Raw genomic sequence first — 55,929 nt, 5'->3', positions numbered from 1 at the left:
CGCGCTCGAACTGGGCAATGACGCGGCTGGCGGTTTCGAGCGCCACGCCGAGCATGGCGCCGAGGTCGCTGCGCTTGGGCAGGGTGATGGTGTCGTTGAGTTCGGGGTCGGCGAGCCTGAGCAGCAGGCGGGCCATGCGCGCGGGTATGGCGCCCGAGCCGAGCAGCAGCGCCCATTCATCGGTATCGCGCAGCGCGCGGTGCCAGCGTTCCAGAAACTCCATGCGCAGATTGGGGACCTGCTCTTCCATCTTGCGGATCACCTCCACCGGAATGCGGCACACCCGTACCGCGCCGATGGCCGAGGCGAAGTGCATATAGGGTTCGTGGATGAAGCTCTCCAGCCCGATGAGGTCGCCGCGGCGCGCCACGCGGGTGATGCGGCGGGTTCCGTCCGGCAGCACGCGCTCGAGCTTCACATAGCCGGTCTTGATGGTGTAGAGCCAGTCGCCCCGTTGGCCTTCGCTGAACAACTGCTGGCCCGCGCTGTACTGCATATCGTCGATGATCTGGTGGACCGAATCGAAGTCTTCCATGCGCAGCGCGCCGAACAGGGCGATGCGGCGCACGCCGCAATTGCGGCAGTCCGAAGCGCCGCGCCAGGCGTTGACTACCTCGGCATGCGCCATGCGGCTGGCTGCGGGTTCCTTGCTGCGCGGCAGCGTGCTGCGCAACTTGGCCAGTGGAATGGCGGTGGTGGAGGGCGGTTTGGCGAACAAGGTTTCCATGGGGGCTTTCTTTGACTTGGCGCAATATTAGCGAATGCTGATATTGCCTTGTCAATATAGGGATTTCACCCTGGGTACTAGGGGAAACCCTTGATTCGTCAAAAATTCATTGAGCGAAGTCGATTTTGCAGTGCACAAAAGTGCGGCAATATGTCACGCCAAAGAGTCAAATCGATGATCATTCACAACACCCGGAAAACACGGCGTGACGAATACGCTTCATCCGAATGGCTGCCAATGCGCCTAAACTCCGGTGCTCGTTGACGAGAGGCTGGCGCAGCATGTTGGATGTTCAGACCCTGGCCGCGCGCGATGTGCGGCGCGCGTTGGAAGAAGACGTGGGCAGCGGCGACCTGACCGCCGCGCTGATCGCCCCCGAGGCCGTGGCCCAGGCCACGGTGCGCAGCCGCGAAGCGGCCCGGCTGTGCGGCGCGCCTTGGGCCAATGCCTGCCTGCGCGCCCTCGATCCTTCAGCCCAGGTGGAATGGCTGGCTGCGGAGGGCGGGGCCTTGCAGTCCGATCAGGTCTTTCTGCGACTGCGCGGCAACGCCCGCGCGCTGCTGACCGCCGAGCGCACGCTGCTCAACTTTCTGCAACTGCTCAGCGCCGTGGCCACGCGCACCGCCGAGTATGTCGAGGCGGTGCGCGGCACGCGGGCGCAGATCGTCGATACCCGCAAGACCCTGCCCGGCCTGCGTCTGGCGCAGAAATACGCCGTGCGCGTGGGCGGCGGCATGAACCACCGCATGGGGCTGTTCGACGCCGTGCTGATCAAGGAAAACCACATCGCCGCCGCAGGCGGGGTGACGGCCGCGCTGCAGCAGGCGCAGCAGCTCGCGGCGCAGGCCCGGTTCATCCAGATCGAGGTGGAAACGCTGGCGCAGCTCGAAGAGGCGCTGGCGGCGGACGCGCGCATGATCCTGCTCGACAACATGAGTCTCGAGCAGTTGCGCGAGGCCGTGCAGATCAATGCCGGGCGCGCCGTGCTCGAAGTCTCCGGCGGCGTCGATCTGCAGACCGTGCGCGCCATTGCAGAAACCGGAATCGACCGCATCTCGGTGGGCAAGCTGACCAAGGATGTGCAGGCTGTCGATCTGTCGATGCGCTTCACCCCGGTCTGACCCCACCTCACACGATCCAAGGAAGCCCGCATGTCCGCCACCTTTGCCGTCACGTTCGAAAGCCCCGTCACCGGCACGTCGCAAGCCTGGGCGCGCGTCCCCGCCGAGCCCGATCCGGCCGAACGCGACGCCCTCATGACCCGCTGCGCCGAGCTGCTGCGCGCGCATGATGCCGCGCTGGTGGCGCACTACTACACCCATCCCGACCTGCAGGATCTGGCGCAGGCCACCGGCGGGATGGTGGCCGATTCGCTGGAAATGGCACGCTTCGGCGCCCGTCATCCGGCCAGCACCCTGGTCGTTGCCGGGGTGCGCTTCATGGGCGAAACCGCCAAGATGCTGTCGATGGACAAGCGCGTGCTGATGCCCGACCTCGACGCCACCTGCTCGCTCGACCTGGGCTGCCCCGCGCCGCAGTTCAGCGCCTTGTGCGATGCGCACCCCGACCGTACCGTGGTGGTCTACGCCAACACCAGCGCGGCGGTGAAGGCGCGCTCCGACTGGGTGGTGACTTCGAGCTGCGCGCTCGACATCGTCGCCCACCTGCACGCACGCGGCGAAAAAATCCTCTGGGCGCCCGACCGCCATCTGGGCGGCTACATCCAGCAGCAGACCGGCGCCGACATGCTGCTGTGGCAGGGTTCGTGCATTGTGCACGACGAATTCAAGGCGCTCGAACTCGAAATGCTCAAGGCCGAGCATCCGAAGGCGCGCGTGCTGGTGCACCCGGAAAGCCCGGCGGCGGTAGTGGCGCTGGCCGACGTGGTCGGTTCGACCTCGCAAATCCTCAAGGCGGCGCGCGAGCTCGACGCGCCCGAATTCATCGTCGCCACCGATACCGGCATGTTCCACGCGCTGCAGCAGCAGAACCCGGGCAAGATCTTCATCCCCGCGCCCACCGCGGGCAATGCCGCCACTTGCAAGAGCTGCGCACATTGCCCGTGGATGGCGATGAACACCCTCGACGGCCTGGCCCGGGTGCTGGAGACGGGGAATAACGCCATCGAACTCGATCCGGCGCTGGCGGCGCGCGCGCGCCTGCCGGTGCAGCGCATGCTCGATTTCACCGCAGCGCAAAAGACCGCGGCGGCGGCCGGCAGCCTGGTTCCCGGAATCGGCGCGGCTTGAGAGCACCCATCTGATCTGCCACGCAGCGGCGGTTACGGGGCGCACACCCTCTCAGCGCAGCCGACCCAGGTAAGGCGCCTGGGGGACAGGTCTGGCCGCAGCGCCTTTGTCTCTGTCGTCCTGCGCTGCGCCCTTGTCGCGGCCTTGAGGGAACATCGCCGCCTCGAAGCGGTCGGCCCAGAGGTGAAGATCGGGGTCGTTTTCGCTGCGGGCGATGCGCAACACCTCCAAGGCATACTCGGCATTCTGCGCCATCCACTCGGTATCGGTCACCCGGCCGATCTTGCGGCGCAGCAAGACGTGCAGATGCGCGGCCAAAGCCAGGGTTTCGGTGTTTCCCATGCCATGTGCTCCGGTGCCGGTTGCCCTCATTCGATGCGTTCGCCATGCTGGCTCAGATCGAGCCCGGCTTCTTCCGCGTCGGCACTGACGCGCAGGCCGATGAGGGCGTCGATGATCTTGAGCAGGACGAAGCTGGCAATGAAGCTGTAGGCCAGCGTGGCACTCGCCCCCAGCGCCTGGACGAGGATCGACGCCGTCTGCCCGCTGTAGGCAGGCACCGCGAAAACCCCCGTGAGCACCGCCCCGGCGAACCCCCCGACGCCGTGGATGCCGAACACATCGAGCGCGTCGTCGGCGCCCAGCAGCCGTTTGAGCCCGGTGGCGCCCCAGTAGCACACCACGCCCGCGATCAGCCCCACGGCCACCGCGCCCATCGGATCGACGAAACCCGATGCCGGGGTGATGGCCACCAGCCCGGCCAAGGCGCCCGAACAGATGCCCAGCAGAGTCGGGCGGCCGCGCAGGGTCCATTCGGTCAGCATCCAACTGAAGGCGGCTGCGGCGGTGCCCAGTTGCGTGGCGAGCATGGCCATGCCGGCGCGACCGTCGGCGGCGCAGGCCGAGCCCGCGTTGAAGCCGAACCAGCCGACCCACAGCAGCGCCGCGCCGATCAGGGTGTAGGTCAGATTGGCGGGGAGAAAGGGCTCTTCTCCCCAGCGCTGGCGCTTGCCCAGCACGATGGCGCAGGCCAGACCCGCCGCTCCGGCATTGACATGCACCACCGTGCCGCCGGCGAAGTCGAGTATGCCCATCGACGCCAGCCAGCCCGAGGGCTCCCACACCGAATGCGCCACCGGTGCGTAGACCAGCAGCGACCACAGCCCCATGAACACCAGCATGGCGGAGAACTTCATGCGCTCGGCAAAGGCGCCGACGATGAGCGCCGGGGTGATGATGGCAAACGTCATCTGGAACATCACATAGACCGACTCGGGAATGGTGGGCGCCAGCTCGCTGACCGAGACCGTGCCGCCGGTCTTGCTGAAAAACACCCCGTCGAGGAACAGCCGCGACAGGCCGCCGATGTATGGGCTTCCCGGCATGAAGGCCAGGCTGTACCCGGCGATGAACCACAGCAGCGTGACCAGCACCGTGGTGGCGAACACCTGCATGGTGATACCGAGGATGTTCTTCTTGCGCACCATGCCGGCGTAAAACAGCGCCAGCCCCGGAATGGTCATCATCAGCACCAGCGCGGTGGATGCGAGCATCCAGGCGGTATCGCCGGAATTCAGCGTGGAGACGGCAGCGATGTGCGGGACGGAAAGCGGGGTCGGCGCGGTCTGCGCCAGTGCGCTGACGGGAAGCAGGCCGACGAGTCCGGCAAGCACAGCCTTTTGGCTTCGACCTCGGTGCATGGAAGGTGAGGAAATGTTGTGCATGAAAGCCCCGATCAAGTTGTGTATCGGAGTTTCTGCAATATCCAGACCAAGGCCCGTAGTGGCCGCAAGTGTGAAACAGTGCACAGCCAAGGGGTGAGCTTGTCGGGCAGTTGGCAGGCCTGGAAGGGTGGGCGGCCCTGCCGCACCATGCAGACGCCACCGTGCGCTGTGCTGCACCGGCGCGGTGCGACGGCTGAGGGCGTTTTATCGAAACGCTATCGCGTTTTCATGATCCGCGCCTTTTCCCGTTGCCAGTCACGCTTGGCCTCGGTGTCGCGCTTGTCGTGTTCCTTCTTGCCTTTGCCCAGCGCCAGGTCGACCTTGACCCGGCCGCCCTTGTAGTGCAGGTTGACGGGCACCAGGGTGTAGCCGCGCTGTTCCACCTTGCCGATGAGCTTGCGGATTTCGTCCTTGTGCATCAGCAGTTTGCGCGTGCGCGCGGCGTCGGGGCGGACATGGGTGGAGGCGCTGTTGAGTGCGGTGACGTTCATGCCGATCAGAAACAGCTCGCCGTCGCGGATGACGACATAGCCGTCGGTGAGCTGCACCTGCCCGGCGCGGATGGACTTGACTTCCCAGCCTTCGAGCACGATGCCCGCTTCGAAGCGATCTTCGAGGAAGTAGTTGAAGTGGGCCTTGCGGTTTTCGGCGATGCTCATGCGCGGGATATGGGGCAGATTGCGCTCAATACAATCTGACGATTCTAAGAAACCCCGATCCGCGCGCGTTCGCCCATGCCCCAGGTACACAAATCCGTCCTCATCTGGTACAGCCCGCAAGAGATGTACGACCTGGTCACCGACGTGGCCGCCTATCCGCAGTTCCTGCCCTGGTGCGGGGGCGCCTCGGTGGAGTCGCAGGAGGGCGACACCGTGCGCGCCAGCGTGACCATCGACTTCAAGGGTATCCGCCAGAGCTTCACCACGCAAAACACCAACGTCCCGGGCCAGGAGGTGCGCATGCGTCTGGTGAGCGGGCCGTTCTCGGCGCTGCATGGGCGCTGGGTGTTCAATCCCCTGGCCGATGGCAAGGCGTGCAAGGTCGAATTTCTGCTCGATTACAAGTTTTCCAATTTTCTGGTGGAAAAGGTCATCGGCCCGGTGTTCAACCATATTGCCAGCAGCTTTGTCGATGCCTTCGTGCAGCGCGCCAAGCAGGTCTATGGGCCGCGCTGAAGCGGCAAAGGCGGTGCGCGTGGCGGTGTTCTACGCGGCTGAAACCGGCGCGGCGGATTTGAGGGAGGTCGCCCTGCCAGCGGGGGCGACGGTGGCGCAGGCCTTGCAGCTCAGCGGCATGCTGGCGGCGCACCCCGAGCTGGCCACGCTGGACATCGGCTACGGCATCGATGGCCGGCGGGTTGCACTGCAGCGGGTATTGCAGGATGGCGACCGCATCGATCTTTGCCGTGCGCTGCAGGTCGATCCGATGACGGCGCGGCGCCTGCGCGCTGCCGCTGCAAAAAAAGCCGCGATCTCAAAGCCACGCCGCTGACGACTGGGGCGGTATTTCGGCGGCTGGGCCTTCGAACTGCGTGAGGCCGTCACCGAGCATCACGACGCGGTCGGCCAGTTCTCTTGCCCACGGTTTGTTTTCGACCATGAGCACGCCCAGCCCCAGCGCCTGCAGTTCTCGGATGAGCAGGGCCGTCGCCGCCACGCGCTGCGGCGCCAGGCCTTCGGTCGGTTCGTCGAGCAGCAGCACATCGGGGTTGCCCATCAGCGCGCGGGCGATTGCGAGCATCTGCTGCTCGCCGCCGGAAAGCGCCTGGGCGGGCGCATGCAGGCGCGGCGCCAGCGCCGGGAACAGCGCCAGCACCGCTGCCTCGTTCCAGCGGGCTGCACCGTCACGTCCGGGCTTGGCGCCCAGCAACAGGTTTTGCCGCACGCTCAGGCGAGGGAAAATCTCGCGCTGCTCCGGCACATGGCCCAGCCCCAGCCGGGCGCGGCGATGCGCGGGCAGGCCGAGTATCTCGCATCCATCGAGACGGATCGAACCCGTTGCGGGAATCAGCCCCATGATCGCCTTGAGCAGGGTGCTGCGTCCGCTGCCGTTGCGCCCGAGCACGAGCAGCAATTCCCCGGCGTGCAGTTGCAGGCGCACGCCGCGCAGCACTTGCAGCCGACCGTAGCCCGCTTGCAGAGCGCGGACTTCGAGCAGAGGGGTCGTTTCTGCATGGGCGTTCACTGGTGTACCCTCCTCGCTACGCTCGACTCCCCGAGGGAGTTGAGCCCGCCTTCGGAGCGGCCGTGCGGCGCGCTCACTGGTGTACCCTCCTCGCTACGCTCGACTCCCCAGGGGAGTTGAGCGCCCCCTTCGGGCGGCCGGGCGGTGGCGCTCACTGGCGCCACCCCCAGATAAACCGCCTGCACCTGCGCATCGCGGCCAATGACATCGGGCGCGCCGTCGGCCAGCACGCGGCCCTGATGCAGCACCACCACCCGCGTGGCCAGACGGAACATGGCGTCCAGGTCATGTTCGATGAGCAGCAGGGTGCGGTCGCGGCAGAGCTGCGCGATCAGGTCGAGCAGGTGCGCGGCCTGCGCCCGGCTCATGCCCGCGGTGGGCTCGTCGAGCAGCAGCAAGGGCGCATGGCCGATGAGACCGAGGCCGAGTTCGAGTGCGCGCAGTCGGGCGTAGTCGATGCTTTGCGCCGGGGTTTCGGCCAGCGCCCGCAGATCCAGGGAGTGCAGCCAGTGCGCGACTTCCCGTTCCAGTTGCACGTCGCCGCTGCGTTGGCGCCACCAGCAGCGGTGCGGCTGCCGCGCCATCAGCGCACAACGCAGGTTGTCGGCCACGCTCAGGCGACCGAACACCTGCGGCGCCTGGAAGCTGCGGCCGACGCCGGCACGGGCGATGCGCGCGGGGCTCAGGTGGTCGATCCGCCGGCCAGCGAGCCAGATGCTGCCCGCGCGCAGGGGACGCAGGCCGCTGATGACCTGGAACAGCGTGGATTTGCCCGCGCCGTTGGGGCCGATGAGCGCCACGCGCTCGCCCGCTTCGACTCGCAGGTTCAGATCGCTGAGGATGGGCTGGCCGCCGAGCACGCAGTGGGCGCCGCGCACGTCGAGCAGGGGTGGGCGATGCGCGGCGTTCATGCGCGTGCGTCGTCGTCGCGCCACTGCGGCGCCAGCGTCCGCCACACCACGGCGCCCAGCCCCGCGCCCGTGGCGGTCAGCAGCGCCGCACCCATCCACACATCGGCGCTGCTGGCGTGCAGCGGCAGGCCATACAGCCACAGCGTGTCGCCCGCCAGCAGTTGCTGACGCACGGCGTAGAGCAGTTCGATCAGACTGCTCGCACCGATGACCGAGACAGCGCCGCACAGCAGCAGCGCGGCCAGGCCCCACAGCAGATCGGGGTCGCGGCGCTCGCGCAGGCGGTGGGTGATGTCGCACAAGACCGTGCTCAAACCCTGCGGCGCCCAGATCACGATGGCCAGAAAACCCAGCCCGACATACAGCATCCACGCCCGTGATACCGTGGCCAGAACCGACTCGCTGCCCACCATCAGGCCCGCGCCGAGCAGCGCGCCCCAGGCCGTGCCGCTGCCCGCAGCCAGGCTGAACAGCAGGGCCATGCTCGATGACGGCAACCCCAGCGCACCGGCGCTGACCTGCTCGAAATGCAGGGTCTGCAACGCCCCGGAAACCCCGGCGAGAAAGGCGCTCACCAGCAGCAGATACAGCCGCACATGGCGCGGGTCGACGCCGCTGACGGCAACGCGCAAGGGGTTGTCGCGCACCGCGCGGGCCAGAGAATCGAGCCGGGCGCCGTCGAGCCAGCGCAGCAGCGCCGCGCCCAGCAGCACATAGGCGGCGCTCACGCCATACACCTGGCGCTGCGACAGCAGATTCAGCCCCAGCCAGGCCGGCCCCGCAGTCCGGTCGGCGCTCACCCCGCCCTCGCCGCCGAAAAACCCCTGCAGCATGGGCGCGGCCAGCGCCACCAGCAGCCCCAGCCCCAGGGTGATCATGGCAAAGCTCAAGCCGCCGCGACGCACGCTGAGGGGCCCGAACACCAGCGCCACGGCCACGGCGAAGGCGCCGCCATACAGTGGAACCAAGGCAAAGGGCAGCGGCCAGCCCGCTGCGGCAATCGCATTCATCGCATGGGCGGCGGCATAAGCGGCCAGCCCGGCATACATCGCCTGCCCGAAGCTCAGCAGCCCGGCGCGCTCGGCCAGTAGCCCGACGGACAGCAGCAGCAGCCAGGCGCAGGCCAGTTGCGACAACAGGCTGAAGCTTGCACTGCTCAACGGCAGTATGAGCGGCAGCACGATCAGCGCGGGAAACAGCGCAGCGCGCCCGCGCCTCAAAGCAGGGGAGGCAGTCACAGCGCCTCGTCCCGGGGCAGCGCGCGCGTCAGCCCCTGCGGGCGCAGCGCCAGCACCCCGACCAGCAGCACGTAAGGCAGCAGCGGCGCGGCTCGCGCCAGGTCGAGGTGCAACAGGCTGGAAAGCAGCCCGTCGCTCGCGGGCCAGGCGGCCGGGGCGCTCCAGCCCAGACGCTGCAGGCCGTCGGCCAGCGAGCCGTTGACGGCCACCGCCAGCGTCTGCACTTCGCCCACCAGCAGCGCGCCCAGCAGCGCGCCGCGCAGCGAACCCAGGCCACCGATGATGATGACGGCAAACAGCAGTGCGCCCATCTGCGCGGCCATGTCGGGCTCGGTGATGAGCAGTGGCCCGCCCACCGCCCCGGCCAGACCGGCCAGCGCGGCGCCTGCGGCGAACACCCCGGTCTGCACCGCGCGCACATCGTGCCCCAGCGCCGCGGTCATGGGCGCGTGCGTCAGCGCGGCCTGCACGATCAGCCCGGCGCGGGTGCGCCACAGCAGCAGCCAGGCCAGCGCCAGCGCGGCCAGCGCGGCGGCCATGACAAAGCCGCGGTACACCGAAAAATCCACCCCGCCCAGGCGAAACAGCGCGCCCTGCAACGCGGCGGGTATGGCATAGGGCACGGAGCCGCTGCCCCACAGCAGCCGGGCCGCTTCGACCAGCACCACGCCGAAGGCGAAAGTGGCGAGCAGTTCGGGCAGATGCCCCCGTTCGCGCAGCCGCCGCAGCACGCCGATCTCAAACCCCGTCGCCAGCATGGCCACGCCCAGCGGTGCGACGAGCAGGCCGCCCCAGAACCCCAGCCAGGCGCCGCCTTGCCAGGCCAGATAGGCGCCGAGCATGTAGAAACTGCCGTGGGCGAAATTGAGCACGCCCAACAGCGAAAAAATCAGCGTCAGCCCCGAGGCGAGCAGGAACAGCAGCAGGCTGTAGCTCAGGCCATTGAGCGCGGACAGGGCGAGCGCGTCCATGCGGCAACCGTGGCGAGGGCTCCCGTCAGATCAGGGAGAAGACGCGCCAGGCGCACTGCCGCGCACCGCGCTGGCCGTCAGCTTGGGCGGCTTGACCGGATAGACCTCGGTCATCAGCGGACGCTGCATGGTGCACTGCGCGGGCAGCGTGGTCTTGGCCGGCGGGTAGGTGTGTTCCAGCGCGAAGGTGTAGCCGGTGTGCTCCACGTCGTAGGGGTTGGCGGGCGACACCGGCTGCCAGGCGCTCACATAAATGGGCTGGAGCAACTGGTGATCGGCTGCGCGCATGGTGACTTCGCCGTTGAAGGTGTGGAACTTCAGCCCTTCCATCGCCGCGGCGACTTTCAGCGGCTCGGTGCTGTGCGCCTGGGTCATCGCGGCGGTGAGCAGGGCCAGGCCGGTGTAGGTCGCGGGTACCGAGAAGTCTTGCTTGTACTTGTCGCGGAAGCCCTTTTGCAGGCTTTGCAGCACGCCCGGCAGATTGGGGTTGCTGTAATAGACGAGCTTGACCCGCCCGGCGTCGTGCGGACCGATTTCGCTGGGCGCGCCCAGGCTGCTGGCATAGAAGGTGTAGAGGTCGGCCTTGAGGCCGCCTTGCTGCGCCGCCTTGATGAGCAGGGTGAGGTCGGGGCCCCAGTTGGCGGTGATGACGCAGTCGGCCTTGGCCGCCTGCACTTTGGCGATATAGGGCGAGAAATCCTTGACCTGGCCCAGCGGCACGTAGTCTTCGCCCACGATTTGAAGATCCGGCCGCTTGAGCGCGAGCATTTCGCGCGCATACTTCGCCACCTGATGGCCGAAGGAATAGTCTTGCTCGATGAGGTAGACGCGCTTGATGTCAGGCCGGTTGCGGATGTCGTCGGTCATCGCCTGCAAGGTCATGGGCACGCTGGGTTGCAGCGCGAAGTGCCAGAAGCTGCAGTCGCGTCCGGTCAGCGCCGAATCGACCGCGGCGTAGTTGAGATAGACCACCTCCTTGCCGGGATGGCGGGCGTTGTGGCGGCTCACGGCCTTGGACAGCGCCAGCGCGGCACCGGAGCCGTCGCCCTGCAGCACGTAGCGGATGCCCTGATCGACTGCCGCCTGCAGCGCACTCACCGTGTCCTGCACCGCGCCCTTGTTGTCGAACGGCACGATCTCGAAGCGCACGCCCGCGGTGTTGCCGCGGTTGACCCGGTCGGCGACGAACTGCCAGCTCTGCAACTGGTTCTGTCCGACTGCGGCGAACGGGCCGGTGAGAGGGTCGATGAAGGCGAGCTTGACGGTGGGGATCTGCCGCGCCCAGGCCGGGGCGGCGCTCAGGAGAAAACCACCGGCAAGGGTGGAGAGGAAGTGTCTGCGAGGGATGTGCATGGCTGGCAATACCTTGGCGCTGCGCGCTTTCCCCGCAAGGACGGGGGAAGGCGTAAATCGCCCATGCTATTGCAAGCCAGACCGCTTGCCGGTGGTTGACGCTGTACCCGGCTTACAGCGCGTAGTTCAACCCGAAGAACACCGAACGCCCGGCGCCGGGGATGCGCGCGCCCACCGGCAGGTCGCCGCCCGGGACGCGGTTGATGCCGCTGAGGGCGTCGGCGTAGTTCTTGTCGAACAGATTGTTCAGCCCGGCGGTGAATTGCAGCGCAGGGCTGGCCTGCCAGGTGCCGTGCAGGTTGAGCACGCCGTAGCCGCCGGTGGGTTTTTCGCCGTTGTAGGCCGACACCTCGGTCTGCCTGGCGGCCAGCACCCATTGCAGATTGGCGCTCCACGCCCCGGTGGCGTAGCGCAGGTTGGTGGTGGCGCGCAGCGGGGCGATGCGATAGAGGTTGTCGGCCACATCGGTGCGCTTGCCGCGCACATAGCTCACCACGCCGTCGAGGCTGGCGCCACGCGGCAGGCCCGCTGCCAGCGCCCAGTTCAGGTCCAGGCCGTACAGTTCGGCCTGCACATTGTTGTATTGCAGGATGGGCAGACCGGCGGCGTCCTTGCGGGCGATGGGCGTGCCCTGGATGTAGTCGTGCACGCGGCTGTAGTAAATGGAGGGCGCGATGCGCCAGCCCGTGCCGTGCCAGTCGGCGCCGAGGTCGAGAGTGACCGCGGCCTCGGGCTTGAGCGCCAGATTGCCCAGATAAGTGCGGCCATCGGCCATGCCGGCGCTGGCACCAGCCGGGCTCCACAGATAGCGCTGCAGCAGGCTGGGCGACTGCATCTTGCGGGCGATGCCTGCGCTGTAAGTGGCGTTTTCAGAGGCTTTGAAGCGGGTTTGCAGCACCACGTCCCAGTTGTTGTCGGTGAAAGAACGGTTGGCGGCGTTGAACCGGGCCTGATCGGCCAGGGTCATGGCGTTGGGCATCATGCCCAGCGCGGTGACGGGGGCGGCATCGGTCTTGATCTGGTCGGCGCGCAGGCCCAGGCGCGTGTCCCATTGCGGCGTCCAGGCGCGCTCCCATTCGCCATAGGCGCCGAGATGGCGGCGGGTGGACGGGGTGATGTTGTCGCGCCGGCTCATCGGGTTGCCGCTGGCGGCAAGCGTATACGCCTGGAAGTCGTTGCCATGCCAGCTCAGCCCGGCGCGCCAGGTGTTGGCGCCGTCGGGCAGGGTGTAGTCGAGCGCCGCGCCCTTGTCGGTGCTGCTGGCCGGCGCCTGCATGGCCATGCCGCCGGGCATGACTCTGCGCAGGCTGTAGTTGTCCATCAGGTGGTCGATTTTGTGGTGATAGGCCTTGACCGATAGCAGGCCCGCGCCGAGCCGGCCGGTGTAGCGGGCGCTATAGCTGTCGGCCTTGTCGAGGGTCATGTCCATCGGCAGCGCCGGGGTGCCGGCGTTGCGCGTGTGGTGCTGGCTGGCGTCGAGCTGCAGCAGGCCGTCGCTGGGCAGTTTGAGGCCGAAGGCGAGATCGTGGTTGAGCGCGTGATAGCCGGTGTCGGCCACGGTGCCGCCGGGCCAGCGCAGATTGCCGCCATTGAGCCACTGGCCGGTGTAGCCCAGGCTCAGGCGGTCGTTGGCAGCGGTGGCGCCCAGCAGCAGGCTGCTGCCGTCGTTGGAACTGTCGGCCGCGGCGTTGATGCGCCCGCGCATCGTCAGGCCGCTGCCCGCGCCGAACGGCGGCGGTGCGGATTCGGCCACGATGGCGCCGCCGATATGATCGCCGCCGACGCTGACCGGCGCGATGCCCGGATACACCGTGAGCGTGCCCAGGGTCTGCGGGGTGATGTAGTGCAGCGGCGGGTCCATGTGGTTGGGGCAGGCCGGGGTGATGGTCATGCCGTCGACCTGCACGTTGACGTTGTCGCCCATCAAGCCACGCAGCTCGGCAATGCCGGTCAGCGGCCCGTTGCGCACCACGCCGGCGCCGGCGATGGAATCGAGCAGGCTGGCGCTGTCTGCCGTGCTGGCGCGCTGCGCCGGGGTGGGCTCGACCGTGACGGCGCTGGTGGCCAAGCCCTTCAGGCTGCTGGCGCTGACGGTCACCTCGGGCAGGGCGCTGGCGCTGTCTGCGGCCTGCGCGGCCAGCGGGCTGAACAGGGCAGAGACCGCGAGGGCAAGAACAGTGGGAACGAACGGTTTGGAAGCGGAGAACGACATGATGACAAAATGTGACGAGCAATCGAAGCCTCACAATCTATGGCTCGCAGTAGGGGCTTTTGTGCGGCAAAACGTCGCATTTGTAGGGGCTGATGCACAGGGGTTTTCCCGACGGACTGGAATGAACTGATGCACGATTTCGTGTTGTTCGACGATGCACAGGCCAGCGCCGCGCAGCCCACGAGCCGCCTGTTCATCGGCGCTGCGGCGCAGTGGCGGGCCGAGGGGCAGGCGCAGGTCGAGGCGGCGTTTGCGCGCATCGAGGCCGAGCTGGCGCAAGGGCGGCAGGTGGCGCTATTCGTCGCGTATGAAGCCGCGCAGGCCCTGGCCGGGTTGCCCGTGCACGCTTCCTCCACGCCGCCGCTGGTCGAGGCGCTGTCTTTTTCAGACGCGGCGCGGCTGAGCGCCGACGGCGTGGCGCAATGGCTGCAGACGCAGCTCGCCGCCTTGCCCGATGCGCAGGCGCCCAGCGGTGTGGCGGGCTTGCAGCCGGGCATTTCGCAGGCGGGCTACCACGAGGCGCTGGCGCGCATCGCCGCGCATCTGCGCGCGGGTGAGAGTTATCAGATCAACTTCACCTGGCCGCTGTACGGGCGGGTATTCGGCCATCCGCTGGCGTTGTATGTCGCGCTGCGGCAGGCGCAGCCCACGCGCCATTCCTGCCTGGCCAAGCTCGGTGGGCGCTGGGTGCTGAGCTTTTCTCCCGAACTGTTTTTCGCCCGCGACGGGGCGACGCTGCACGCACGGCCGATGAAAGGCACCGCGCCCCGAAAGAAGGATGCGCAGGCCGACGCGCAGGCCGCGCGGCAACTCGCCGCCGACCCCAAGAACCGCGCCGAGAACCTGATGATCCTCGATCTGCTGCGCAACGATCTGGGGCGGCTGGCGGTGCCGGGTTCGGTGCGCGTGCCCGAGCGCTTCAGCGTCGAGCCTTACCCGACGGTGTGGCAGATGACCTCCAGCGTGCAGGCCACGCTCGATGAGCGCGCCGGGCCGCGCTGCTGGGCGGAGATTCTTGCGGCGCTGTTTCCCTGCGGCTCGGTCACTGGCGCGCCCAAGCGTATGAGCATGGAGATCATCCGCGCGCTCGAAGACGGGCCGCGCGGGCTCTACACCGGCGCCATCGGCTTCATCGACCCGCGCGACGCCGCCTCGGGGCCGCAGGCCGTATTCAGCGTCCCCATCCGCACCCTGGAGGTCGAAGACCGGCTGCAGACCGCAGGACAAGCCGCCGGAACGCGCGCCTTCCGCCTGGGCATAGGCAGCGGCGTGGTGATCGACTCCGACCCCGCCGCCGAGTGGCAGGAGTGCTGGGACAAGCTGCGCTTCGTCACCGCGCATGACCCCGGCTTCGGCCTGATCGAGACCTTCGCCGCCGTCTGGCCCGCACAAACCGAGCGCATCGAACGCCATCTGGCGCGGCTGGCGCGGTCGGCGGCGTTTTTCGGTTTTGCCTGCGACCTGCCGGCGCTGCGTGAGGCCTTGGCGCAGGCGCATCGGGGCCTGTGCTGGTCACAGCCCGCCGCGCCACTGGCGGGCGCAGACCCGTGGCAAGCCGCCTGCGCCGCGCTCGCCCCCGCACCCTGGCGCACGCGGCTGGTGCTGCGCAAATCCGGCGCGTTCGAGGTCGACGTGCAGCCCCTGCCGCTCGCACCGCAGCAGCCCGTGCGTCTGCTGTTCGCTGCCGACACGCTGAATTCCGCCGATGTTTTTCTGCGCCATAAAACCACCCACCGCGCCCGCTACGACGCGGCCTGGCGCGCCGCCGAGGCGCAAGGCGCGTTCGATCAAATCTTCTGCAACGAGCGTGGCGAACTGTGTGAAGGCGCGCGCAGCACGCTGCTGCTTCGCATCGACGGCGCGTGGTGCACCCCCGCGCTGCAATGCGGTCTGCTGCCCGGCGTCGCGCGGCAGGTGCTGCTCGACAGCGGCGCGGTGCGCGAGCGCGTGTTGCTGCGCGACGCGCTGTGGCATGCCGAGGCGGTGGCGCTCGTCAACAGCCTGCGCGGGGTGCTGGCCGCGCAGCTTTGACTTCACTGGAACGGTCACGCTCTGCTGGATTTTCCGGGAGACTGTCTGGCTTGGGACGCAATGACTTGCTCAGATGCAGCGGCACGTTCCGGGCCGTGATCGATCACGCCACGCCTGGAACGGAATGCACGGGACGAGTGCGGCAATGGGGAATTGGCCTATTGCCAAAATTTTCTTGTTATCTGTGATATAGCTCACACTTTCAACCCTTTTCTGCTTTACAGTCCCGACCACTGACCGGTGCTTTTGTGGCGCTCCCAGGCCAGGAAGCCAGGAGAGGAAATGATGGCTGTATCTCTCAACCGTCCGCAATCAAAGGTTGCCGCGCGGCAATACACCGGGCAACTGGTTGACCAGGTGCGGCGCCGATCCCATGCTTTCGTCAACACGGATGAAGGCGCGCTGCCTGAGTGGTTGTCCAAGGGCCTGCAATGCAAATCGAGCAAGGCTTACGAGCAGGCAGCCTCGTGGTTTCAGCAGGCTGCGCAAGCGGGTGACATGCGGGCGCAGTACCACCTGGCCGGGCTTTACCGGAACGGACAGGGGGTCTCGCAGGACATTGCTCAAGCGGCCTACTGGTACGGAAAGTCGGCGGCACAGGGGTATGCGCGGGCGCAATGCAATCTGGGCATGCTGTACAGACAGGGTCGGGGCGTTTCAAAAGATGCCGTGCAGGCGGCCATGCTGTTTCGTCGAGCGGCGGAACAGGGACATGCAAAGGCGCAGTATGGGCTGGGCGATCTGTACCGGGAAGGGCTGGGTGTGGCACAGGACTTCGGTTTGGCTGCGACCTGGTTTCGACTGGCGGCAGAGCAAGGTCACGTTCCCGCGCAGTATCGGCTCGGAGAGCTGTATCGGCAGGGGCGGGGCGTTGAGCAGGATTTCGCGCAGGCGGCAAACTGGCTGCGCCAGGCGGCCGAACAAGGCTGCAACCTGGCGCAACACAGTCTGGGAACTCTGTACGAGCACGGGCTTGGCGTGCCGCAGGACATCGTGCAGGCCGTGACCTGGTTTCGCAAGGCGGTGGAACATGGCTATGTCGAATCCGGCCCTGAACCCCGGACTTTGGAGGGCTGATCCGACGCTAACCCAAATCCCCCTCTTCACGCTGCAACCCGTTGACCATTCCGTCGTCGCACCCCGCTGATGACATTCTGAAGGAGATCATCATGACCACCGAACAACTGCTGACCGCTGCCACCAACCTCACCAAGAACAGCGCCGAGGCGCTGACCGCCCTGTCCATGGCGCGACTCGACGCGCTGCAAAAACTGGCGGACCTCAATCTGCAGACGATGCGCAAGGCTTTGGAGCAAACGGCGAGCGTCAGCAGGGAACTGCTGTCGAGCGACCATCCGCAGGACGGGTTCGCGCCGTCGTTGCAGGCCTTTCAGTCCAACTCTCAGAAGTTGATGAGCGACTACTTCAGCCAGACCGCAAAGATCGCGGCGGAGTCGCAGCAAGAACTGGTTGAGGCCATGCAGCGCCAGGTCGACAAGGCGCAGCAGCAGTTCAAGCCCATGCTGGAACTGAATACGCCGAGACTGTCTTCTGGCAACGGGATGCAGCCTGTGTCGACGTGGTTCGATCAGATGCTGTCGAACGCAAACCAGTTCTACGGCACGCTGCAGCAACTGTCCAAGACGGCGGCCGAAACCACGCAGGACAGCCTGCGCAGCCTCGATGGGGCCGCGGCGCGGGCGGCCAGCAACAAGCCGGCGGGAGGGCGGCGCGCTGCCGCGGCCTGAAGCGCATCTCAAGCCCGACAGTCTCCCATGGGGGATGGAGACAGGTGATCCGCCACCTGGTTGCGCCCCTGATGCTTGGCCGAATAAAGCGACGCGTCGGCGGCTTTCATCCAGGCTTGCAAGGTGTTGAACTCCGGCGCGGCAGCGGCCAGGCCGATGCTGCTGCTGAGCTGGACGTCCGGGTGATGCGGCAAGCGCAGCATCTGCACCTCGGCGCGGATGCGCTCGGCGATGCCCAGCGCTTCATGCGGGCTGATGTTCCGGCACAGCACGGCGAATTCGTCGCCGCCGTAGCGCCCGGCGCAGTCTTCGGTTCGGATGCAGCTCCGGATGAGTTGGCCCATGGCGCTGATGGCTTCGTCTCCGGCGGTATGGCCGAAGGTGTCGTTGACCTGCTTGAAGTGATCCACGTCGATCATCATCAGACAGGCGGGCTGTCCGGTGGCATGGAATCGTTGCAGCGCGGCATCGGCTTGCTGCTGCCAGTGATCGCGGGCGTACAGCCCGGTCTGCGTATCGGTGCGCCGCAGTTGTTCGAGCAGCTTGTTCTGCCGCGACACGGTGCGGATCAGCCGGTAGCTGCCGATGCTGCTCGAAAGCGTATGCACCACCAGCAGCGGCAGGGTGCAGATGACGACCAGCAGCGAACTCTCCAGTTGCACCGGCGGGCGCACGATCAGCGCCGTCAGCACGCCAGCGCCGAACAGCCCCGGCAGCGAGGCCAGCCACAGCCGGCGCATGCCGCTGCTGAGCTTGTCGAAGGTGGTGACGGTGACCAGCACCACGCTGGGCAGCAGGTTGAAGTGCATCAACGGCACCCACAGGCCGGCGATGGCCGAGTCGATGAGCAGGTTGTGTTTTTCCGCGCGGTAGGAGTCGGCGCTGAGCCTTGATCGCAGCAAGGCGATGTGCGGCCAGAGCAGACAGCTCACGACCATCAGCGCCCAGCGCCACGGCGCCGCGTGCTGGTCGATGAGCACCCCGGCAATCGCCAGCGCGCCCAGCGCCATGCCGACCACCCGCAGCGGGTAGATGCGGCGATAGGCGGATTGTTTGAAATCGTCTTGCCGGGAGGAGAAATGGGACATGGCGGCCGTGGCTGCGGCAAATGCCGCAATAGCCGCCGAGTTTACAGTCCGAAGTAGGTCTCGCGGACCGCATCGCTGGATTCGAGTTCGGCGCGCGTGCCCGAGAGCCGCACCTTGCCGTGGTCGATCAGGTAGCCGCGGTCGGCCAATTGCAGAAACGCCACGTTCTGCTCGGCGATGAGCAGCGCCGTGCCCGCGCCGATGCTGGTCTTGAGCACTTCGATGACCTGCTTGACGAATACCGGCGCCAGGCCGGATGACGGCTCGTCCATCAGCAGCAGCCGGGGTTCGGCGATCAGCACCTTGGCGATGCCCAGCATCTTGCGCTGCCCGCCCGAGAGCGTGCCCGCGGCGTCGCGCCGCTTGGCCGCGAGGTCGGGGAACAGCGCGAACAACTGCTCCCTGCGCTTGCGGATTTGCGCTTCGGGCAGGAAATAACCGCCCAGCGCGAGGTTCTCGTCGATCGACAGCGTGGGAAACACCCCGAGCTCGGACATATAGGCCATGCCGCGGCGAATGCGCTGATCGGGTGGCAGTTGATCGATGCGCTCGCCATCGAGCGCAATCTCGCCGCGCCAGCACGGCAGCAGGCCGATGAGGGTGCGCAGCAGGGTGGACTTGCCCGCGCTGTTGGCGCCGAGCAGCAGCACGGTCTCGCCGGGCATCACCTCCAGATCGACGCCCCAGAGCACCTGCAGCGCGCCGTAACCGGTCTGCACATCGCGCACGCTCAGCAGCGGGGTGGTCGTGGCGCTGTTCATGCCTCGCCCCCGAAAAACGCCGCCACGACTTCCGGGTGACGCGAGGCGGCGTCGAGCGAACCCTCGAACAACATGCGCCCGGCCCCCAGCACGATGACGCGCTGCGTGATGCTGCCGAGAAACGCCATCAGATGTTCCACCACGATCAGGGCGATGCCGCGCTGCGACAGCTTGCGCAGCAGCTCGGCAATGCCGCCGAGTTCGGCCGGATTGAGCCCGGCGCCGATTTCATCGACCAGCAGCAGCTTCGGCCCGGTGGCCAGCGCGCGGCCCAGGTCGAGCAGTTTTTGCTGGTTGACCGTGAGCGAAACAGCGAGTTTGCCGACCTGTTTTTCCAGCCCGATGTCGTGCAGGATGGCGTCGATGTCGACCGCGCCCGCGGCATGGCCGAAGTGCGCCGCCACCTCGATGTTCTCGCGCACCGTCATGTCGTGGAAAGTTCTGGGCACCTGGAAAGTGCGGTTGATGCCGAGTTGCGCCAGCTTGTGCATCGGCACCTTGTGGATGGGCTTGCCGTCGAACGCAATACTGCCGCTGTCGGCGCGGTACAGGCCGGAGATGACATTGATGGTCGTGGTCTTGCCCGACCCATTGGGCCCGACCAGGCCGACGATCTCGCCGGGCGCCAGTTTGAAGCTCACGTCGTTCAGCACCACGTGGCCGCCGAAGCGCTTGTTCACGCCCTGGAGCTGAAGAAGGGTTTCCCTGGGAAACGCAGGGCCGCCCCAAGTTTCCCCGGCCCCCTCGGGGGGCGGGGCGGCGAGCCGACCCTGGGGGCTTTCAGTAAACACGCACGCCCCTTCGCGTCAACAGCGACAACAAGCCACCGGGCAGGAACAGCACCAGCAACACGATCAGCCCGCCATAGATCAACTGGAAATACTGCGGGGTGGAAATGCCGATTGCCGAATACAGGCTGTAGAGCACCGCCGCGCCGATGATCGGGCCGATCACCGTGCCCACCCCGCCGAACAGCGCAAACACGATGGCGAACACCGAGATCTGCAGGGTGAACACCGCTTCGGGGTAGAACACCGACAGATTCCACGCATAGGCCCCGCCCGCCAAGCCGGCCACCCCGGCCGAGATCAGCCAGGTGATGAGCCGTGCGCGCACGACGTGGATGCCGGCCATCGCGGCGCTGACTGGGTCCTGCTTCATCGCCCGCAGGCCCATGCCGAAGGCCGAGACGCGAAACCACGCCGCCAGTGCCGTGGCCAGCACCAGCACCGCGAGCATGGTGTGATAGCTCGCGGCAGGCGCATACACCTGTTCGATCTTCAGCCCGTAAGGCCCGCCGGTGAGGTCGGCCAGATGGGTGTTGGAGACGACGAAATACAGAATCTGCGAAGCCGCCAGGCTGGCGATGGAAAAGTAGGCGCCAGAGAGCCGCAGCAGCGGCCCCAGGATCAGGCCCATCGACACCGCCGCCAGCCCGCCGCCCACCACGCACAGCAGCACCGGCAGGCCGCTGTGCAGCACCAGCAACGAGGTGGCATAGGCGCCGCAGCCGAAAAAGCCCACATAGCCGAAGGGCAGGTAGCCGGTGAAGCCATACAGCAGGTTCAGCCCCTGCGCGAGCACGATGAAGGTCATCAGTGTGAACAGCAGCGACTCATTGCCATAGACATGCGGCAACAGCAGAAACACCGCGATCAGCACGGCGAGCACGATGAGCCCCGCGCGCCCGCGCTGGAGCAGCGAGCGTTCAGACACTGCGCACCGCCTTTCCAAACAGGCCCGTGGGGCGGATGAGCACGATCACCAGCAGGAGCACATAGGGCACGAGGTTGGACCAGGACGAGTAATAAGTTTGCATCAGCATCGTGCCCAGCCCGAACACCAGCCCGCCGACGATGGTGCCCAGCGGATTGCCCAGCGAGCCGATGATGACGATGGCGAACGCAGTGGTGGTCAGGCCGTTGCCCATATCGGGCGAGACCGAACCGAGCAGATAGGGCAGAAACACCCCGGCGATGCCCGCCAGCGCCAGCCCGGCAACGAAGGCCAGCGCGGAGACCTTGTTCACATCGATGCCGGTGGCCAGCGCCTCGTCGCGGCTGGCCATGATGGCGCGGGTGGCATAGCCCAGCTTGGTGCGGGTGAAATACAGCCACAGCGCGACGATGGCCGCAAGGCTCACGCCCGCCGCCCACCACCAGCTATCGGGAAATTCCTGGCCGAAAAGCCCCAGATTGCCCGCGCCCAGCGCCTCGCTGGGCAGCGAGCGCTGATCGGCGCCGAAGCCCAGCCCGGTGAGGGCTTCGAGCATCTGCCCGACGCCGAAAAACAGGATGAACGACAGCATCTCCGGGTCGCCGCTGCGCTGCAGCCGTGGCACCACGGCGTAGTAAAGCGGATAGCCGATGAGAATGGCGGCGACGATCACCGTCGGCACTCCCCACAGCGGGTTGAAACCGAAGTGGCGCGACACCACCCAGGCGGCATACGCGCCCAGCACGATGAACTGCCCATGCGCCAGATTGATGATGCGCATGACGCCAAAAATCAGGTTCAGCCCGATGCCGACCAGGCTGAAAAAAATGCCGTACAGAATGCCGCCGATGATGGCGTAGGCCAGCAGTTCCACGCGCCCTCCCTGAGCGTTTTGGGATGGATCGAAGCGACGCAGCGGCGCATCAGCCGCGCCGCTGCGTCGCCCAGGCGGGTCTTACGGCTTGGGCGCCGGATACACCGCTTTGCCGGTCGCCTTGTCCTGCGGATACACCACGACCATGTCGAGCTTGCCGTCCTTGGGTTGCAACTGCGCCACCGGGAAGGGCTGGCCGAGCTGCGCGCCGTTGGCGTTGACGTCGAAGGGGCCGAGCAGGGTGGTGGTCTTGCCCGACATGTCCATCACCGCCTGATGGAAGGCGAGCTGATCGAACTTGGGCGCCATGTCGAGCATGTGCTGCACGATCAGCCCGGTGTTGTAGCCCGAGCAGTCGAGGAAGTTGGGCTCTTTTTTCTCGGCGGACTTGAAGGCATCGACGAACTGCCGGGTGTTCATGCCGTAGCTCACCTTGTCGTACTTGACCAGCGGCGGGGTCGGGTAGGTGTAGGTGTAGGCCAGCGCCTTTTCACCGACGTTCTTGGTCAGCAGCGAAAGCAACTGCCCCGGAAAGATGGTGAAGGTCATGGGGAAATGCAGCCCGCTCTGGTGCAGCGCCTTGAGGAAGGCGATGTCGTTGGGCGCATAGCCAAACTCCAGCACGGCGTCGGGCCGGGTGGCGGCGATGGTGTGCAACAGGATGGTGTAGTTCGACTCGGTCGTGGGCACGCCGTGGTCGTACACCGGCTTGATGCCGTGACTGGCGAGCACCTCCTTGAGGGTCGTGGCCTGCGAGGCGTCGAAATCGTTGGCGCTGTAGACGATGGCCACCCGCTTGATTTTCTGCTGCACCAGATAGTTGGCCAGCGGCACCGGCCACACCGTGCTCGACGGAATGCTCACATCGGCGAGGTAATTGGTCGGCTTGGTGAAGAAGTTCGCGCCCGAGCCGGTCGGGTCGATCAGCAGCATGTGGTGTTCGGCAGCCAGCGGCACGGCCACCGAGGTGAGCACCGAGCCGAAGTCGGCCACGAGCACGTCCACCTTGTCCTGCGTGATGAGCTGGTTGTAGAGCGTGGTCGCGGTGGAGGTGGAGCTTTGATCGTCGTAGGCGATGATTCTCACCGGAATCTTTTTGTCGAAGGCCTTGACGAACACGCCGCCGTCCTTGTTGACGGCGTCGGCCCAGAACTTCAGGCCTTCATACTGGCCTTGCGAGGCCACGGCGAAGGGGCCGCTGCTGGCGTACAGCGTGCCGATCTTGATCTGAGACGGCGCCGCCGCGGCGTGGGCGGCAACGGCGGTGGCGCTCAAGGCCAGACCGGCGGCGAGATGACGCAGGAGTTTTTTCGAGTTGCGCAGGGGCATGAGAGTCTCCAGAGGATGAGCAGATGCGTGCGTGGCGCTTCTGCGAATGTCATGAATCATTCTCGGTCGGGACTTTGCGCGATGCGGTGAGCAAGTGCGTTGATTTGCAACGATGCGTGACAAAAAACGCCTTGCCCACGGGCCTGAGCCTCACTCACTGTCCGCGCTGGGCCTACTTTTGCGCCACGATCTTGCGGATTTTCGCCACCTCGTCGGCGCTGACGTTGGGCGCGTCGTTGCCCCAACTGCTGCGCACATAGCTGGCGATCTCGGCCACCTGCGTGTCGTCGAGCGTGGCGCCCAGATCGGGCATGGTCATGGGCGTGGGGTTGCCCTGAGTCTCCACCGTGTGCCCGCCGTGCAGCATCATGCGGATGGTGTTGATCGGGTCGGGCGTGTTGACCGTGGGGTTGAGCGCCAGCGCGGGGAAGACATTGGGGATGCCCTGACCCTGCGCCTGATGGCACATGGCGCAATGCGCGGCGTAAAGCGGCTCGCCCGCCTTGGCGCTGGTCGTCATCACCGGGGTCTGGGGCTTGTTGATCGCCGCATTCGGGTGAATGGGCGGCAGCGATTTGAGGAACACCGCGATCGCCTGCAGATCGCCGTCGTCCAGGTGCTGGGTGCTGTCGTGCACCACATCGGCCATGCTGCCGACGATGGTGAAATCGGCGGTGCGACCGGTCTTGAGCAATTGCACCAGTTGCGCCGGCGTCCAGCGCCCAAGGCCGTCGGAGAGATCGCCGCGCAGATTGGCGGCGTACCAATTGTCGATGCGCGCGCCCGCGAGGTAGAGGCTGCCATCGGCGCCGCCGGGCTCCATGGCCTTTTCCTGGAGAAACGGTCCGCGCGGGGTGTGGCAGGCGCCGCAATGCCCCAATCCTTCAACCAGGTAGGCGCCACGGTTCCACTGCGCCGTCTGCTTCGGGTCGGGCTTGTAAACGCCGTCGCGCGCGAACATCCAGTCCCACACCGCCAGCGGCCAGCGCATGTTCAGCGGCCAGGGAATGTCTTCGGGTTTGTTGGCCTGCGCCACCGGCTGCACGCCGTGCATGAAGTAGGCGTAGAGCGCGTGCATGTCCTCGGGGTTGATGCGGGCATACGAGGGGTAGGGCATGGCCGGGTACAGATAACCCAGCCGCGGCGACTTGCCGTGGCGCACGGCTTCGTCGAATTGCGCAAACGTCCAGTTGCCGATGCCGTCTTTCTTGTCCGGGGTGATGTTGGGCGAATACACCTTGCCGATGCCCATGGGCAGATTCATCGGCAGGCCGCCGGCGTAGGGCTTGCCGCCCGGCGCGGTGTGGCAGGCGATGCAGTCGCCCGCGCGGGCGAGATAGGCGCCGCGCATCACTTCGGGATCATTCGGCGTCGGCTGGGCGGCGAAAGCGGTTTGGACCTGCAGGCCGAGCACGCAGGCCGCCAGCAGGGTCAAGTGAGATGAACGCATGGAGAGTCTCCGGAAGGTAGGGAAGCGGTGCAATCCGCCGGTTTTTTTCTGCTGCGCCGCAGTATGGTTCAGGAAAGGACTCAGTGCAAACCCGCAGTGCCCGATTCCCGGCGGTTTGCATACCAACGGTTGCGGCTGTAGCAGCTGGGTACAGCGGGATGACGCAAAATTGCTGTTCTTACGCCAACGCACAATTCCCCCGTCATGAACGATTCCCAGGTCCACGTCGTCTCGCATCCGCTGGTGCAGCACAAGCTCACGCTGGCGCGCAGCCAGGACACGACCACCGACAACTTCCGTCGCCTGGTGCGCGAAATCGCCGCCATGCTGGCCTATGAAGCCACCCGCGATCTGCCCACGGAGCTGGTCGAGGTGACGACGCCCCTGGCGCGCTGCCGCATGCCCATCCTCGCGGGCAAGAAGCTGTGTCTGGTGTCCATCCTGCGCGCGGGCAACGGCATGCTCGACGGCATGATCGACCTGCTGCCCAACGCCCGCGTCGGCCACATCGGCCTGTACCGCGACCCGGCCACGCTGGAGCCGGTGGAGTATTACTTCAAGGTGCCCGAGGACATGGCCGAACGCCTGGTCATCGTGGTCGATCCCATGCTGGCCACCGGCAACTCGGCCGCCGCCGCGCTCACCCACCTCAAGCGCTCGGGCGCGACCGCGCTCAAGCTGGTCAACCTGCTGGCCGCGCCCGAAGGTCTGCGCACCGTGCGCGCCGCACACCCCGACGTGCCCATCACCCTGGCCGCCATCGACGAACGGCTCAACGACCACGGTTACATCGTGCCGGGCCTGGGCGACGCGGGCGACCGCATCTTCGGCACCAAGTAGACGGAGTTCCTGTCCTCCCGACCCATGACCGACGCGATCCGTCCCGGCTTGTTCGTTCTGCAGGGCAACCGCCTGGAGTGGTTGCGCGATGCGGTGCTGCAGTGGCTGGCTCGGCAACCGCCGGCGCCGCTGGAGGAAGAGGTCATTCTGGTGCAGAGCAATGGGGCTGCCGAGTGGCTGAAAATGGCGCTGGCCGCGCAAGGCGGCATCTGCGCGGCCACGCGGGTGGAATTGCCCGCCCGGTTTCTGTGGCGCACTTACCGGCAGGTGCTCGCAGCAGCGGCCATGCCTGCGCAGTCGCCGCTGGACAAGCCGCTGCTGACCTGGAGGTTGATGCGACTGCTGGGCGATTCGCTCGATGCGGCGGTCTGCGCGCCGCTGCTGCGGTATCTGCAGGATCAGGACCTGATGCGGCGCCTGCAACTGGCGCAGCGTCTGGCCGATCTCTACGACCAATATCAGATCTACCGCAGCGACTGGCTCGACGCCTGGGCGCAGGGCCAGGACGTGCTCATCGATGCCCGCGGCCAGACCGCCGCGCTGCCCGGCGATCAACGCTGGCAGTCCTGGCTGTGGCGCCGGGTGCTGGACGAGTTGAGCGAGGCCGAGCGCCAGTTCACCCGCACGCAGGTGCATCGCGCCTTGCTGCACAGGCTCGGCGCCTTGGGTGAAGGCAGCGGCGAACCGAGGCCGCCCTTGCCGCGCCGCGTGGTGCTGTTCGGCGCCGCGCATCTGCCCGCCGTGATGCTCGACTCGCTCGTGGCCCTGTCGCGGCATGCGCAGGTTGTGATCGCGCTGCCCAATCCCTGCCGTTATCACTGGGCCGACATCATCGAGGGACGCGAGTTGCTGCGCGACGCGCCCAGGCGCCGCCCGCTGCGGGCGCAAGACCTCGCCCGCATCGGGCTGGAGGCGATGCACGTCCATGCCCATCCGCTGCTGGCCGCGTGGGGACGTCAGGGGCGCGATTTCATGCGCCAGCTCGACGCCCATGACGACCGGGCGGCGGCGATGGACACGCCCGGCCTGCCGCGGCTGGACCTGTTCGACGAAGCGCCCGGCCACACCCTGCTCGAACAGGTGCAGGCGGCCCTGCGCGATCTGCTGCCCTTGCAGGAGCACCCGCGCAACCGCATTCCTGCGTCGGATCGCTCGGTGGTGTTTCACATTGCGCACAGCGCCCAGCGCGAAGTCGAAATCCTGCACGATCAATTGCTGCATCTGCTGGCGCAGCAGGGCGGCGAGCGCCCGCTGCGGCCGCGCGACATCGTGGTGATGACGCCCGACATCACGCCTTTCGCCCCGGCCATCCGGGCGGTGTTCGGCCAGTATCCGCCGGGGGATGCGCGGCACATCCCGTTCGACATCGCCGACCTGCCGGCGCGCGCGACCGAGCCGCTGCTGCTTGCACTGGACGGGTTGCTGCGTCTGCCGCAGCAGCGCATGCTGGCCTGCGACATGGCAACCCTGCTCGACGTGCCGGCCATTGCCCGGCGCTTGGGCCTGCAGCCGCAAGACCGGCCCCGCCTGAAGCAATGGATCGCGCAGGCGGGGGTGCGCTGGGGGCTGGACGCCGACCATCGCGCCCATCTCGGCCTGGCCGCCTGCGGCGAGCAGAACACCTGGCGCTTTGGCCTGCGTCGCATGCTGCTGGGCTACACCGGCGCGGGGGAAGACGGTTTTGCCGACATCGTGCCCTGCGACGAGATCGGCGGGCTGGATGCCGCGCTGGTCGGGCCGCTGGCCGATCTGCTCGGCGTGCTGCAGGCCTGGTGGCGCACGGCCTGCGAAAGCGCCACGCCGCGACTGTGGGCGCAGCGCTGCCGCGAACTGCTCGATGCCATCAGCCTGCCGCAAGACTTGCGCGAACGCGAGACCCGCGCCCTGCTCGACGAGGCGCTCTCGGCCTGGATCGATCGATGCGCCGCAGCCGGATTCGACGAGCCCGTGCCTTTGGAGGTGCTGCGCGAGGGCTGGCTCGGCAGCCTGGACGAGGCCGCGGGCGGGGGGCGCTTTCTGGCCGGCGGCGTGACCTTCTGCACCCTGATGCCGCTGCGCTCCATACCCTTCGAGGTGGTCTGCCTGCTGGGCATGAACGAGGGCGACTATCCGCGCCAGAGCCCGCGCAGCGACTTCGATCTGCTGCGCCAGCCGGGGCAATACCGGCCCGGCGATCGCGCGCGGCGCGAAGACGACCGCTACCTCATGCTCGAAGCCCTGCTGTCGGCCCGGCGCGTGCTGTACGTGAGCTGGGCCGGTCGCAGCCCGCGCGACAACACCGAACAGCCGCCTTCGGTGTTGGTGGCGCAGTTGCGCGATTACCTCGCCGCCGGCTGGCAGGGAGGAGAAGGCGGCGACCTGCTCGCGCAGCGCACCACCGTCCACCCGCTGCAGCCCTTCAGCCGTCGCTACTTCGAGGGCATCGAAGGGCTGTTCACCTTCGCCCGCGAGTGGCGGCAGGCGCATGGCGGCGCCGCCGAGACGACGCAAGGGCCGCTGCAGTTCGACGCACTCACCGAGCCGTTGACGCTGCAGCAGCTTGCCCGCTTTCTCAAAAATCCGGTCAAGACGTTTTTCCGCATCCGGCTGGGCGTGGAATTCGACGAACTGGAGGAGCAAAACGACGACGAAGTGTTCAGCCTCGATGGTCTGGAGCGCTACGGCCTGTTGAGCCTTCTGATCGACGACCCGCAGGCCGCCGTGCGCGAAGGCATCGAAGCCGCCGTCGCCCGCCGCGTGCGCCGGTTGCAGGGCAGCGGCGTGCTGCCCATGCGCGCGCTGGGCAGCAGAGTGGCGCAAGGGCTGGAGCAAGAGGCGCTGACGCTGTTGCGCACCTGGTCCGAGCTGGCTTCGGCCTACCCGCTGGCCGAGGACAAGCTGGCGCTGACCTTCGCGCACGACGGCGTGTCCATCGACGACTGGCTCGACGGCCTGCGCTCTCAAGGAAACGCCGGGCCGCCCCAAGTTTCCTTGACCCCCTCGGGGGGCGGGTCGGCGAGCCGACCCTGGGGGCGCTCGTATGGTCGGCAGCAGCTTCGGGTGCAGATGAGCGCTTCCAGGCTGACCGATGCGCAAGGACAGGTGCGCGCCGACAGGCTGATCGACGCCTGGGTGCGGCAGATCGCCGCCGGCGCCTGCGGCCATGCGGTGCGGGGCGTGCTCATCGGGCTCGATGCGCGGGTGGACCTGCCGCCGCTGGACACCGGGCAGGCCAGAGATGACCTTCAAACCCTGCTGGCCGCCTGGCGCGAAGGCATGCAGGCGCCTGCGCCCTTCACCGCCCGCACCGCGCTGGCCGAGTTGAAAAATGGCAAGGGACAGCAGGTCTACGACGGCGGCTACAACACCTCGGGCGAAGTGCAAGAGCCCTGCCTGGCGCGCATCTTTCCCGACTTCGCCAGCTTGACCGCCGATGGCCGCTTCGAGATTTATCAGCACGCGCTGTTCCGCCCCTTGGCCGACTGGGCAGCGCAAGCCATCGTCAAGCGCCACAGCCAGACGCCCGCTGCGGGCGCGGATGAGACTGCATGAGCGCCCCCGCACGGCCGCCCGAAGGGGGCGCTCTTCCTCCCTCGGGGAGGTGGTCGCGCAGCGACCGGAGGGTAGTCCAGTGAGACACCCTGATCCTCTCGATCCCCTGCGCCTGCCCTTGCAGGGAAGCCGCCTGATCGAAGCCAGCGCGGGCACCGGCAAGACCTGGACCATCGCCGCGCTCTACCTCCGGCTGGTGCTGGGTCATGGCGGCGCAGAGGATGGTCCCGCGGTACTCAGCCCCAAGGACCCCATCCCCACCCCAACCCTCCCCACGAGTGGGGAGGGAGTGATCGCTCCTCCCCCACGCAGTGGGGGAGGTTGGGAGGGGGAGATGCCCACCCCAACCCGTCCAATGGCTGGCTTGCAGGCCAGCCCCGTTGCGGCGGGGCAAAGCCAAGCAGTTGGCTTTGCCTTTTCCGCCTCCACCCCCACGAGTGGGGAGGGAGCGAACACGCCTCCCCCACGACGTGGGGTAGGTTGGGAGGGACATCCGAAGGGGGATAGCCCGCTGAGCCCTGAGCAGATTCTGGTGATGACCTTCACCCGCGCCGCCACGCGCGAGCTGACCGAGCGCATACGCCTGCGCCTGGTCGAAGCGGCGCGCTGCTTTCAGGGGCAGGCGCAGCCTGAAGCGAGCGATGAATTCCTGCTGGGCCTGCTGGCCGATCATCCGAGCGGCCCGGCGCGCGAAGCCGCCGCCTGGCGGCTGGCGATGGCGGCGCAGGCGATGGACGATGCCGCCGTGTTCACCATCGACGCCTGGTGTCAGCGCATGCTGCGCGAACATGCCTTCGACAGCGGCCACGCCTTCGACGAAGACCTGGTGGCCGACGAGGGCGAACTCACCACGCAGGCCGTGCGCGACTTCTGGCGACAGCAGGTCTATCCCCTGTCGGGCGCTGCGCTCGACGGCGTCATCAAGGTATGGCCCGACGTTGGCGCGCTGGAGAGCGAGGTGAAGGCGCGGCTGCGCGCCGCCCAGGCCGGTGCGGCGCTGGACGCACCCAGGGACGCTTCGCTGCACGCCCTCTGGCAGCGATTGATCGCGCCGCAGCAGGCGCAGGTGCGCGAACTCAAGGCGCAATGGCGCGAGCCGATCGCGCTGATGCGGCAATGGCTGTGCGCGCTGGTGCAGTCTGACACCAACCCGCTCAGCAAGACCAAGTATGGCTTGAACAGCGTTTGCGGCTGGTTCGACGCGCTGCAGGCCTGGCAGGATGACCCCGCGCAGAAGCGGCCCGAGCTCGACGCCAAGGTCTGGGACAAGCTCACACCCGAGGGCCTGCGCGCGGGCTGCAACACGGGCAGGCAGGTGGAAGTGCCCGCCGTCTTCGGCGAGGTTCAGACGCTGCGCGCGGCGTTGGACGCCTTGCCCGACCCGGTTCCCGAATTGCAGGCCTGGGCCGCTGCGCAGGTCGACGCCCGGCTGCGCGCGCTCAAGGCGGCATCGGGCCAGTTCAGCTTTCACGACCAGCTCGAACGCCTTGACGCCGCGCTGGCCGCTCCGCAGGGCGAGCGCCTGCGCCAGCGCATCCTGCGGCAATATCCGGTGGCTCTGATCGACGAATTTCAGGACACTTCGGCGCTGCAGTTCAGCGTGTTCGATCGACTCTATGGCATCACCGCGGTGCCCGCGGCGCAGACGGCGGTGCTGCTCATCGGCGATCCCAAGCAGTCCATCTACGCCTTTCGCGGCGCCGACATCGCCAGCTATTTGCGCGCGCGCCAGGCCACGCAGGGACGGCACTCGGCGCTGCAGACCAACTACCGTTCGACTGCGGAGCTGGTGGACATCGTCAACCGGCTGTTCGAGCGGCGCGAGCGGGCCGCAGGCGCGGGTGCGTTTCTGTACCGGGCCGACGATGCGCCCGAGGCGGACAATCCCCTGCCCTTCGTCGCCGTCGGTGCGCGCGGGCGCAAGGAGCGACTGGTCTGCGCCGCAGGGCCGGTACCTGCGCTGACCTGCAGCGTGCATGCGGAGCTGGAATCCAAAAGCGATGCGCGCGAGCGGTTTGCGGCGCATGCGGCGGCGCGCATCGTCACCCTGCTGGGCGATCCGCGGGCCGGGTTCATTCAGGCGGATCAAGACTTTGTGCGTCTGCGCCAGTCCGACATCGCCGTGCTGGTGCGCGATGGCGACGAGGCTCGTGTCGTGCGTCGCGCGCTTCAACAGCGAGGCGTGGCCTCGGTCTATCTGTCCGAGCGCGATTCGGTGTTCGCTTCGCAGGAGGCCGCCGACCTGCTGCGCTGGCTGCGCGCCGTGGCCGAGCCGCGCGACGGGCGCCTGGCCCGCGCCGCGTTCGCCACGCCGACGCTGGGCGCTTCGCTGCACGAATTGGTCGCTCTGGCCACCGATGACGCCGTGTTCGAGGCGCGGCTGGAACTGCTGGCGGAGCTGCAAGGCATCTGGCTGCGGCAGGGCGTGTTGCCGATGCTGCGCCAGACCCTGCACCGGCTCGGCCTGCCCGCACGCTGGTTGAGGTTGGAAGAGGGAGAACGCCGCCTGACGAATGTGCTGCATCTGGCCGAACTGCTGCAGACCGCCAGCAGCACGCTCGACGGCGAACAGGCGCTGATCCGCTGGCTGCACGAGCAGATGACGGGGCAGCCCGCCGAGGAGCAGGTGGTGCGGCTGGAAAGCGAGGCCGATCTGGTGCGCGTGGTCACCATCCACAAGTCCAAGGGCTTGGAGTATCCGCTGGTGTTCCTGCCGTTTGCCACCGCGTTCAAACAAGCGCAGGACGGCGCCGACGACCGCGAACGCCTGCGCGAAGACCTGCGCCTGCTCTATGTGGCGCTGACCCGCGCGCGGCATGCCCTGTGGGTGGGCCTGGGGGCGGTGAAAAACGGTCGCTCCAACACCTGCGGACTGCATCGCAGCGCCATCGGCTATCTGCTGGGTGGCGAGGCGCCGCGCACGGCTGCCGACATCGCCGTTCTGCTGCGCGAAACCTTCGGCGAGCACCCCGATGCGGTGCAAATCGTCGATGCGGCGCAGCAGGCCGATGCTCGGCGCTTGCAGCCCGCAGTCCAGGCGCCTGACCTGACTTGGGCGCCGGTCTATGACGCCCGGTTCGAGCGCGACTGGGGCATCGGCAGTTTTTCCGCGTTGGTGCGCGACCTCGCGCCGCGCTCGACCCAGCAGCCGCCCTTGCAGCCCATGCGGCAGGACGAATTGTGGTCTGACGATTCCGCCAGCGGGCGCAGCATCCCGACAGACCCCGTGTCGCCCGCCGCGCGCCACCGCTTTCCGCGCGGCGCGCTGATCGGCCAGTTCGTCCACGAACAACTGGCCTGGCTGGGTGAAAACCGCTTCGTCCTGGATGAAGACCGGCAAGAGCGCCTGTTGCAGCGCTGCGCCCGGCAGGGTTGGGATGCGCAGCGCTCGCAGGACTTGCTGGACTGGCTGATCGAAGTGCTGGCCACGCCGCTGCCGCCTCTGGGAAATGCGGCGCTGCCCGAAATCGGCACGCTGCTGGCGGAGATGGAGTTCTGGCTGCCGGTCGAGCGGGCGCGCGCTGCCGAGATCGACGATCTTTGTCGGCGCCACATCCTGCCGGGCAGGTCCCGCCCCGAGTTGACCGAGCGCACGCTGCACGGCATGGTGATGGGGTTCGCCGATCTGGTGTTTTTCCACGAGGGGCGCTACTGGGTGCTCGATTACAAGAGCAACGTCCTCGGCGCGAACGACGCCGACTATTCGCAGCAGGCGCTTCAGGCGGCCGTGCTCGAACACCGCTACGACGTGCAAGCTGCGCTCTACATGCTGGCTTTGCACCGCCTGCTGCGCGCCCGGCTGCGCTCGGACTACAACCCGCAAACGCAGCTCGGCGGTGCGCTCGATCTGTTTCTGCGCGGAATTCGCGGGCCGCAGTCGGGCTGCGTGCACATTGCAACCGATGGGGATCTGCTCGACGCGCTCGATGCGCTTTTCGCCCAGGGCGGGGAGAGCGCATGAAATCGGCCCTGTCCTTCATCTCGAACGAAACGACCCGGTGCGTTCTCGACGTGCTGTACGACTGGGCGCAGCAGGGCGTGCTGCGGCGGCTGGATGCTGCGCTGGCGCGCTTCATCGCCGAACTCTGTCCGCAAATCGCGCCTGAACTGGCGGTGGCCGTGGCGCTGCTCGCCGATCTGGAGGGGCGCGGTCACACCTGCATGCGGCTCGACGAATTGCAGCAGCACTTCGCCGCATTGAAGGAGCGTGCCGCGTCGGCGGGCTGCGTGTCCACCCTGCCGTGCGATCTGCAATGGCCTGACGACGGCGAGCGTCTGCTGCGCGATTGCCCGGCGGTTCACCGCGAAGGCGAAGAAGACAAAGGCGCGCCGCTGGTGCTCAGCGCCGGGCTGCTGTACCTGCGCCGCTACTGGCGTGACGAAGGCACCGTCGCCGCGCGGATTCGCCAGCGCCTGCGGCAGCCCATCGAGGTCGACGCGCCCGCCGCCGCAGCCATGCTGGACGAGTTGTTTGCGCAGGCCGACAAGACACCGGCCGAAAAGCAGCCGACCGACTGGCAGAAGCTGGCCTGCGCCGTGGCGCTGCGCGGGCGCTTCACCCTGCTCACCGGCGGCCCCGGCACCGGCAAGACGCATACCGCGGCGCGGCTGCTGGCCTTGCTGTGGGCCACGGCCGCGCAGCCCGGCGCGCTGCGCGTGGCGCTGGCCGCGCCCACGGGCAAGGCCGCAGCACGGCTCAGGCAATCCATCGACCGTGAGCTGGGCAGGCTCGCCGTAGTGCCCGGCGTGCTCGATCTGTCACAGCGCCTGCCGCCCGCGCGCACACTGCACAGTCTGCTCGGCGCGCGGCCCGACACCCGCCGCTTCGCCCGCAACGCCGCCAGCCCGCTCGATGTCGACGTGCTGCTGGTCGATGAAGCGTCCATGATCCATCTGGAAATGATGGCCGCGCTGCTCGACGCCTTGCCGTCCACGGCGCGGCTCATTCTGCTGGGCGACAAGGATCAGCTCGCTTCGGTGGAGGCCGGCGCGGTGCTCGGCGAACTGTGCACCGGCGCGGAGCAGGGGCGCTACACCCCGGACACGGCGCAGGCGCTGCAAACCCTGTGCGGCGAGCGCATTCCTCAGCCTTTCGTCGACCCGGACGGCCCGCCGCGTTTGCAGCAGGTGGTGATGCTGCGCAAAAGCCATCGCTTCGGCGGCGTCATCGGGCAATTGGCGCAGGTCGTGAACGCAGGCGACGCCGACCGGGCGCTGGCGCTGCTGCGTCAGACCGACGACGCGGCGGTGCGGCTTTTGCCTGCGTTGCACTCGCAGTCGCCCGTTCCAGACCCGGCGCTGGTCGATCTTGCGGTGCAGGGGCGCGACGGGGCGGCGGGCTACCTCCGCTATGCCGAACTGTTGCGACAGGGCCCGGCGACCGACGCCGACTGGGGCGACTGGGCGCAGCGCGTGCTGCAGGCTTTCGATCAGTGCCGCGTGCTGTGCGCCGTGCGCGAAGGGCCATGGGGCGTACAGGCGCTGAACGAGGCCATTGCCGCGCGGCTGGACGAGATCGGCCTGCTGCGCTGCCGGGGCGCGTGGTATGCGGGCCGACCGGTGATGGCCACGCGCAACGATCACGATCTGGGCGTGCTCAACGGCGACGTCGGCATCGCCCTGCCGTGCGGCGCGCAGGGCCTGCGCGTGGTGTTCCAGCAGGGCGCCGCATTGCGCTCGGTCAGCCTCAGCCGTCTGGCCGATGTGCAGACGGCTTTTGCCATGACGGTGCATCAGTCGCAGGGCTCGGAATTCGATCACACCGTGCTGGTGCTGCCCGAGCGCCACGCCGCGCTCAGCCGCGAACTGCTCTACACCGGCATCACCCGCGCGCGCAGCTTTTTCACCCTGGCGTGTCCCGACGCGCAGACTCTGCGCGAGGGCGTGCTGCGGGTGACGCAGCGCGCCAGCGGCCTGCTCCCACGCATCGATATCGATACACTCAGCCGTCTATGAACAAGGCCTTTGTCCGCGAATCCACCGCAGACGTCGACGACGAGGACGACGGCGTCCAACTGCCGCCCTTGCCTGCCGGCAGCAAGAACTACCTCACCCCCGAGGGCTATGCCCGGCTGCGCGCCGAACTCAAAACCCTGATCGAGGACGAACGTCCGAAAGTGGTCGAGACCGTGTCGTGGGCGGCGAAGAATGGCGACCGCTCGGAGAACGGCGATTACATTTACGGCAAGAAGCGTCTGCGCGAAATCGACCGGCGCATCCGCTTTCTCACCAAGCGGCTGGACATCGCCGAAGTGGTCGATGCCAGCCTGCAGCACGGCAACGATCAGGTGTTTTTCGGCGCCACCGTGCGCTATGCCGACGACAAGGGCGCCGAGCATACCGTCACCCTCGTCGGCATCGACGAGAGCGAACCGCTGCAGGGGAAGATCAGTTGGATTTCCCCGGTGGCGCGCGCACTGCTCAAGGCCCGCGAAGGCGACAGCGTGAGCCTGCCCACGCCCGGCGGCACGGCCACGCTGGAGATTCTGGAAGTGTCTTACCCGCCGCCGCGCGGCTGAGGCAGGTTCACACCCTCTCAGCCCTGACCCGCGGCGTGGTTTTTCGCCCGGCTGGCACGCACCACGAACTGCAGGCGGCGCAGGGCGCGCAGCACGTCGGCCAGATGCTTGCGGTCGCGCACCCGCACGACGAAGCGCAGTTCGGTCGTGGCTTGCAGCGTGTCTTCGTCCATGCTGACGAAGGCGATGTCGCTGTCGCGTTCGCTGATCGCGGCGGCCACGCGGGCGAGCACGCCCTTGGTGTTCTGCACAATGACGCTCAGGCCGGTTTCGAAGGGCCGGGTGCATTCGGCCGCCCAGCTCAGGTCGATCCAGCGATCCGGGTCTTTCTGGAACAGCCGCCGCGCTTCCGGGCAGTCTTGCTGGTGCACGATCAGGCCTTCGCCCTTGCCCAGATAGCCGATGATGGCATCGCCCGGAATGGGGCGGCAGCAGGTGGCGTAGCGCACCGAGATGCCCTCGCTGCCGTCGAGTTGCAGCGTGGACCGGTCGTCGCTGCGGGCGCGGTTTTCCAGGCGTTCGATGGTGTCGAGCAAGGGGGCGGACAGCGCGTCCTGCGGGGAGATGAGCGCCACCACGCGCTTGGCCAGGATGTCGGCCACGCGCTTGCCCAGGCCGATGTCGGCGTACAGATCGTCGCGTGCCTTGAATCCGGTCCAGCGCAGCAGTTTGTCCCATATGGCGTCGTCGAGCGCGGCCAGATCGAGATGCTCGTGGCGCAGCGCGCCTTGCAGCAGACGGCGTCCCAGTTCGATGGACTCGGCCTGCTGCGTGGTGCGCAGGGCGTGGCGGATCTTGGAGCGCGCCCTTCCGGTGCGCACGAAACTCAGCCAGCTCGGATTGGGGCGCGAAGCCGGGGCGGTGATGATTTCCACCACATCGCCGCTGCGCAACTCGGTGCGCAGCGGCACCAGCGCGTTGTTCACCTTGGCCGCCACCGTCTGGTCGCCCAGATCGGTATGGATGGCATAGGCGAAATCCACCGGAGTCGCCCCGCGCGGCAGCGCCAGGATGCGCGATTTGGGCGTGAACACATACACCGCATCGGGCGCCAGATCGACCTTGACCGTTTCGAGAAAATCGGCCCAGTCGCGGTTCTCGGTCTGGATGTCCAGCAGCGACTGCAGCCAGGCGTTGTTCTGCGCCTGCTGGGGAGAGGGTCTGTCTTCCGGCGTCTTGTAGAGCCAGTGCGCGGCCACGCCGCTCTCGGCGATGCGGTGCATGGCCTCGGTGCGGATCTGGAACTCGATGGGATTGCCGTTGGGCCCGATCAGCGTGGTGTGCAGCGACTGATAGCCATTGGCCTTGGGGATGGCGATGTAGTCCTCGAACTTGCCTGGCATGGGCTTGTACAGGCCATGCAGCACGCCCAAGGCCCGGTAGCAGTCGAGCACGTCGCCCACGATGACGCGAAAGCCGAAAATGTCTTGGATATGCGCGAAGCTCAGATGCTTGCTGCGCATCTTGCGGTAAATGGAATACAGCGTTTTCTCGCGGCCGGACAACTGCGAGGGCACTTGCGCCTCGTTCAGGGCGGCCTGCGCCGCCGCCATGATTTTTTCCACCAACCCATGCCGGTTGCCGCGCGCGGCCAGCACAGCGCGCGACAGCACGGCGTAGCGGTTGGGATAGCTGTTGGCAAAGCCGAGATCCTGCAGTTCGCGGTAGACGAGGTTGAGCCCGAGCCGATGCGCGATGGGGGCGTAAATATCCATTGTCTCGCGCGAAATGCGCAGGCGCTTGCCCGGCGCCATCGCGCCCAGAGTGCGCATATTGTGCAGACGGTCGGCGAGCTTGACCAGGATGACGCGGATGTCGCGCGCCATCGCCAGCAGCATTTTGCGAAAGCTCTCCGACTGGTTTTCCTCGCGGCTTGCGAACTGCAGCTTGTCGAGCTTGGTCAGGCCGTCGACCAGATCGGCCACGGTGCTGCCGAAATGCTCGATCAGCTCGGCCTGGGTGATGCCCTTGTCTTCGGCCGTGTCGTGCAGCAGCGCGGCCATGATGGCCTGGGTGTCGAGCTTCCAGTCGGCGCAAAGCTCGGCCACCGCCACGGGGTGGGAGATGTAGGGCTCGCCGCTGGCGCGGTACTGTCCGAGATGCGCCGCATCGGCGAAGCGGTAGGCTTCGCGGACTTTCTGCAGATCGGCTTCGGGCAGATAGGCCTGCAGCTTGCCCAGCAGACTGGCCAGACTCACCGGCACCTGCCGCGCCGCCGATTCCCCCTTGGCTTGCCTGACGTCGGTGAACGCTGCCGACTCCAACTCCATCGCAGGTTCAGGCTCGGACGCGGCTTTGCTGGCGCGCGCGCGTGGCCGATGGAGCGCTGCCGCCTTGCCCGCCGCGGGCGCAGCCAGTCTCACAGCCGAGGGTTTCGGGCTGGGCTTGGCGGCTGGGCTGGTGGGCATGTCGAAGTCAGGTGGGTACTTTTTTCAGCATTTCGAGTCCGATCAGGCCAGCGGCGATTTCGCGCAGGGCGGTGACGGCGGGCTTGTCCTTGGTTTCGAGCTTGGGCGAATGACCCTGCTCCAGCATGCGCGCGCGATAGGTCGCGACCAGCACGAGCTGGAAGCGGTTGGGGATTTTTTCCAGGCAGTCTTCAACGGTGATGCGGGCCATGATGTCAGAGTTCCAGTTCAGAGAATGCCGAGGGCGCGAAAGACCTCGGGGTGGGAAAGGCGTTGCGCGGCGTAGCGCAGCCGCTGCGCGCCCACGACTTGCTGAAGATCGTGCAGGGCGCGTCTAAAGTCTTGATTCACAATTATAAAGTCGAAGTTCTTCGCCTGCGCCAGTTCGACGCGGGCTTCACGCAGGCGTTGCTCGATGACTTCGGGCGCGTCTTCGGCGCGGTGCGTGAGCCGTCTGCGCAGTTCCTCGAACGAGGGGGGCAGGATGAAAATGCTCACCGCGTTGTCGAATTGCGCACGCACCTGAGCGGCGCCCTGCCAGTCGATTTCGAGCAGCACGTCCATGCCGTCGGCCATGCGGCTTTCCAGCCAGCGCCTGGAGGTGCCGTAGCGGTGGCCATGCACTTGCGCCCATTCGAGAAACTCGCCCGCGTCGATGCGGCGCTGAAATTCGGCCTCATCGATGAAGACATAGTGCACGCCGTCGATTTCGGCCCCGCGCGGCGCGCGCGTGGTGCACGAGACCGAAAGCTCGATGCGCTGGTCCTCGGCCAGCAAGGCATTGACCAGGCTGGACTTGCCCGCTCCGCTCGGGGCGGCGACGACGAAAAGGTTTCCGGGAAAGTGGCTGGACACGTTCAGTCCTGATTCATTCGATGTTCTGCACCTGTTCGCGCATCTGCTCGATCAGCACCTTGAGTTCGAGCGCGATTTCGCTGAGTTCGAGCGCGGCGGATTTGGAGCCCAGCGTGTTGGCTTCCCGGTGCAGTTCCTGGATGAGGAAATCCAGCCGCTTGCCCAGTTCTCCACCCTGCGCGAGCAGCTCCCGCAGGGTTTGCAGATGGGCTTCGAGGCGGTCGAGTTCTTCGGCTACGTCGATGCGCAACGCAAAACTGGCGGCTTCCTGCAGGCGGCGATCGTTGAGGGTTTCGGCGCTGGTCTCCACGCCGGTCAGCGCGGCCAGCGCTTCCTCCCAGCGCGCGGTGAATCGGGCCTGTTGCCGCTCCACCGCCTGCGGCACGATTTCGCGCGCCCGGGCCGCATGCTGCGCGATCTGTTCGACGCGACCGAGCAGCAGGGCGCGCAGGCGCTCGCCTTCGAGGGCGCGCGCCGCGACCAGCGCGGCCAGCGCCTCATCGATCGACTGAGCGGCGACCTGGGCGATTTCGGCGGCGTCGGCATGTTCTTCCTGCGCGCTGCCGATGAAGCGCAGCACATCGCCCACGGACAGCGGGATGAGGTGCGGGGCCAGGGCGCGCAGGGCGGCATCGAAGGCCAGCAGCGGCGCGGCGGCGCCGGCGTCGGGCAAGGCGGGCGCGCCCTGCGGAGCCTCGAAAACCGCGCGGCAGTCGATCTTGCCACGGCGCAGTGTCTTCGTGATGGCTTGCCGCAGGGCGGCTTCCGTGCCGCGCAATTCTTCGGGAAGCCGAAAGGCGATGTCGAGAAAGCGGCTGTTGACCGAGCGCAACTCGATATGGATCTTGGCGCCGGTCGACAGTTGCGCGCTGTTTTGACCGTAGCCGGTCATGCTATAAATTGGTTTCAATCGCATCCCCTTTGCGTGTATTTTTCCACACTCGTCTTGCGCGCAGACTGCTAGCCTTCGCTTTCATGGCCACCTCGTCCAAATCCAAGCCCGCTCCGCTCGCTCCCGACACGCAGGTGGGCGGCTACCGCATCGTGCGCAAGGTGGCCAGCGGCGGTTTCGGCGTGGTGTACCTGGCGCTGAGCCCGGACGGGCAGAAGGTGGCGTTGAAGGAGTATCTGCCGGCCTCGCTGGTGGAGCGCGGCCCCGGGGAGTCGAGTCCGGTGGTGCCGCCCGACAAGCTGGCGCTCTACCGTCTGGGCCTGAAGAGCTTTTTCGAGGAGGGCCGCTCGCTGGCGCAGATCTCGCACCCCAGCGTCGTCAGCGTGCTCAACTTCTTTCGCGAGAACGACACGGTGTACATGGTGATGAATTATCTGGAGGGCGCGTCGCTCCAGGAATTCGTCATCACCGCGCGCGAGCTCAAGCGGAAGAAGATTTTTCGTGAATCGACCATCCGCTCGCTGTTCGACGACATCCTGCAAGGCTTGCGCGTGGTGCATCAGCACAAGATGCTGCACCTCGACATCAAGCCGGCGAACGTGTTCATCACCGACGACAACAAGCCCATCCTGATCGATTTCGGCGCCGCGCGCGAAGTGCTCAATCAACAGGACAAGCGCTTTCGACCGATGTATACGCCGGGTTTCGCCGCGCCGGAGATGTACAAGCGCGAAGGCGCTTTCGGCCCGTGGACCGACATCTACGCGGTAGGCGCCTGCATCTACGCCTGCATGACCGGCTACCCCCCCTACGAAGCGCCGCAGCGGCTGGAAAAAGACCGGCTGCAGGCCCAGCTCGCCAAGCTGCGCGGGGTGTATTCGGACAATCTGATCGAGATCGTCGAGTGGTGCATGGCGCTGGATTCGATGGCCCGGCCTCAGAGCGTGTTCAACCTGCAGCGCGAACTGGGCGCGGAGAACGCGCGCCGCTACACCAATCTGACCATGGGCGAGAAGCTGCGGCTGCACATCGACGAGTTGGTGAACGATACCAAGTCGCATGTGCAGAAGGTGCGCGATGTCACCCGCTTCGGCGCACCGGTTCAGGCGGTGCAGAGCCCGGCGCCCGATCAGGGCAAGCCGGCGGCCAGGGGACGCAATTGAAGTTCTCGGTGTATCAGGTCAGCCGTCGCTGCGGCCGTGCGAGCAACCAGGACCGCATGGGCTATTGCTACACGCGCGAAAGCGCGCTGTTTGCCCTGGCCGATGGATTGGGCGGCCACCCGCGCGGCGATGTCGCGGCGCAACTCGCATTGCAAACCATTGCCAACCTGTTTCAGCAGGAGGCCAGACCGCGTCTGCGCGACCCGCAGGAATTCCTGCGCCGCTCGATCTTCCGGGCGCATGAGCAGATCCAGCGCTACACCCAGGAGAACAGGTTGGCCGATTCGCCGCGCACCACCGTGGTGGTCTGCGTGCTGCAGAATGGCGCCGCGCACTGGGCGCATGTGGGGGACTCGCGTCTGTATTTCCTGCGCAATGGCGCCATGCTGACGCGCACCCGCGATCACTCGCATGTCGAGCAGCAGCACAGAAAGGATCAGGCCGGCGGCCTCGCGCTGCTGCAGCCCGACGGCCCGACGCGAAACATGCTGTTCACCTGCCTGGGATCGGGGCAGTTGCCGATGATCGAGGTCGGCCTGCCGCAGGCCATGCGGCGCGGCGACATCGTGCTGCTGTGCTCCGATGGGCTCTGGGGGCAGATACCCGAGTCGGTTCTGGTGCGGCAGTTCGGGCAACAGGTGCTCTCCGACGCGGTACCCGAAGTGGTGGAGATGGCGCTGCGGCAGGGAGGCGCCGACTCGGACAACGTCACCGCGCTGGGCGTCGAATGGGAGGCCGATCCGGAAGAACTCGAAACCTCGCTGCGCATCGAAACCGAGTCCATGCAGCAGGGCGGGTTCAAATCCACCATCCAGAGCGATCTGGCCGATCTGCAGGTCGAAGAGATGAACGACGCCGAGATCGAGCGCTCGATCGCTGAAATCAACGCCGCCATCCGTCAGGGCGCGGCGCGCAAATAACTTCCTCACACTCCCATGCAAAACACCCCTCCTGCGCGAGAAGATCGCGGGTGCTCGGCGCTGCGCCCCGTCAGCATCGAACGCCATTACACCCGTCACGCCGAAGGCGCGGTGCTGGTGGCCTTCGGACATACCCGCGTGCTCTGCACCGCCTCGGTCGAAGAGCGCGTGCCGCCGCACAGGCGGGGAAGCGGGCAAGGCTGGGTGACGGCGGAATACGGCATGTTGCCGCGGGCGACGCATACGCGCGGCGAGCGCGAAGCCAAGCGCGGCAAGCAGCAGGGCCGAACCGAGGAGATTCAGCGCCTCATCGGCCGATCGCTGCGCGCCGTGTTCGATTTTTCCGCCTTGGGCGAACGGCAGATCACGCTGGATTGCGACGTGCTGCAGGCCGACGGCGGCACGCGTACCGCCGCCATCACCGGCGCCGCCGTGGCCGCCTGGGATGCCTGTCAGTGGTTGCTGGCGCAGGGTCGCATCGAACAAAACCCGATGCGCCAGTTGGTCGCCGCCGTCTCGGTGGGGATAGTCGGGGGTGAGCACCGCCTCGATCTCGACTACGCCGAAGACAGCCAGTGCGATACCGACATGAACGTAGTGGGCACGGCCGACGGGGCTCTGATCGAGGTGCAGGGCACGGCCGAGGGTGCGCCGTTTTCGCGGCAGCAGCTCGACGGCCTGATCGATCTGGCGCAGCGCGGCATCGCCGAACTCGTGGCGCTGCAACGGCGTGCGCTGGGGGTCTGAAGGTGGACGCATCGACCCCCGGTAGCTGGCAGATCGTGCTCGCTTCGGGCAATCCCGGCAAGCTCGCCGAGCTCACGGCCTTGCTGGCGCCGCTGGGCTGCCATGTGCAGGCCCAGGGCGAATTTCAACTCGCCGAGGCCGAAGAGCCGCATCCCACCTTCGTCGAGAATGCGCTGGCCAAGGCGCGCCATGCCAGCTTCCACACGGGCCTGCCCGCGCTGGCGGACGATTCGGGTCTCTGCGTGGACGCGCTCGGGGGGCTGCCCGGCGTGCGCTCGGCCCGCTTCGCACCGCAAATCGAGGGGCCGCGCGCCGGGCAGGACGCCGCCAACAACCGCCTGCTGCTGCAGCAGATGCAAGGCCAGACACGGCGCCGGGCGCGGTTTGTCAGCGTGGTCGTGGCGCTGCGCCATGCGGCCGATCCCGAACCCTTGATCGCGCGCGGCGAACTGATCGGCGAGATCGGGCACGTCGCACAAGGGAAGGGCGGCTTCGGCTACGACCCCTTGTTCGTCCTGGCCGATGGCCGCACCCTGGCGCAATGCGGCGCAGAGGAAAAAAACCGCATCAGTCACCGTGGCCAGGCGCTCCAGGCCCTGCTGCCCTTGCTGCGCACGCATTGGGGCTGGATGCCCGCTTCGACGTGACGCCCTGATCTTGGTGAATCCAAAGCCCATTCCGATCGTTGACGAGGGGGCCGCGTCCATTGTGCCCAACGATGCGGCCTCCCAGCGCGCGGCGCAATTGCTGCCGCACTATATGCGGCCCGGCACCTTGCAGTTCCGGTCGCTGCCCCTCCTCAGCCTTTACGTGCACCTGCCGTGGTGTCTGAAAAAATGCCCTTATTGCGACTTCAACTCGCATGAATGGCGCGCGGCTGGGGCGATCCCTGAACAGGACTATCTGGCGGCGCTTCGCGCCGATCTCGACGCGACGCTGCCGCTGGTCTGGGGACGGCGCGTCACGTCCGTCTTCATCGGCGGCGGCACGCCCAGCCTGTTCTCGCCCGACGCCATCGACCAATTGATCACCGACGTGCGCGCCCGGCTGCCCCTGGTTGCCGACGTCGAAATCACCCTGGAGGCCAATCCCGGCACTTTCGAGCGCGACCGCTTCGCAGCATTCGCGCAGGCGGGAGTCAACCGCCTGTCCATCGGCGTGCAGAGTTTCGATGATGACCGTCTGCGCGCGCTGGGCCGGGTGCACGATGCGCGTCAGGCACACGACGCCGTGGCCGAGGCTGCGCGTCACTTCCCGACCTTCAACCTCGATCTGATGTTCGCCCTGCCCGGGCAGGACATGGCGGGCTGCAAGGCCGATGTCCACGAGGCGCTGGCGCATCAGCCGCCGCATCTCTCGCTCTACCAACTCACCCTCGAACCCAACACCCTCTTTGCCCGCCAGCCGCCAGCCCTGCCCGACGACGATACTGCCGCCGACATGCAGCACGCCGTGGCCGATCTGGCCGAATCCGCCGGGCTGCAACGCTATGAGGTATCCGCCTACGCCGCGCCCGGACACCGCTGTCGCCACAACCTCAACTACTGGCAGTTCGGCGACTATGTCGGCATCGGCGCCGGAGCGCATTCCAAGCTCACCTTTGCGCACCGCATCGTGCGCCAGACGCGATGGCGCCATCCGCAGCGCTATAGGGATCAGGCGGCGCAGGGTCTTGCCGTGGAAACCGAGGTCGAGGTGGCCAGACGCGATCTGCCGTTCGAATTCATGCTCAATGCCCTGCGCCTGCGCGAAGGGGTGGCGCCTGAACTGTTCACCGAGCGCACCGGACTGCCGCCATCGGCCATCCATGGCGCGCTGCAGCGCGCGCAGAGCCAGGGCCTGATGGTCGATCCGAACACCCGCCTGCAGACCACTGCGCACGGCTTCGACATGCTGAACAATGCGCTCGAATTGTTCCTGCCTGAATGAGCGCATCTCGGGCCTGGCTAGTGCAGTGTTTTACGCTTGATGGAACCAATAAAAAGGATGGATTTGTCGTCAGGGCAAGGCGCCAACCACAGCGATACCCATAGGTATCGCGCGGATTGGCAACGCCGCCCTGGCGGCAAAGGCGCCTTTTTATGTTCCAGATAGCGTGAAACACTGCACTAGAATCGCGCCTTTGGCTTCATGACAGAGTCAGGTTAGAAGCAACCGGAAGCGTGGCAGAGTGGTCGATTGCACCGGTCTTGAAAACCGGCAACGGGCAACCGTTCGTGAGTTCGAATCTCACCGCTTCCGCCATCGCAATGACCTAATCCCAAGATTTCATGGGATGTTTTCTTTTAAGAATTGCGCCAGTCTTACTTCCGGTCTTGGCTGCGTGCACGGATAGGGTGGTTATCCACAGAGCGGGCGGGCTTGCTGGCGCTGGGTAGTGGCTTGCGAATGCTGCGAACGGCGGCAGGGATGGGCAAGGCTGGAAGAATGCCGGGGTGGCAGGTTATGCGGTAGCCGGCCTCCACATATCGCACGATTTCTGCATGCGCTTCTGGCAGGGTGTCGATTTCAGCATCGGTTTTCATGGCGGGTCACTCCGTAATGCGCCAGCAGCAGGGCCTCGGCGCGGTTGTGGTCTGCCTTGCGGAGCAGGTCGATGGCGGGGAACAGGCGGGTTGCCATTGCGCGGGCGGCCTCTTTGTCAGGCGATAGCGCCAGGGCCGCGCCGCGCATCGCCCGGGGCCGCCACCGACCCGGCTGTTTGCTGTAGGGCGAACATGCCATGACCGTGCAGGCCAACTGGCGGTTGGTGTTTCGCTTCACGACGGATGGCGTGGAGCTGGTGGATTACGTCGACTATCACTGAGCCTGACCATGGACCTGCACGATCCCGCCCCTCCCGGCGAACTCCTCGCCGGTTGGCTGCAAGACCTCGAACTCACGGTGACGGCCGCTGCCGCCCATCTGGGCGTTTCGCGCGTCATGCTTTCGCGCATCCTGCACGGCCATGCGGCGATCACCGCCGATATGGACGTGCGGCTCTCCCAAGCCCTGGGCACCTCGCCCGGCTATTGGCTGCGCCTGCAGACCCAGCACGACCTGTGGCAGGCGCAGCAACGCGCCAAGACCCGACCCCGGCTGCAGCGGCTGGCGGCGTGACCCGAACGCCTCCCGGGATTGAGTGCTGCAAGGGCGGGGCGGCGAGCCGACCTGGGGCGCTCATAGGTTCATAGGTAATAGATCAGCAGCAGCACACCAACGATCAGCGCGCCCTTGGTGATCTGGTACAGCGTCTTGTTCCAGCGCTTGAATCGCCTGCGGTATTGCCCCATCAGCCACACGAAGCGGAACAGCTTGCTGATGCTGCCCGTCTGGTCGCCGGTTTCGTTGGGCGAACTGGCGGCGGTCATCACCCTGCGGCCGAGCCATTCGTTGAACTTTTGCGCCCAGCGGTAGCGCATCGGACGCTCGAGGTCGCAAAAGAGGATGATGCGGTTGCTGTCGCTTGCGTTCAGCGCCCAGTGAAGGTAGGTTTCGTCGAAGATCACGCCCTGGCCGTCGCGCCAGCTGTAGCGCTGGCCGTCGACTTCGATGAAGCAGTCGTCGCTGTTGGGCGTGACCAGGCCGAGGTGATAGCGCAGCGAGCCGGCGAAGGGATCGCGGTGCCGGTTGAGCTTTCCTCCCGGCGGCAGTTCGGCGAACATGGCGGCCTTGACGCTGGGAATGTCGCGCAGCAGCGCCACCGTGCGCGGGCACAGCCGCTCGGCCGAGGGGTGGCTGGCGTCGTACCACTTCAGGTAGAAGCGCTTCCAGCCGCTCTTGAAGAAGGAATTGAAGCCGGCGTCGTCGTTGTTCTCCGCCGCCTTGATCTTCTGCAGATCGGTCAGGCGGATGGCTTCTTCGCGGATGACCTCCCAGTTCTGCTCCAGCACCCGCAGCTCGCCAAATTCTGCGACCGGGAGAAAGGGCGTGGTCGGCACGCGCGAAAACAGATGCATGAAGGCATTGATCGGCGCGACGACCGAGGAATGGTCGAAAATCTGTCGGAAGAACGGCAGCCGCACGCGGCCGCGGAAATGCACGTGCAGAATGGAAATGGCATACAAGGTAATGATGGCCCATTTCATGGCAGAAATCCGGAGTTGGAAGGTACCCTCCCGATCCATCGATATCGGGACGCAACCTTCGCATATTAAGCCGAAGTTCTTCCAAGCTCAAAGCGCATTTGTCCTTGCGCGACAGGCACTTGCAGTGAGTTCTGGGTTCCGGCTTCTGTCTATGGCCGAATCTGCTCGATCAGTTCGAGCGCCTGGCGCTGCTTGGCGTTGGGCGTGGTGAGGATGTCGAACGTGGGCTCCTCGGCTCGGGCGCTGGGCGTGCGGCGGGTGTTGCGCACGATGGCAGCGAGCTCGGCCATCAGGGTGGAGTAGCCGTGCGCTGCGGTGCCGTCGTCCAGCCGGTGGCTGGCGGCCTTGACCATCGCTGCATCCGAGCGCTTGGCCGGCGCCACAGGGTCGCGCGTGGCCTTGGCCGACTGATCGGCGTCGGCAAACATCAGCTCGTGCCAGGCAGGGCGCATGTGCACTCGACGTAGTAGGCGAGCCTGCACAGCAGGATGTGCGCACGCACCTGGTCGGCGGTGCGGTGTGGATCGGGCGCACCTTCAGGTCCATCGTCTTCATGCTGCGGAATGCGCGCTCCACGTTGGAGAGCGCCTTGTAGTAGTTGCGCACGCAGTCGGCCGCTTCCATGCGAGCGGCATCGACCGAGGTGCGGATGATGTAGAGACCATCGAGCGCCGTCTCGGCGGCGATGGCATCCACCTTGCGCGCGCAGCCGGGCGAGAGGATGCTCGACGCCGAATCCGCCTGCTACTGCTGCAGGGCGGCGCTGGCCTGGGTCTCGCCGACCAGCGACTCATAGCTGGCGTAGAAGGACAGGATGTAGGCGAGGAAGATGGCGATGATCACGGGCATGCTGAGGGTCGCGGCCAGGGTTTCGCTGGCGCCGAGCAGGCTGGCGACGAGCACGATCAGCGTGGGCAGGCTGAGAAAGAGCAGCAGCCATTGCACGGCATAGAGCGCAAACGCCTTGATATTGCGCACGCACAGCACGAAGCTGAAAAACAGCGCCTTGACCGGCGGCATGGCATGCCAGACCACCAGGGGCGGGGCGAGCCAGAATGCGAGCGAGACGGGGATATACGCCAGCGTCGCGGCCATCGCGCCCAGGCGCAGACTGCCATCGGCTATCGTGCTGGTGGGCGGTTTGTCGCCGAGCAGCAGCAGGCGCAGCATGGCGCCGCCATCGAACAGGGCGCCCACGCCCAGCACCACGATCACCGCCAGGGTGTAGAGCACACCGAGCATCACCATGCCGCGCAGCGCCTGCGTGCCGCTGCGAAAGCCGATGAGCAGCACATTGGGCCAAAACGGTTGCTGCTGCGCGATCTGGCGGCTGGCCTGCATGAAACCGATGGTGCCGAACTGCACCACGAACAGCGGAAACACCAGACCGACGATGGGCAGCGCCGAGACGAAGCCGGTGACGACGATGTAGACCACGATCATCAACAGCGCAGCCCAGGGTTGCAGCGCCAGGCGGCGGAAGCCGCTTTGCACCCAGAGCAGGCCTTCTCGGGCAGGGACGGTTCGCAGTTGCATGGATGGGAAGCTGAAGGCGGGGATGCGCGACGGGTGAGCCGTCATGGTATCGGCAGCCGCGGCTCAGTTCGCGGCGATGCGCCGGCGCAGCACGCGCTCGAAGTGGGCGGGGTCATGCGGGGTGAGCAGATGGGCATCGCGGGGCAGGTGGTAGTCGGCCAGACGCGAAGTCCAGAAGCGCAGCGCGCTAGCACGCAGGGCATCGGGCAGCAGGGCCGCTTCGGCGTCGTTCATGGGGCGTTCGGCGAGATAGGCGCCCAGCAGCGCCTCGCGGCGGGGCGCATCGAACTCGCCGGATTCAGGATGGATGCACCAGTCGTTGAGCGCCACGGCCAGATCGAACAGCCAGGTGTCGACCCCGGCGAAGTAAAAATCGAAGATGCCGCAGAGCATGTCGCCTTCGAACAGCACGTTGTCGCGGAACAGATCGGCGTGCACGGCGCTGCGGGGCAGTGCGGCGTAGGCGGGCGAGGCGGCGACGTCGGTCTGGTGCGCCAGTTCGGCGCTGATGAGGGCGCGCTGATCGGCGCTGAGGTAGGGCAGGATTTGGGCAATCGTGCGCTTCTGCCAGGCGAGTCCGCGCAGATTGGGCTGTGTGCCCGCATAGTCTTGCGCAGCCAGGTGCATGCGCGCCAGCCAGCGCCCCACCTGGGCGCAGTGCACCGGCTCGGGCTGCAACAGGCTGCGGCCTTGCAGTCGCGTGACCAGCGCGGCGGGCTTGCCTTTGAGGGTGTGCAGCGTGCGTCCCTGCCGGTCGGGCATGGGGTCGGGCACGGGAATGCCCTGCGTGGCCAGGTGGTGCATCAGCCCAAGGTAGAACGGCAATTGCTTGGCGCTCAGGCGTTCGAACAGCGTGAGGACGAAGCGGCCCTTCGTAGTCGTGAGAAAGTAATTGGTGTTTTCGATCCCGCTGGCGATGCCTTGCAGGTCGGTGCGTGTGCCCAGGTCGAAGCGGGCAAGCCATGAGTCGACCTCTGCTGCGTCGAGCGGTGTGAAAACGGCCATGAAAAAGATGGGGAAAGGAGAGACCGACTGAACGGTCAGCCTGTCGGATTATTTGAATGTGAACACTTTCCACTGCGCCTGCCCTTCAAGATGGGCCGGGTCGGTGCTGGACGAGATCGAGGGGGGCACGACGTCATAGGTCGCGCCGCCGTGCAGAGGTTGCACCTGAATGGAGGTGGTGGCGCCGCGGACTTGTCGTTCCTGAATGCGCACGGCTCGATCCTGCGTGACGTTTTCGCGCACCAGGGGTTCGGGGAACTTGGGCTTGGGCTGGGTGTCCGCCAGTGGCGCTGAAGGTTTGGATTGCGCATGGGCGCTTTGCCCCGGATATACGCTGGCGAGCAGCGCAAGCAGGCCAAGGGCGGGCAGAGAAATGGCAAGGGCGGGGCGGAGCAGGTTCATGCGCCGATTTTACGGCGGCCCCGATAATGCGCGCATGAATTCCGACGCGCAATCCGACTCCGCCCCCACGCTGCTGCTGGTGGATGGCTCCAGCTACCTCTACCGCGCCTTCCATGCCATGCCCGACCTGCGCGGGCCACAGGGCCAGCCCACCGGGGCGCTCTATGGCATGGTGGCCATGCTGCGCCGCCTGCGCGAGCAGTATCCGGTCGCCAAGGGCTATCGCTACGCCGCCTGCGTGTTCGACGCCAAGGGGCCGACTTTCCGCAACGCGCTGTACGACCAGTACAAGGCCCACCGCCCGCCCATGCCGCCGGAACTGGTGGCGCAGATCGAACCGATCTTCGAGGCCGTGCGGCTGATGGGCTGGCCGCTGCTGGTGGTGCCTGGGGTGGAGGCCGACGACGTGATCGGCACTTTGGCGGTGCGGGCGCATGCGCAGGGCATCCGCACCCTGGTCTCCACGGGCGACAAGGACATGGCGCAGCTCGTCAACGACCACATCACCCTGGTCAATACCATGAGCAACGAGGTGCTTGACGAGGCGGGGGTGCGGGCGAAATTCGGGGTCGCGCCCGAGCGCATCGTCGACTACCTCACCCTGGTCGGGGATGCCGTGGACAACGTGCCCGGCGTGGACAAGGTCGGCCCCAAGACGGCGGCCAAGTGGATCAACGAATACGGCTCGCTCGATGCGCTGATCGCGCAGGCCGATGCGGTGGGAGGCGCAGCAGGCAAGAACCTTCGCGCCGCACTCGACTGGCTGCCCACCGCGCGCAAGCTGGTGACCATCCACACCGACTGCGATCTGGACGGCTACGCCCAGTCTTTCGACCGTGACCTGCGGCCGGCGCCGGAGGATGTGCAGGCGCTGTTGCCCTTTTTTACCCGGTATGGCATGCGCCGCTTCAGCGCGGAAATCAAGGCGCAGACGGTGAGCGAGGAGAGCGCCCGGCAAGTCTCGTTGCTGGATGACGATCCACCCGGCGGGAAGGGCATGTTGGGCGCCTACGAGACCGTGTTCGACTGGGATCGCTTCGACGCCTGGCTGGCCCGCATCGACACCGCCGAACTCACCGCCATCGACACCGAAACCGACTCGCTCGATCCGATGCGCGCGCGGCTGATCGGCATTTCGCTCAGCGTCAAGCCCGGCGAAGCCGCCTATCTGCCGCTGGCCCACGCCTACCCCGGCGCGCCCGAGCAGTTGCCGCTGGCCGAGGCGCTCGAACGCCTGCGCCCCTGGCTGGAGAGCGCCGACAAACCCAAGCTCGGGCAGAACGCCAAGTACGACCGCCATGTGTTCGCCAACGCGGGCGTGCACATCCGCGGCTACGCGCATGACACCCTGCTGCAAAGCTATGTGCTGGAAGCGCACAAGCCGCACAGCCTCGACAGCCTGGCCAGCCGCCACCTCGGCCGCGACGACACGCTGAGCTATGAGCAGGTCTGCGGCAAGGGCGCCAAGGCCATCCCTTTCGATCAGGTCGCCATCGACGTGGCCACGCGCTACAGCGGCGAGGATGCCGACCTCACCCTGCAGGTGCATCGCAAGCTCTGGCCGCGCATCGAGGCAGACGCAGGGCTGGCGCGCATCTACGCGCTGGAGTTGCAGGTCAGCGAGATCCTGCAGCGCATGGAGCGCACCGGTGTCTTGGTGGACGGCGATCTGCTGCGCTCGCAAAGCGGTGAGCTCGGCGCCAAGATGCAGGCGCTGGAAGCGCAGGCGTTCGAGCTGGCGGGGGGCGCCTTCAACCTGGGCAGCCCCAAGCAGATCGGCGAAATCCTGTTCGATCGGCTGCAACTGCCGGTGCAGAAAAAGACCGCCTCCGGCGCCCCGTCCACCGACGAGGAAGTGCTGGAGAAGCTGGCCGAAGACTACCCGCTGCCGCGTGTCATCCTCGACCACCGCAGCCTGTCCAAACTCAAGAGCACGTACACCGAAAAGCTGCCGCAGATGATCAACCCAGCCACCGGCCGGGTGCACACCAACTACGCGCAGGCCGTGGCGGTGACCGGGCGTCTGGCCTCCAACGATCCGAATCTGCAGAACATTCCGGTGCGCACCGCGGAGGGGCGGCGCATCCGCGAAGCCTTCATCGCGCCCAAGGGCTGGCTGATCGCATCGAGCGACTACTCGCAGATCGAGCTGCGCATCATGGCGCACCTCTCGCAGGACGCCGGTCTGCTTGCCGCATTCGCCGCGGGGCAGGACATTCACCGCGCCACCGCGGCGGAGATATTCGGCGTCGGCCCGCAGGACGTCAGCAGCGACCAGCGCCGCATGGCCAAGGTCATCAACTTCGGGTTGATCTACGGCATGAGCGCCTTCGGCCTGGCGCGCAACCTCGGCCTGGAACGCAGTGCGGCACAGCTCTACATCGACCGCTACTTCGCCCGCTATCCCGGCGTCGCCGCCTATATGGACCGCACCCGCAGGCTGGCGGCGCAGCAGGGCTATGTCGAAACCGTGTTCGGCCGCCGCCTGTGGCTGACCGACATCCACGCCAGCGGGCCGCGCCGCGCTGCGGCCGAGCGCGCCGCCATCAACGCGCCGATGCAGGGCACCGCGGCCGACCTGATCAAAATGGCGATGGTCGCCGTCGATGCGGCGCTCGCGCGCGAAAATCTGCGCAGCCGCATGGTGATGCAGGTGCACGACGAACTCGTGCTCGAAGTGCCCGAGGACGAGACGCATTGGGTACGCGAGCACATCCCCCGACTGATGGCGGGTGTGGCCCAACTCGACGTGCCCCTGCTGGCCGAGCTGGGCATGGGCGCCAACTGGGAGCTGGCGCATTGATCGTCCTCGGTCAGACGATGCGCATCTGCACGAAGTCAGATGATCGACGGCGTCGGATTCACCGCGGGCCGACGCTTTGTTACAAAAAAGACGGGTTCAGCGCAGGGCAAAGTCTTGATCTGCATCACCCCGCACGCCTATGATGTCCATAATGATAAACATTAGCATTTGCGCTCGATCAGAAAAAATCAGGAAACATCATGAACAAGGACGCCGGAGTGATTTCTCTTGCCCAACTGCCTTATGGTCACTGCGGCCAGGTTGTCGAATTCGACGGCGGACGGGCCATGATCCAGCGCATGGTCATGCTGGGCATTCGCCGCGGCGTGCCGCTGTGCGTGGTGCACGGCCCGGGTGCGCGGGGCACGGTGGTGCAGGTGGGCGGCGCGCGCATCGCGCTGGGGCGGGGCGTGACCGACAAAATCCGCGTCGCGCCGCTAGCGGTGCAGCAGAAACCGGCAGCATGAGCGCGCTGCACGGTCGATCCGAATGCGCGTTCAACTCCTTCGGGGAGTCGAGCGGAGCAGGAATGGCACAGCAATGAGCGCCTGTCACGATCCGGATTGCGCAGTTGCTCCCGATGCCGATGGCGGTCTGCCGGTGATCGCGCTGGCGGGCAACCCCAACTGCGGCAAGACCACCGTTTTCAACCTGCTCACCGGGGCGCATCAGCATGTGGGCAACTGGCCTGGCGTCACCGTGGAGCAGCGCCGGGGCACGGCGCAGTCGGCGGGATGGAAGTTTTCGGTGGTCGACCTCCCGGGCGTCTACAGCCTGCTGGGCGGCGGCGGCGCCGATCAGGGCGTGGCGCGCAACTTCCTGCTCGATGAGCGGGTGGATCTCATCGTCGACATCGTCGATGCCTCCAATCTCGAACGCCATCTGGCGCTGACCTTCGAACTGCTCGAAACCGGCAAGCCGCTGATCATCGCGCTCAATATGGTGGACGAGGCGCAGGCACTGGGGCTGGAGCCGCAGGTGCAGGCGCTCTCGCAGCGTCTGGGCGTGCCCGTGGTGCCGCTGGTGGCGCGCAAAGGCCGCGGTCGCGAGGAATTGCTCGGCACCATACGGGCCGCCGTACTGCAAGCGCCGCAGGCCGCGATGCCTGACTATCCGGCCGAAGTCGAGCAGGCCATCGAGCAGGTCGGCGCCCAGCTTGCCGCGTCCGCATCGCCGCGCCGCCGTTTCGACGCGCTGCGGCTGCTCGAAGGGCTGGTGGTGTCGCCCTCGCCCGTGGTGCAGCAAAGCGTGGAGGCGGCGCAGGCGCAGGTGCTCGCTCAGACGGGAGAAGAGGTGGCCGATCTCGTCGCCGCCACCCGCTTTGGCTGGGCACACCAGCTCGCAAGCATCGCCCTGCAGCGCACAGGCAAGATGGGGCTGCGCCACCGCGTGACCGACCGGCTCGACCGCATCGTGCTCAACGAGTGGCTGGGCGTACCGGTCTTTTTGCTGGTGCTCTATCTGGTGTTCGTGGTGAGCTTCAGCGGTGGCAATATCTTTCTCGACTTTTTCGATCAGGCGTCTTCCGCCCTGCTGATCGGCGGCGTGGGGCATGTCATGCTGCAGGCGGGGCTGCCCGACTGGATGGTGTCGATGGTCGCCGGCGGCGTGGGCGGCGGGCTCAACCTGGTCATCTCCTTCATTCCGCCCATTGGTCTGACCTTTCTGTTCCTCGCGTTTCTCGACGACTCGGGCTATATGGCGCGCGCCGCCTACGCGATGGATCGCTTCATGCGCCGCGTCGGACTGCCGGGCAACGCGCTGGTGCCCATGATCATCGGCTTTGGCTGCAATGTGCCGGCCATCATGGGCTCGCGCATCATCGAAGACCCGCGCGGCCGACTGCTCACGGTGCTGATGCAGCCCTTCATGTCGTGCTCGGCGCGGCTGACGATCTACATGGCATTCGCCGTGGTGTTTTTCCGCAGCACGGGCGGGCAGGTGGTGTTTCTGCTGTATGTGCTGGGCATCGTGGTGGCGCTGCTGACCGCGTGGATGCTGGGCAAGACGGCGGTGCGCGGCGAGCCCATGCCCTTTGTCATGGAGCTGCCGCCCTACCGCCTGCCCAGCCTGCGCAGTGTGGTGCTGCAGGCCTGGCAGCGGCTGAAGGTGTTCATTTTCCGCGTCGGCAAGGTGATCGTGGTCATCGGGCTGGTGCTGTTCGTGCTGCCCGGCATCGGCTGGACGACCAAAGGCCTGCAGGCCACCGACATCGACCATTCCCTGCTGGCGCAGGGCAGCCAGGCCATCGCGCCGGTGTTCGAGCCGATGGGCATCACGCGCGAGAACTGGCCCGCGGTGTCGGGTCTGCTGGCGGGTGCGGCGGCCAAGGAAATCGTCATCGGTACGCTCAACGGCATCTACCAGCGGCAGCAGGCGGGCGATTTGATGGCGGCTTACCGCAATCCGGAAGTGGGCGCCAGGCTGTGGGAGGCCGCCAAGACCATACCCGAAAACGCCGTGGCGTTTTTCAGCAGCTTCCTCGATCCGCTGGGCCTGCACGACCTGCAGTCCACCGACGCCACGGAGCAGGCCTCCGGCGCCAGCAACGAAACCCTGGCCGGGCTGGCCGCCGCCTTCACCCCGCTGTCGGCCTTCGCCTATCTGGTGTTCGTCTTGCTGTATGTGCCCTGTGCCAGCACCATGGGGGCGCTGCGCCGTGAGGTGGGCTGGGGCTGGATGATGTTTTCCGTGTTCTACGGCATTGGCATGGCCTGGGCAGCGGCCACGGTGATCTATCAAATCGGGACGTTTGCAGACCATCCCCAGTCGTCTGCGCTCTGGGTGGGCGCCTGCGTGGGGGCCTTTGCGCTGCTGGTGCTGGGCCTGCGACTCTACGGCGACCGCACCGAGCGGCGCGTGGCGACTCAAGGGCTGGAGAGTCTGGTATGAACCCGCTGTTCGCCGTGCGCGATTGCCTGCGTGACAGACAGCTTGCCAGCGCCGCCGAGATTGCCGCCTGCGTGCAGGTTTCTACGCCCATCGCCGAGGACATGCTGGCGCACTGGGTGCAGCGTGGCCTGATCGAGCGCATCGATGCGCAGGGCGGTGTCTGCAGCAGCGGTTCCTGCGGCGGTTGCGGACTATGCGGTGCCCGCAAAACAGCGGCGCTCTACCAGTGGCGCGGCCCGCAGGCAGCCGCTGCAGCCACGTCGAAAACCCCGGTGTTGATGCTGCGCACTGCCTGAATTTCGGTGGTTTTGCACGCACAGGGTTTTGCCGGGCGGCCTAAGCTGGCGTTTTTGCTTCCTCACGGAGAAGAACACCATGCACCACCCCATGATCTATCGCCGTCTTGGCCGCAGCGGCCTGCACCTCAGTCTGTTCTCGCTCGGCTCCTGGGTGACGTTTCACAACCAGGTCGATGCCTCCGGCGTGCGCGAAATGATGGCCACCGCGCGCGATGCGGGGGTCAACTTTTTCGATAACGCCGAGGTCTATGCCAACGGCCAGAGCGAGCGGCTGATGGGCGAGGCGCTGGCCCAGCTCAAGTGGCACCGGCTCGACTATGTGGTGTCGAGCAAGTTTTTCTGGGGTTAGGGCCTGTTCACGCCATTTCTGCACCCGCGCCGGGGGTCTGGGCGGAGGCAATGCGAGGCGCAGGCCGCGCCGTGGTGGTCTCCACCACAAGCGGACTGCAACGTGGCAGTGCGCCGCCCAGACCCCCGGCCCGAAG

Annotated in this window: 50 protein-coding genes, 1 tRNA gene and 2 pseudogenes (1 of these 53 only partly in view); 25 read left to right on the top strand and 28 right to left on the bottom strand. The window is 66.8% G+C overall.

Annotated features, from left to right (window positions below; translation table 11 throughout):
• Positions 1-727: the 5' portion of a Crp/Fnr family transcriptional regulator gene (locus tag RBR52_RS05615; protein ID WP_320376215.1), read on the bottom strand. 89 nt of this gene lie to the left of the window's left edge; 727 of the gene's 816 nt are visible here — the first part of the coding sequence; it begins with the start codon at positions 725-727; its stop codon lies beyond the left edge, outside the window.
• A gap of 281 nt (positions 728-1,008) precedes the next feature.
• Between RBR52_RS05615 and nadC the strand changes: the two genes are divergently transcribed.
• Entirely contained in the window at positions 1,009-1,848 is an 840-nt protein-coding gene (gene nadC, locus RBR52_RS05610; RefSeq protein ID WP_320376214.1) for a carboxylating nicotinate-nucleotide diphosphorylase, read from the top strand.
• Between the two features lie 30 nt (positions 1,849-1,878).
• Positions 1,879-2,976, top strand: a complete 1,098-nt coding sequence (gene nadA, locus RBR52_RS05605) for a quinolinate synthase NadA (RefSeq protein WP_320376213.1) — start codon at positions 1,879-1,881, stop codon at positions 2,974-2,976.
• Positions 2,977-3,027: 51 nt separating this feature from the next.
• On the opposite strand, the gene RBR52_RS05600 is transcribed toward nadA, so the two are convergent.
• From RBR52_RS05600 to smpB, 3 genes are all read right to left on the bottom strand, one after another.
• Complete coding sequence (locus RBR52_RS05600; protein ID WP_320376212.1) at positions 3,028-3,318, bottom strand: hypothetical protein; 291 nt, start codon at positions 3,316-3,318, stop codon at positions 3,028-3,030.
• A 26-nt stretch (positions 3,319-3,344) separates the two neighbouring features.
• Positions 3,345-4,676, bottom strand: a complete 1,332-nt coding sequence (locus RBR52_RS05595) for an ammonium transporter (protein ID WP_320376211.1) — start codon at positions 4,674-4,676, stop codon at positions 3,345-3,347.
• Positions 4,677-4,915: 239 nt separating this feature from the next.
• Positions 4,916-5,359 (bottom strand): SsrA-binding protein SmpB, encoded by a 444-nt coding sequence (gene smpB / locus RBR52_RS05590; protein WP_320376210.1) that lies wholly within the window; start codon positions 5,357-5,359, stop codon positions 4,916-4,918.
• Positions 5,360-5,434: 75 nt separating this feature from the next.
• Between smpB and RBR52_RS05585 the strand changes: the two genes are divergently transcribed.
• Both RBR52_RS05585 and RBR52_RS05580 read left to right on the top strand, forming a co-directional pair.
• Positions 5,435-5,875, top strand: coding sequence for a type II toxin-antitoxin system RatA family toxin (locus tag RBR52_RS05585; RefSeq protein ID WP_320376209.1), 441 nt, complete (start codon positions 5,435-5,437; stop codon positions 5,873-5,875).
• A complete protein-coding gene (locus RBR52_RS05580; RefSeq protein ID WP_320376208.1) occupies positions 5,862-6,191 on the top strand; it encodes an RnfH family protein in 330 nt (109 codons plus the stop codon). Before RBR52_RS05585 ends, RBR52_RS05580 begins: the two co-directional genes overlap by 14 nt.
• On the opposite strand, the gene RBR52_RS05575 is transcribed toward RBR52_RS05580, so the two are convergent.
• The 6 genes from RBR52_RS05575 to RBR52_RS05550 all read right to left on the bottom strand — a co-directional run bounded on the left by RBR52_RS05575 (position 6,174) and on the right by RBR52_RS05550 (position 13,569).
• Entirely contained in the window at positions 6,174-6,884 is a 711-nt protein-coding gene (locus RBR52_RS05575; RefSeq protein ID WP_320376207.1) for an ABC transporter ATP-binding protein, read from the bottom strand. The two genes, RBR52_RS05580 and RBR52_RS05575, sit on opposite strands and share 18 nt — an antisense overlap.
• Complete coding sequence (locus RBR52_RS05570) at positions 6,881-7,795, bottom strand: ABC transporter ATP-binding protein (protein ID WP_320376206.1); 915 nt, start codon at positions 7,793-7,795, stop codon at positions 6,881-6,883. The genes RBR52_RS05575 and RBR52_RS05570 overlap by 4 nt, the downstream gene beginning before the upstream one ends.
• On the bottom strand, positions 7,792-9,033 hold the full coding sequence (locus RBR52_RS05565; protein ID WP_320376205.1) for a branched-chain amino acid ABC transporter permease: 1,242 nt from the start codon (positions 9,031-9,033) through the stop codon (positions 7,792-7,794). The genes RBR52_RS05570 and RBR52_RS05565 overlap by 4 nt, the downstream gene beginning before the upstream one ends.
• Positions 9,030-10,004, bottom strand: a complete 975-nt coding sequence (locus tag RBR52_RS05560) for a branched-chain amino acid ABC transporter permease (RefSeq protein ID WP_320376204.1) — start codon at positions 10,002-10,004, stop codon at positions 9,030-9,032. Before RBR52_RS05560 ends, RBR52_RS05565 begins: the two co-directional genes overlap by 4 nt.
• 30 nt (positions 10,005-10,034) lie before the next feature.
• Positions 10,035-11,357: a branched-chain amino acid ABC transporter substrate-binding protein gene (locus RBR52_RS05555; protein ID WP_320376203.1), complete on the bottom strand. Its 1,323-nt coding sequence runs from the start codon at positions 11,355-11,357 to the stop codon at positions 10,035-10,037.
• Between the two features lie 112 nt (positions 11,358-11,469).
• Positions 11,470-13,569: a TonB-dependent receptor domain-containing protein gene (locus RBR52_RS05550; protein WP_320376202.1), complete on the bottom strand. Its 2,100-nt coding sequence runs from the start codon at positions 13,567-13,569 to the stop codon at positions 11,470-11,472.
• 129 nt (positions 13,570-13,698) lie between these two features.
• On the opposite strand from RBR52_RS05550, the gene RBR52_RS05545 reads away from it, so the two are divergent.
• From RBR52_RS05545 to RBR52_RS05535, 3 genes are all read left to right on the top strand, one after another.
• Positions 13,699-15,600: a chorismate-binding protein gene (locus RBR52_RS05545; protein ID WP_320376201.1), complete on the top strand. Its 1,902-nt coding sequence runs from the start codon at positions 13,699-13,701 to the stop codon at positions 15,598-15,600.
• Between the two features lie 282 nt (positions 15,601-15,882).
• On the top strand, positions 15,883-16,677 hold the full coding sequence (locus RBR52_RS05540; RefSeq protein WP_320376200.1) for a tetratricopeptide repeat protein: 795 nt from the start codon (positions 15,883-15,885) through the stop codon (positions 16,675-16,677).
• A 92-nt stretch (positions 16,678-16,769) separates the two neighbouring features.
• Positions 16,770-17,348 (top strand): phasin family protein, encoded by a 579-nt coding sequence (locus RBR52_RS05535; RefSeq protein WP_320376199.1) that lies wholly within the window; start codon positions 16,770-16,772, stop codon positions 17,346-17,348.
• A gap of 8 nt (positions 17,349-17,356) precedes the next feature.
• Here RBR52_RS05535 and RBR52_RS05530 read toward each other — a convergent pair whose 3' ends face one another.
• The 7 genes from RBR52_RS05530 to RBR52_RS05500 form a co-directional block, all read right to left on the bottom strand.
• Positions 17,357-18,436: a diguanylate cyclase gene (locus RBR52_RS05530; protein ID WP_320376198.1), complete on the bottom strand. Its 1,080-nt coding sequence runs from the start codon at positions 18,434-18,436 to the stop codon at positions 17,357-17,359.
• Positions 18,437-18,477: 41 nt separating this feature from the next.
• Positions 18,478-19,197 carry an ABC transporter ATP-binding protein gene (locus tag RBR52_RS05525; RefSeq protein ID WP_320376197.1) on the bottom strand — a complete coding sequence of 240 codons (720 nt, stop codon included), beginning with the start codon at positions 19,195-19,197 and terminating at the stop codon, positions 18,478-18,480.
• On the bottom strand, positions 19,194-19,877 hold the full coding sequence (locus RBR52_RS05520) for an ABC transporter ATP-binding protein (protein ID WP_320376196.1): 684 nt from the start codon (positions 19,875-19,877) through the stop codon (positions 19,194-19,196). The genes RBR52_RS05525 and RBR52_RS05520 overlap by 4 nt, the downstream gene beginning before the upstream one ends.
• Positions 19,878-19,977: 100 nt before the next feature.
• On the bottom strand, positions 19,978-20,913 hold the full coding sequence (locus RBR52_RS05515) for a branched-chain amino acid ABC transporter permease (protein WP_320376195.1): 936 nt from the start codon (positions 20,911-20,913) through the stop codon (positions 19,978-19,980).
• On the bottom strand, positions 20,906-21,787 hold the full coding sequence (locus tag RBR52_RS05510) for a branched-chain amino acid ABC transporter permease (protein ID WP_320376194.1): 882 nt from the start codon (positions 21,785-21,787) through the stop codon (positions 20,906-20,908). The genes RBR52_RS05515 and RBR52_RS05510 overlap by 8 nt, the downstream gene beginning before the upstream one ends.
• A gap of 81 nt (positions 21,788-21,868) precedes the next feature.
• Complete coding sequence (locus tag RBR52_RS05505) at positions 21,869-23,116, bottom strand: amino acid ABC transporter substrate-binding protein (RefSeq protein WP_320376193.1); 1,248 nt, start codon at positions 23,114-23,116, stop codon at positions 21,869-21,871.
• A 172-nt stretch (positions 23,117-23,288) separates the two neighbouring features.
• Positions 23,289-24,566 carry a cytochrome c gene (locus RBR52_RS05500; protein WP_320376192.1) on the bottom strand — a complete coding sequence of 426 codons (1,278 nt, stop codon included), beginning with the start codon at positions 24,564-24,566 and terminating at the stop codon, positions 23,289-23,291.
• A 204-nt stretch (positions 24,567-24,770) separates the two neighbouring features.
• Between RBR52_RS05500 and upp the strand changes: the two genes are divergently transcribed.
• From upp to greB, 6 genes and pseudogenes are all read left to right on the top strand, one after another.
• A complete protein-coding gene (upp, locus tag RBR52_RS05495; RefSeq protein WP_320376191.1) occupies positions 24,771-25,406 on the top strand; it encodes a uracil phosphoribosyltransferase in 636 nt (211 codons plus the stop codon).
• 24 nt (positions 25,407-25,430) lie between these two features.
• Positions 25,431-28,937 (top strand): exodeoxyribonuclease V subunit gamma, encoded by a 3,507-nt coding sequence (gene recC / locus RBR52_RS05490; RefSeq protein WP_320376190.1) that lies wholly within the window; start codon positions 25,431-25,433, stop codon positions 28,935-28,937.
• A gap of 79 nt (positions 28,938-29,016) precedes the next feature.
• Positions 29,017-29,151 (top strand): annotated as a pseudogene (locus RBR52_RS15425) (UvrD-helicase domain-containing protein); the annotation flags it as partial.
• Between the two features lie 120 nt (positions 29,152-29,271).
• The gene (gene recB, locus RBR52_RS05485) at positions 29,272-32,898 is read left to right on the top strand and encodes an exodeoxyribonuclease V subunit beta (RefSeq protein WP_413818296.1); all 3,627 of its coding nucleotides are present in this window, start codon (positions 29,272-29,274) and stop codon (positions 32,896-32,898) included.
• Positions 32,895-34,892, top strand: a complete 1,998-nt coding sequence (gene recD, locus RBR52_RS05480; RefSeq protein WP_320376188.1) for an exodeoxyribonuclease V subunit alpha — start codon at positions 32,895-32,897, stop codon at positions 34,890-34,892. Before recB ends, recD begins: the two co-directional genes overlap by 4 nt.
• Entirely contained in the window at positions 34,889-35,455 is a 567-nt protein-coding gene (greB, locus tag RBR52_RS05475) for a transcription elongation factor GreB (protein WP_320376187.1), read from the top strand. The genes recD and greB overlap by 4 nt, the downstream gene beginning before the upstream one ends.
• 17 nt (positions 35,456-35,472) lie before the next feature.
• Here greB and RBR52_RS05470 read toward each other — a convergent pair whose 3' ends face one another.
• Genes RBR52_RS05470 through RBR52_RS05455 form a run of 4 tightly spaced genes read right to left on the bottom strand, consistent with a single transcriptional unit; the run spans position 35,473 to position 39,610 of the window.
• Positions 35,473-37,863 carry a bifunctional (p)ppGpp synthetase/guanosine-3',5'-bis(diphosphate) 3'-pyrophosphohydrolase gene (locus tag RBR52_RS05470; protein ID WP_320376186.1) on the bottom strand — a complete coding sequence of 797 codons (2,391 nt, stop codon included), beginning with the start codon at positions 37,861-37,863 and terminating at the stop codon, positions 35,473-35,475.
• Between the two features lie 7 nt (positions 37,864-37,870).
• Positions 37,871-38,074 carry a DNA-directed RNA polymerase subunit omega gene (rpoZ, locus tag RBR52_RS05465; RefSeq protein WP_320376185.1) on the bottom strand — a complete coding sequence of 68 codons (204 nt, stop codon included), beginning with the start codon at positions 38,072-38,074 and terminating at the stop codon, positions 37,871-37,873.
• A gap of 17 nt (positions 38,075-38,091) precedes the next feature.
• Positions 38,092-38,718 (bottom strand): guanylate kinase, encoded by a 627-nt coding sequence (gene gmk / locus RBR52_RS05460; RefSeq protein ID WP_320376184.1) that lies wholly within the window; start codon positions 38,716-38,718, stop codon positions 38,092-38,094.
• A gap of 13 nt (positions 38,719-38,731) precedes the next feature.
• Positions 38,732-39,610 (bottom strand): YicC/YloC family endoribonuclease, encoded by an 879-nt coding sequence (locus RBR52_RS05455; protein WP_320376183.1) that lies wholly within the window; start codon positions 39,608-39,610, stop codon positions 38,732-38,734.
• A gap of 83 nt (positions 39,611-39,693) precedes the next feature.
• Between RBR52_RS05455 and RBR52_RS05450 the strand changes: the two genes are divergently transcribed.
• The 6 genes from RBR52_RS05450 to RBR52_RS05425 all read left to right on the top strand — a co-directional run bounded on the left by RBR52_RS05450 (position 39,694) and on the right by RBR52_RS05425 (position 44,684).
• Complete coding sequence (locus tag RBR52_RS05450) at positions 39,694-40,773, top strand: serine/threonine-protein kinase (protein WP_320376182.1); 1,080 nt, start codon at positions 39,694-39,696, stop codon at positions 40,771-40,773.
• Positions 40,770-41,693: a PP2C family serine/threonine-protein phosphatase gene (locus RBR52_RS05445; RefSeq protein ID WP_320376181.1), complete on the top strand. Its 924-nt coding sequence runs from the start codon at positions 40,770-40,772 to the stop codon at positions 41,691-41,693. Before RBR52_RS05450 ends, RBR52_RS05445 begins: the two co-directional genes overlap by 4 nt.
• A 15-nt stretch (positions 41,694-41,708) precedes the next feature.
• A complete protein-coding gene (rph, locus tag RBR52_RS05440; RefSeq protein ID WP_320376180.1) occupies positions 41,709-42,440 on the top strand; it encodes a ribonuclease PH in 732 nt (243 codons plus the stop codon).
• Between the two features lie 2 nt (positions 42,441-42,442).
• Positions 42,443-43,087 carry an RdgB/HAM1 family non-canonical purine NTP pyrophosphatase gene (gene rdgB / locus RBR52_RS05435; RefSeq protein ID WP_320376179.1) on the top strand — a complete coding sequence of 215 codons (645 nt, stop codon included), beginning with the start codon at positions 42,443-42,445 and terminating at the stop codon, positions 43,085-43,087.
• Positions 43,088-43,100: 13 nt separating this feature from the next.
• Complete coding sequence (gene hemW / locus RBR52_RS05430; RefSeq protein ID WP_413818293.1) at positions 43,101-44,369, top strand: radical SAM family heme chaperone HemW; 1,269 nt, start codon at positions 43,101-43,103, stop codon at positions 44,367-44,369.
• Positions 44,370-44,596: 227 nt separating this feature from the next.
• Positions 44,597-44,684: transfer RNA gene (locus RBR52_RS05425), tRNA-Ser, on the top strand.
• A gap of 59 nt (positions 44,685-44,743) precedes the next feature.
• Here RBR52_RS05425 and RBR52_RS05420 read toward each other — a convergent pair.
• Entirely contained in the window at positions 44,744-44,965 is a 222-nt protein-coding gene (locus RBR52_RS05420) for a hypothetical protein (RefSeq protein WP_320376178.1), read from the bottom strand.
• Positions 44,949-45,203 (bottom strand): hypothetical protein, encoded by a 255-nt coding sequence (locus RBR52_RS05415; protein WP_320376177.1) that lies wholly within the window; start codon positions 45,201-45,203, stop codon positions 44,949-44,951. The genes RBR52_RS05420 and RBR52_RS05415 overlap by 17 nt, the downstream gene beginning before the upstream one ends.
• Positions 45,204-45,254: 51 nt before the next feature.
• Here RBR52_RS05415 and RBR52_RS05410 point away from each other — a divergent pair, with 51 nt between their 5' ends.
• Positions 45,255-45,539 (top strand): HigA family addiction module antitoxin, encoded by a 285-nt coding sequence (locus RBR52_RS05410; RefSeq protein ID WP_320376176.1) that lies wholly within the window; start codon positions 45,255-45,257, stop codon positions 45,537-45,539.
• A gap of 68 nt (positions 45,540-45,607) precedes the next feature.
• Here RBR52_RS05410 and lpxO read toward each other — a convergent pair whose 3' ends face one another.
• The 5 genes from lpxO to RBR52_RS05385 form a co-directional block, all read right to left on the bottom strand.
• Positions 45,608-46,507 (bottom strand): lipid A hydroxylase LpxO, encoded by a 900-nt coding sequence (lpxO, locus tag RBR52_RS05405; protein ID WP_320376175.1) that lies wholly within the window; start codon positions 46,505-46,507, stop codon positions 45,608-45,610.
• Between the two features lie 149 nt (positions 46,508-46,656).
• Positions 46,657-46,959: a hypothetical protein gene (locus RBR52_RS05400; RefSeq protein ID WP_320376174.1), complete on the bottom strand. Its 303-nt coding sequence runs from the start codon at positions 46,957-46,959 to the stop codon at positions 46,657-46,659.
• A 292-nt stretch (positions 46,960-47,251) separates the two neighbouring features.
• The gene (locus RBR52_RS05395; RefSeq protein WP_320376173.1) at positions 47,252-48,043 is read right to left on the bottom strand and encodes a BPSS1780 family membrane protein; all 792 of its coding nucleotides are present in this window, start codon (positions 48,041-48,043) and stop codon (positions 47,252-47,254) included.
• 63 nt (positions 48,044-48,106) lie between these two features.
• Positions 48,107-49,048 (bottom strand): homoserine kinase, encoded by a 942-nt coding sequence (locus RBR52_RS05390; protein ID WP_320376172.1) that lies wholly within the window; start codon positions 49,046-49,048, stop codon positions 48,107-48,109.
• Between the two features lie 48 nt (positions 49,049-49,096).
• Positions 49,097-49,450 carry a hypothetical protein gene (locus RBR52_RS05385; RefSeq protein WP_320376171.1) on the bottom strand — a complete coding sequence of 118 codons (354 nt, stop codon included), beginning with the start codon at positions 49,448-49,450 and terminating at the stop codon, positions 49,097-49,099.
• 34 nt (positions 49,451-49,484) lie between these two features.
• Here RBR52_RS05385 and polA point away from each other — a divergent pair, with 34 nt between their 5' ends.
• The 5 genes and pseudogenes from polA to RBR52_RS05360 form a co-directional block, all read left to right on the top strand.
• The gene (polA, locus tag RBR52_RS05380; protein WP_320376170.1) at positions 49,485-52,253 is read left to right on the top strand and encodes a DNA polymerase I; all 2,769 of its coding nucleotides are present in this window, start codon (positions 49,485-49,487) and stop codon (positions 52,251-52,253) included.
• A 200-nt stretch (positions 52,254-52,453) separates the two neighbouring features.
• Positions 52,454-52,720, top strand: coding sequence for a FeoA family protein (locus tag RBR52_RS05375; protein ID WP_320376169.1), 267 nt, complete (start codon positions 52,454-52,456; stop codon positions 52,718-52,720).
• 73 nt (positions 52,721-52,793) lie between these two features.
• Positions 52,794-55,145: a Fe(2+) transporter permease subunit FeoB gene (gene feoB / locus RBR52_RS05370; RefSeq protein WP_320376168.1), complete on the top strand. Its 2,352-nt coding sequence runs from the start codon at positions 52,794-52,796 to the stop codon at positions 55,143-55,145.
• Positions 55,142-55,441 (top strand): FeoC-like transcriptional regulator, encoded by a 300-nt coding sequence (locus RBR52_RS05365; protein WP_320376167.1) that lies wholly within the window; start codon positions 55,142-55,144, stop codon positions 55,439-55,441. Before feoB ends, RBR52_RS05365 begins: the two co-directional genes overlap by 4 nt.
• Positions 55,442-55,532: 91 nt before the next feature.
• Positions 55,533-55,790: pseudogene (locus tag RBR52_RS05360) on the top strand (aldo/keto reductase); the annotation flags it as partial.
• Positions 55,791-55,929 lie beyond the last annotated feature (139 nt).

The sequence above is a fragment of the Thiomonas sp. genome, from assembly GCF_034007205.1.
Lineage (GTDB): Bacteria > Pseudomonadota > Gammaproteobacteria > Burkholderiales > Burkholderiaceae_C > Thiomonas.
The sequence above is the reverse complement of the archived record's forward strand: the minus strand, read 5'-3'. Positions and strand labels throughout refer to the sequence as shown.

Bases quoted from the DNA above. Each gene is read 5' to 3' on its own strand.
- RBR52_RS05540 (WP_320376200.1), top strand. From the start codon at position 15,883: ATGATGGCTGTATCTCTCAACCGTCCGCAATCAAAGGTTGCCGCGCGG.
- RBR52_RS05525 (WP_320376197.1), bottom strand. From the start codon at position 19,197: ATGAACAGCGCCACGACCACCCCGCTGCTGAGCGTGCGCGATGTGCAG.
- feoB (WP_320376168.1), top strand. From the start codon at position 52,794: ATGAGCGCCTGTCACGATCCGGATTGCGCAGTTGCTCCCGATGCCGAT.
- RBR52_RS05400 (WP_320376174.1), bottom strand. From the start codon at position 46,959: ATGCGCCCTGCCTGGCACGAGCTGATGTTTGCCGACGCCGATCAGTCG.
- RBR52_RS05585 (WP_320376209.1), top strand. From the start codon at position 5,435: ATGCCCCAGGTACACAAATCCGTCCTCATCTGGTACAGCCCGCAAGAG.
- RBR52_RS05470 (WP_320376186.1), bottom strand. From the start codon at position 37,863: ATGCCCACCAGCCCAGCCGCCAAGCCCAGCCCGAAACCCTCGGCTGTG.
- RBR52_RS05450 (WP_320376182.1), top strand. From the start codon at position 39,694: ATGGCCACCTCGTCCAAATCCAAGCCCGCTCCGCTCGCTCCCGACACG.
- greB (WP_320376187.1), top strand. From the start codon at position 34,889: ATGAACAAGGCCTTTGTCCGCGAATCCACCGCAGACGTCGACGACGAG.
- RBR52_RS05500 (WP_320376192.1), bottom strand. From the start codon at position 24,566: ATGCGTTCATCTCACTTGACCCTGCTGGCGGCCTGCGTGCTCGGCCTG.
- RBR52_RS05555 (WP_320376203.1), bottom strand. From the start codon at position 11,357: ATGCACATCCCTCGCAGACACTTCCTCTCCACCCTTGCCGGTGGTTTT.
- RBR52_RS05385 (WP_320376171.1), bottom strand. From the start codon at position 49,450: ATGAACCTGCTCCGCCCCGCCCTTGCCATTTCTCTGCCCGCCCTTGGC.
- nadA (WP_320376213.1), top strand. From the start codon at position 1,879: ATGTCCGCCACCTTTGCCGTCACGTTCGAAAGCCCCGTCACCGGCACG.
- RBR52_RS05560 (WP_320376204.1), bottom strand. From the start codon at position 10,004: ATGGACGCGCTCGCCCTGTCCGCGCTCAATGGCCTGAGCTACAGCCTG.
- RBR52_RS05550 (WP_320376202.1), bottom strand. From the start codon at position 13,569: ATGTCGTTCTCCGCTTCCAAACCGTTCGTTCCCACTGTTCTTGCCCTC.
- smpB (WP_320376210.1), bottom strand. From the start codon at position 5,359: ATGAGCATCGCCGAAAACCGCAAGGCCCACTTCAACTACTTCCTCGAA.
- RBR52_RS05420 (WP_320376178.1), bottom strand. From the start codon at position 44,965: ATGAAAACCGATGCTGAAATCGACACCCTGCCAGAAGCGCATGCAGAA.
- recD (WP_320376188.1), top strand. From the start codon at position 32,895: ATGAAATCGGCCCTGTCCTTCATCTCGAACGAAACGACCCGGTGCGTT.
- RBR52_RS05365 (WP_320376167.1), top strand. From the start codon at position 55,142: ATGAACCCGCTGTTCGCCGTGCGCGATTGCCTGCGTGACAGACAGCTT.
- upp (WP_320376191.1), top strand. From the start codon at position 24,771: ATGAACGATTCCCAGGTCCACGTCGTCTCGCATCCGCTGGTGCAGCAC.
- recB (WP_413818296.1), top strand. From the start codon at position 29,272: ATGCCCACCCCAACCCGTCCAATGGCTGGCTTGCAGGCCAGCCCCGTT.
- RBR52_RS05535 (WP_320376199.1), top strand. From the start codon at position 16,770: ATGACCACCGAACAACTGCTGACCGCTGCCACCAACCTCACCAAGAAC.
- RBR52_RS05395 (WP_320376173.1), bottom strand. From the start codon at position 48,043: ATGCAACTGCGAACCGTCCCTGCCCGAGAAGGCCTGCTCTGGGTGCAA.
- RBR52_RS05545 (WP_320376201.1), top strand. From the start codon at position 13,699: ATGCACGATTTCGTGTTGTTCGACGATGCACAGGCCAGCGCCGCGCAG.
- RBR52_RS05390 (WP_320376172.1), bottom strand. From the start codon at position 49,048: ATGGCCGTTTTCACACCGCTCGACGCAGCAGAGGTCGACTCATGGCTT.
- nadC (WP_320376214.1), top strand. From the start codon at position 1,009: ATGTTGGATGTTCAGACCCTGGCCGCGCGCGATGTGCGGCGCGCGTTG.
- RBR52_RS05410 (WP_320376176.1), top strand. From the start codon at position 45,255: ATGGACCTGCACGATCCCGCCCCTCCCGGCGAACTCCTCGCCGGTTGG.
- recC (WP_320376190.1), top strand. From the start codon at position 25,431: ATGACCGACGCGATCCGTCCCGGCTTGTTCGTTCTGCAGGGCAACCGC.
- RBR52_RS05595 (WP_320376211.1), bottom strand. From the start codon at position 4,676: ATGCACCGAGGTCGAAGCCAAAAGGCTGTGCTTGCCGGACTCGTCGGC.
- lpxO (WP_320376175.1), bottom strand. From the start codon at position 46,507: ATGAAATGGGCCATCATTACCTTGTATGCCATTTCCATTCTGCACGTG.
- rph (WP_320376180.1), top strand. From the start codon at position 41,709: ATGCAAAACACCCCTCCTGCGCGAGAAGATCGCGGGTGCTCGGCGCTG.
- RBR52_RS05505 (WP_320376193.1), bottom strand. From the start codon at position 23,116: ATGCCCCTGCGCAACTCGAAAAAACTCCTGCGTCATCTCGCCGCCGGT.
- RBR52_RS05570 (WP_320376206.1), bottom strand. From the start codon at position 7,795: ATGAACGCCGCGCATCGCCCACCCCTGCTCGACGTGCGCGGCGCCCAC.
- RBR52_RS05530 (WP_320376198.1), bottom strand. From the start codon at position 18,436: ATGTCCCATTTCTCCTCCCGGCAAGACGATTTCAAACAATCCGCCTAT.
- polA (WP_320376170.1), top strand. From the start codon at position 49,485: ATGAATTCCGACGCGCAATCCGACTCCGCCCCCACGCTGCTGCTGGTG.
- RBR52_RS05600 (WP_320376212.1), bottom strand. From the start codon at position 3,318: ATGGGAAACACCGAAACCCTGGCTTTGGCCGCGCATCTGCACGTCTTG.
- RBR52_RS05455 (WP_320376183.1), bottom strand. From the start codon at position 39,610: ATGACCGGCTACGGTCAAAACAGCGCGCAACTGTCGACCGGCGCCAAG.
- RBR52_RS05375 (WP_320376169.1), top strand. From the start codon at position 52,454: ATGAACAAGGACGCCGGAGTGATTTCTCTTGCCCAACTGCCTTATGGT.
- RBR52_RS05580 (WP_320376208.1), top strand. From the start codon at position 5,862: ATGGGCCGCGCTGAAGCGGCAAAGGCGGTGCGCGTGGCGGTGTTCTAC.
- rpoZ (WP_320376185.1), bottom strand. From the start codon at position 38,074: ATGGCCCGCATCACCGTTGAAGACTGCCTGGAAAAAATCCCCAACCGC.